We start from the raw sequence: 57,671 nt of genomic DNA, 5'->3' as shown, positions 1-57,671 counted from the left end.
CCTGCTCCGGTTCTCCCGTACCGATAACATATTGGAGCAGCGCATCGCCCGCGAGCCGGTTGCCGAGATTTTTGCTTCCGACAAAGCCGGGGCTGTTGACAGGCACTACCGGAATAGCCAGACGATCCGACGCCTCTTTACAGACGGCATCCATATCTTCACCGATCAGCGCCGTAACACAGGTTGAATATACAAAGATAGCCGGAGGCGCAAAACGCCCGGCAATATAGTCAATGCTGTCTTTCAGCTTTTTTTCGCCGCCAAAAATGATGTCATTATTACTTAAATCCGTCGCAAATCCGTATTGGGAGAGGCTAGGCCCACTCGAAAGGCTCCCTCGACTTTCCCAACTATTCCCAGCACAAGCAACCGGTCCATGCACGAGATGCGCAGCATCCATAATCGGGAGCAATGTAATTTGCGCTCCGTCGAATGAGCAACCTCCGGCTGCCTCACCCGGTTTTGGCCGTGGACAAGGCTTGGCTTTGGGGGCAAGACTCCCGCAGGCCTGATCGTCTATCTCTTCCTTTCGAATAGGCTCCATTGGATCATCATCTCCTTCGCTAAGACTCAGTGCTTCAATATTCATAACCACCCGGACTAAAATAACTGAAATAAATATGGAAAGAACGAAACGTTGGACCCCAATCCGCATTGTCCCGACACTGTTCCAAAAACTATCATCCATACAAATTATAACATAATTCCACTGTAAAATAGGATGAGGGAGCAGATTTATCCAAGATAAATCTGCTCCCTTTTTTACCTATTGATTAGCGAACCAAATCGTAGTTGAAACCGGAATTGTTTGTGTCCAGTTGTTCCAGGACAATGTTGACAATCAAGGTCAGCAGATTCAGCGCTCCTTGGTAGCCGATAATCGGATTGCGATGCATATGATGACGGTCAAAGATCGGGAAGCCTACACGAACCAGTGGAATGCCGGCGTCTTTGGCGGCAAATTTCACATGCGAGCTGCCGATAGCCAGGTCAACCGGATCGTTCAGCAGCAGCGAACGCAGGTGCCAGAGGTCTTTGCCCACATAGACAGTTGCTTCGGAACCGTAAGGGCTGGATGCCAGCAGTTCTTCAACTTCAAGCTTCCACTTCTTGCCGTCGAATTCCACATCGCCGTTCGAGCACAGAATGTGTACCGGCTCAATGCCGACTTCAAGGCAGAATCCGATAAGTCCAAGCAGCAGGTCAGGGTCGCCGACAAGCGCAACACGTTTGCCATGCAGGTAAGGATGGCTGTCAGCGTAAGCATCAACCACGCGTCCGCGCTCTTCGGTGAGCGATGCCGGAACCGGTAGGCCAGTCAGCTCGCTGATGGCTTCGAGCAGCTTATCAGTCGCTTTTACGCCGAGCGGAGTGGACAATGAGGAAACTTGTTGTTTCCAGGTTCCGCTGATATATTCTTGAGTCTTCTTCAGCGTGTATTTTTGCAGTACGAGCGAACCCAGCGCGTTAGCGGCTTTCGGAACATCGGCAAGCTTTGTTCCGCCATAGTAGTACTCATATTCGCCAGTAGCCGGGGAATCGTAGTTGCCGCTGTGATCGCCGAGAATTGTGTACTTCGTATCGAAAGCGTTCAGGATTTTGCGGATTTCAGCAAAGTTGCCTGTGTAAGGCTCGAATCCGAGCAGTACGTTCAGCTTCTCGCCTTCTTCGCCAGTACCCGGTGCGGCAGTCAGGCCGGAACGGTCAAACAGCTGGTTCAGAATGTTCTTGATCATTGCGTCATACCCAGTAATATGCGAGCCGATGAAGCTAGGCGTGTTGGCATACGTAACAGGGAAATCTTCGGCGATTGCGCCTTTTTGACGAGCATTGCCGATAAAGGCCGTCAGATCGTCACCGATAACTTCCGCCATACAAGTGGTACATACGGCTACCATCTCCGGTTTGTACAGAGCAACGGCGTTCTCCAGACCGTCGATCATGTTGCTCATGCCACCGAATACGGCTGCATCCTCAGTCATCGAGGAAGAAACGGCTGGCGTAGGTTCTTTAAAGTGACGGCTTAAATGGCTGCGGAAGTAAGAGTTACAGCCTTGCGATCCGTGTACGAACGGCAGTGTTTTTTCGAATCCGAGTGCTGCCATAACCGATCCGAGCGGTTGGCAAGCTTTGTGAGGATTGATAACGACCGCTTTACGTTCGAAGTTCTTTTCCATATACTCCGCAGATTGGGAGTAAGCGAGCGCTTCTGCTGTTTCCTGCTCAGTGCAAGGCGCTTCAAATTGTTTCTTGTTTTCCCGCTGTTGTACATAGCGTTCTTCCGTAAACAAGGTGTTGTAGTCCGGAATGTTTAATTTTTCCTTACTCATACGCTCGCCCCCTCTGGCTGTACTTTTTCTTTCTTATCAAACAAATTCCAAACCGGGTTGTTCACAGTCATATCCATGTCCTTGGCAAAAATCTTGAAGCCGTCGAAGCCATGGTACGGACCGCTGTAATCCCAGGAGTGCATTTGACGGAACGGAATACCCATTTTGTGGTATACGTATTTTTCCTTAACACCCGATCCCATAAGGTCGATGTTCATTTTTTGAGCAAGTTCTTCCAACTCATAAGCTGTCGGATCGTCCATGATGATCGATCCTGTCTGCATATCAGGGAAGGTTCTTTCATAGTCGTCTTTATGAGCAAATTCGTAGCCGGTAGCAACGATTTCCATGCCCAGATCTTCGTAAGCGCCAATTGTATGACGGGAACGCAGGCCGCCGATCAGGAGCATAACTTTCTTGCCTTCCAGACGCGGTCTGTATTTGCCGATGATGGCATCCATTTGCGGCTTGTATTTGGCGATAACCTTCTCGCAGTTTTCTTGGATCGTTGCGTCGAACTTGGCAGCGATCGCGCGCAGGCTCTCGTAAGTTTTCGACGGTCCGAAGAAGTTGTACTCCATCCACGGAATACCGTAAGCTTTTTCCATATGATCAACCATGTAGTTCATGGAACGGTGGCAGTGAATCAGGTTCATCTTCGCTTTATGAGCGATTTCCAACTCGTTCAGTGTGCCGTCGCCGGACCATTGAGCGATTACGCGCAGACCCATTTCTTCCAACAGGATACGGGAAGCCCAAGCGTCGCCGCCGATGTTATAGTCACCGATGATATTTACATCGTAAGGACCCGTTTCAGCCAGATCCGCTTTACCCATTACAAAGTCGCGGATGGCATCGTTCGCGATATGGTGACCAAGCGATTGGCTGACGCCGCGGAAACCTTCGCAACGGACAGGAACGATTGGCATTTCCAGTTCTTTGGTCATTTTCTTCGATACTGCTTCAATATCGTCGCCGATCAGACCAACCGGACATTCGGATTGAACAGAGATACCTTTAGCCAACGGGAACATTTCCTTGATCTCGCGGCAGATGATTTCCAGCTTCTTGTCGCCGCCGAAGACGATATCAGTCTCTTGGAAATCACTTGTGATTTGCATTGCAGTGAAGTTGTCGATACCAAGCGTACCGTTCGCATAGTTACGACGAGTACCCCAGCTGTATTGTCCGCAGCCAACCGGGCCGTGGGAGATGTGAACCATATCCTTAATTGGTCCCCATACCACGCCTTTGGAACCGGCATAGGAGCAACCGCGCGGCGTCATTACGCCCGGACGGGATTTAATGTTCGATTTCAGGGAGCAACTGCAGGATTCCTTGGTTTCTTCCGTGTTAATCTGAAAGTGTTTTTTACGGTCTTTTTTCGCTTTATCGGGATAGGCTTCCAGTATATCCTCAACTAACTTTTTGTTCGCCTCAATATCCAGTCCCATTCGTTGAGCCTCCTTTTTCATATGCAGGACTTTGCCTCCTGCGTGGCATTTGATCTTTTAATTCCATCCGGTGAATGATCGTCTCTCCACTCCATTCACCGGACAATTTCTATTGTTACGCGAAGCTCGTTCGCTTTATTATTAGTGACCAGCAGCTTCCAGCTTTTTGATGGCTGTTTCTTCGTCTTCCACCACACCGAAATCGATCAGCAGTTGTTCCAGTTCGTCCATTTCGATCGGAGTCGGAATGTTCAGCATTTCGTTGTGCAGGATTTTGTCAGCCAGTTGCTTGTATTCGTTGGCTTGGTTGTGCTCAGGGTTGTACTGAGTAACCGTCATTCTTCTCAGCTCGGCATGTTGTACAACGTTGTCGCGAGGTACGAAGTGGATCATTTGCGTGTTCAAGCGACGTGCAAGTTCCATGATCAGCTCGTCTTCACGGTCGGTGTTACGGGAGTTACAGATCAGGCCGCCCAGACGAACGCTGCCGCTTTGAGCATATTTCAGAATACCGCGTGCGATGTTGTTGGCTGCGTACATAGCCATCATTTCGCCGGAACAGACGATGTAAATCTCTTGGGCTTTGTTCTCGCGGATAGGCATTGCGAAACCGCCGCACACAACGTCACCGAGTACGTCGTAAGAGATGAAGTCCATACCGTCATAAGCGCCTTGCTCTTCCAGGAAGTTGATGGAAGTGATGATACCGCGGCCTGCACAGCCTACGCCTGGTTCCGGACCGCCGGACTCAACGCAGAGGATGTCGCCAAAGCCAGTTGCTACTACGTCTTCCAGTTCGAGGTCTTCGACCGAACCCAATTCAGCGGCCATGTGAAGCACTGTTTGTTGAGCTTTCGTGTTCAGGATCAGACGAGTGGAGTCAGCTTTAGGGTCACAACCTACGATCATGATTTTTTGACCGAAAGTCGTTGCCAGCTGAGCCAAAGTGTTCTGGGAAGTCGTGGATTTACCGATACCGCCTTTACCGTAAAATGCGATTTGTCTTGGTTTCTTACTCATGATTAATCATCCCTTCGATATATTAATATTTTCAAAATAAGAACCGTATTTCACACTTTCAAGAATGGCTTCCTGTATTCCGCCTTTGCGGACCAGAGGCAGCACGCCTGCTTTGTTCAACGCCGCGCGGGGCGCGTCGCCGATACCGGAGCTGAGAAGAATACGACAATCGCTGAGGATTGAGGTGATCTCTTGAAGCGTTTCGCCTTTATCTCCGTTGCAATCGGCTGTGCCGTGGCAGTAGGCCTGAATCTTCCGGATACCGATGAATTCCACTTCGGCGCCGTCCGTATCGAAAATCATAAATTCCGTCGCATGTCCGAAATGCTGGTTGACCTTGTCTCCGCCTCTGGAAGCAACCGCGACTCTAGTCTTCTTATTCTCGTCAAGTATGTTCCGACGATTCTGCTTCGAGATAACACGCTGACGGATTTTGGTGTCAAGCTCCTGCTGGAATTGTTCTCTTGCGTCGAGGTCGATTACAGGATCGGCTTCCATCGTTTCCAATTGGAAATCCTGGTTCCGGTCCTGGCCGAGCAGTCCCACTGCGTCTGCACGGCATTGGCGGCAGTGGCGCATAAGTTTGGTTCCGCCCTCGCTCAGCTGCTCCTGCAGCTGGTTCAATTCCCTTGGACGGGGAGCTTTGCGACCGTCTTTCTCATACTGGCTACCCGGGGCGATAATCAGCGGCGTTACGTTGTGAAGCGTCGCACCGAGTTCTTTGACTTTCTTTGATACTTCAACCAGATGCTGATCGTTGACCCCCGGGATCATTATCGAGTTGACTTTGACGAGAATACCTTGCTTAGCCAATGCCTCCACGCCTTGAAGCTGGCGGCTGATCAGCAGAGCGGCGGCTTCTCTTCCTTCGTACCTTACTCCTTCATCGAACACCCAAGGATAAATCTCTTTGCCTACATCAGGGTCGATCGCATTAATCGTAATGGTCACATGATTGATGCCAAGTTCTACAATCCGATCAATGTGCCGGTAAAGCGTAAGTCCGTTGGTGCTGAGGCAAAGCATCACATCAGGGACATGCTTTCTGACTCTGGCAAACGTATCGAACGTCTTATCCGCGTTGGCTAGCGGATCTCCGGGACCGGCTATGCCGACCACCGATAGCTGCATCAATTGTGCCGCCACACCTTTTACTTTCCGCTCCGCTTGTTCCGGAGTCAGCACCTCACTGACAACCCCTGGTCTGCTTTCGTTCACGCAGTCGAATTTGCGGTTGCAGTAATTGCATTGGATGTTGCAGGCGGGAGCGACCGGGATATGCATCCTGGCGAAAAACCGATGGGCTTCCTCGCTGTAGCAAGGGTGGCGACTGATGTCGTCCTCTGCTGCATTTGATAAACACGACGTCGGCTGCGGCTTCATTTTTTCCCACCTCCTTAATGTAATGAGGAGTTGTACTCCTTGCGCATGCTCCACTTCATTCTCGCGTCGGAAGCATGCGTCCAGTTTTGCGGAGCGTCAGCTCCTCAGGTGTTTCGGACCCGACTTCCTTGGGTAAGATACAAATAGGTTAAATGTTATATAACCTATATCCGACGTGTCAGTTAACCTGACTCCAACCTTTCTTGAAAAGCTTTGCTGTACACTCATCATATTTTCAATCCCCTATATCGTCAATTAGCGCAACCACGAAAAAACCCGGTATAGTCTGGTGTTTACAGTTTCGTCAAATCAAATGTCAGCATATATAACACATATGTTTCATGGTTCCGTTTTCATAACCTATTTTCATTGAAAATCAATGTCATTTTGATTTCCTTTTACAGCGGCTTTACACAAAGATTCTCCTCAGCTTCCCTCTTACCAAGGCAAACGAACCACCGATCTAGCAGTCTTTGAACTTTATATAGTAGAAAGCGACCTTGAACTTCACTCTGTTGACAATGCTTTTCAACTACTATATGATCTTTTTAGGAAGAAACGAGAAAAGTGAATATCCCGTAAAGGGGAGTAGCTGTTAAATAAAGTCGTCAGTACGAGAGCGTTGATATGGTTCTCCGGCTTTATTGGCAATATTTTATTGTTAGCGAGACCTTTACCATTCAGATTGAGACTCTTTTTGAGTCGGATCTGTTTGGTAAAGGTCTTTTTTATATAGTTTTAGGTCATTATAAACACAGGAGGTAACAACAATGGATTTGGGGTTATTATTGGAGTACGGCTGGGTATTGCTTGTGCTAGTGGGGCTGGAAGGGCTGCTCGCCGCGGATAATGCGCTGGTTCTGGCAATCATGGTGAAACACCTTCCCGAGGAAACGAGGAAAAAGGCGCTCTTTTACGGGCTGTTCGGGGCATTCATCTTCAGGTTCGGCTCGCTGTTCGTCATTTCGTTCCTTGTAGACATCTGGCAGGTGCAGGCAATCGGCGCTATTTATCTGCTGTTCATTGCAGCCAACCACATCATCCGCAAAATCGTCGCTTCCAAAAAGCCGGTTACGGAAGAAGCTTCGGAAAGCGGCACGAATGAAGGCGTGGACAAAAAGAAAGCCGGTTTCTGGCTGACCGTCTTCAAGGTGGAGCTCGCGGACATCGCTTTTGCCGTCGACTCGATTCTTGCCGCAGTCGCTCTGGCCGTCGCACTTCCGCCAAGCGGTCTTCCCGCAATCGGCGGACTCGACGGAGGCGTGTTCCTCGTCATTTTTGCCGGGGGCTTTATCGGACTCGTTATCATGCGCTTCGCCGCTTCGTTCTTCGTCAAGCTACTCCATTCCCGTCCGGGACTTGAAGTTGCAGCCTTCATTATCGTCGGCTGGGTCGGCGTCAAGCTGGCCGTCATCACGCTTGCGCATCCTTCGCTGGGCGTGCTGTCTGAGCATTTCGCGCACAGCACCTGGTGGAAAGCGACATTCTATATCGTGCTCGTACTCATCGCCGCCATCGGCTGGTTCTTGAGCAAGCATACTATTGAAGAAAATAAGGGAGAAAATCCCGTCGGAGAACTGGATAAGCAGCTTGGAAAATAGGAAGCTTCCTAATTAATACGACAAAAACAGCCCGTCTGCGCGATTATGCGCGAGCGGGCTGTTTGTCTTAGAAAGAACCTCATTTGGCAAGGTGTTATTCTCATGGCATATTTATGTTAATTACATGTAGTGTATGTGTAACACATCCCGGCAATCAGAGAGGCCGGATGGTATTGTTAACCCAGCGCCGACTCCTTGATCTGCTTGCTTCGCAATTGGCCGCAGGCTGCATCAATATCCGATCCCTGCTCCAGACGGGTGCTGACGCTTATTCCCTGCTTTTTCAACGTATCGAAGAAGGCCCGGACTGTCTCCCGGTCACTGCGCTGATATTGGCTGTGCTCATCCACCGGATTATAAGGAATCAGATTCACGTTGATGAGCGATTTCCGTTCGCCGATCAATTCGGCAAGCTCCAGAGCATGTTCCTTTTGGTCGTTCACGTCCCGCAGCAAAATATACTCCAGCGTCGTTCTCCGCTTCGTCTTCTCCAAATAGTAGTCTATCGCGCCCATCAGCTTCTCGATTGGAATCGCGCGATTGATCTTCATGATGCGGGTGCGGAGCTCATCGTTCGGCGCATGCAAGGAAATGGCCAGATTCACTTGAAGATTTAGGTCCGCAAATTCTATGATTTTGTCCGCAAGGCCGCTGGTCGAGACGGTGATACGGCGTCCGGCGATGTTCAGCCCCTTCTGATTTTTGATAATCAGCAGAAAATCCACCATATTCCCGAAGTTGTCGAACGGCTCCCCGATGCCCATAACGACAATATGGCTCACCGCTTCACCTTTCCCGGCCCGGTCCAGATGCAGCTGGACTTGCATGATCTGCTCCACAATCTCTCCGGAAGACAAGTCCCGGCTCTTGGACAAAAGCCCGCTCGCGCAGAAGCTGCACCCGATGTTGCAGCCGACCTGGGTCGTTACGCATACGGCCAGTCCATATTTTTGCCGCATCAATACCGTTTCGATCAAATTTCCGTCCGGCAGCCGGAACAGGAACTTTACCGTACCGTCCATCGATTCCTGCTTCACGTGTTCGGACAAAGTGCGGATTGCAAAATACTCATTCAGCAGGCTCAAAGCCTCGGGGTGAACATCGCTCATTTCGAAAAAATCCGTTACCCGCTTCACGTACAGCCAATCCCAGACCTGCAGCGCCCGGTATTTGCGGTGTCCGCGTTCCAGCAGCCAGGCCGCCAGTTGTTCAAAGGTTAAACCGTAAATGGAAATCTTGTTCATTTATTTATCCTCTTTTCAAGGCTGTCTCCAGCCTGTCATTCAACTAAAGCTGCCAAATGGCAATCGTATATTATTGTCCCAAATTTTTTTAATTAAAACAAGAGGGATAAATCAAGAAGAAACGCCTGACAGCGTCTTTTTAAGACGCAAGTACGTTTCTCGTAGAAATATAAGACCAAAACGATAGGCGCGAAGCTTATAAGTCTTATATTTTGAAAAAAAGCCGTTCAGCGAAGGAATAATCTCTCCGCCAAACGGCCTGCAGCTTTAGCCTGCTTTATTAAGCGTACATTTTAATAGTAAATTTTAATAGTACAGCGATTGGCCGATGGGCTGGTCCGTCTTGCCCTGGAGCTCTACCAGCTTCAACAATACCGCAGCAGCTTGGGCTTTGGTTACGGTCCCTTCCGGATTGAACTTGCCGTTCTCGGCCTGAAGCAGACCGAGCTTAACGACAACCGCCACTTCGCCCTTGCGGCTGATCGAGGCGGCATCTCCAAATTGGTTGATGACCGGATCGGCCTGCAAATACGCGGAAATCTTGTTGTATTTGACGATCGAGGTCAGCAGCACGGCGAGCCCTTCGCGGGTCAGCTTGGCATCAGCCTGGAACGTGCTCCCCGTATCAATCCACCGGTTCTGCACGGCGAAGGAGACCGCGTCATAATAAGGGCTGTCCGGGCTTACGCCGGCGACCGGTTTGCGTTCGGCTCCGTTATACATATTAGGATAATAAGGCGTAACCGCCTTTGCAATCCAGCTCAGCCAGTCACCGGCCGTGATCTCGGCATCGGGATAGACCTTCCCGTCCTTATCCGGGGTCAGGATGCTGTATTTCACCAATGTCGACAGCGCCTGCTCGGCCGGATTCCCCTGGATATCGGAAGCGTCGGACTCTTTCTTTGATTTGCCGGGCACCTGGAACTGCGTGGTCCATTTTCCTGTAACGGCATCCAGAGCTTCCGGCACATTTGCCTGATCACCCAGTACCGGCGAATAGACAAGCTTGATCTTCTGGTCGATAAAGCCTGCAGGGGTATATCCTCCGAAGCTGCCATATTGAAGCTTCACCTTGTAACGGTCGAAACTTTGAGCCCGCGCCTCTTCTTTCGTAAGCTTCACCGCCGATGAGTCAATCCCGGCTTTCTCCAGGTCCGATGTCCGGGGGAAGAAATAAGACTGCAGTGTTCCGGTATTATCCAGACCAATCGTCAGACCGCCGTCACTTACAGGAATGCCTTTGTAGAAGCGAAGGAATTGAAAGCTGAACCCCGTGCCCCCGTTCAGTGTGTTGTCCCCCCGCTCAACCAGCTTCAGGTTGGCGGAAGCATCCGGATAGAGGAGGTTAATCAGTCCGATCGCTTTTTTCCGGGCCTGCTCCTTCGTTAACTTGGTTCCTTTCGATTTAGCTGTCTCCGAAGCACCGACTTCGGGAGGATACCGATTTTCGTTGTAACTCAGAATCTGCCCCGTAACGGCGTCCACCTCGGCGGAGGATTGGGAGGGGAACCCGGTTCGAAGGGATTCGTTGTCCAGCCAGTTCAATCTCCAGATCTTACGGCCTTTATCGGAGTAATCGTCACCCAGCGAACTGGATACCAGCTTTCTTGCCGCCGGAATGGAGACAACCTGTTTTACACGTTTGGCCGCCTCATCGCTTGACAATTCCGTGGTACCGCTTCTGGGGACAAAACGATTGGCCGCCTGCGGCACATCGCTGTAGACGGCGGATGTAACCGTCGTTTCTGCGCCGGATGCATCCAAACGTTTGCCTGTCAGGGCATCGATGGCATACAGCGCCCGCTCGGTCGGCCGCCAGCCCAGAATCCAGCTGTTGGCGCCCCCATTCTTGTAGATGGGGATGTAAGCCAGCTCCACGTCAAACTGGTCGCTGAATGTCTTCTCCGCTGTGGCCTGCTGGACCGAGGCGGCTGCCGACGGATAACTCCAATGCTCCGGCGATTTGTTGAATTGCCTTACACTGCCGTCCGCTGCGATGGCCACGGAGACATTTTCAAGCGGAGAGGGAATGCCATTTCTTAACACCGTAAAACTAAAGCCGTACTGCACGGGGCCAAAAAGTGCTGGATTACCTATATAATCAACATTGTCCTGCAGCTGCAAATCGTTCACAGACAGAGAAGGTGCCGCCTTCGCGATAAACGCCTTGGCTTTCTCAAGCGCCTGTTCCCTAGTGATTTCGGGCGGATAATAACTCTCGTTCTGCTGCCGGTCCGGAAAATAGAGATATGTACTGATCAAATCTCCGTTGACGGCATCCACCTGGCTGTTAAAGCCGTATCCGTTGTTGCCCTGCCGATAATTCCACTGAATGTTCCATATCATTTGATTGGACGGCGCGGGATACATATTGTTAATACCCAGTTCCACATTCGATACTTCGGCCTCCACCAAAATGGGGAACAGCGTCTTCAGCTTAGAGAGCGCCTGCTCTTTCGTGAACTTGACCTTGGTAGGATCCGCTTCATTCGTCTGCGCAGACGCCGCGGCGCTTTGGGATTTTTCGGCAGCCACGTTGGAAGAAGCAGGCTGGGCAACGGCGGCAGCGGAAGAAGAAGCCGCTCCGGCAAATCCTGCCGGCATCACTAGAGAAAACGTCACCATTCCGGTTAATGCGGTTTTGGCCGTGAATCCCGGCGTACGTTTATGCTTTTTCTTCAAAATCTCATCCTCCTTTTCTCAATTCTTTCTAATTATAAAGAGATTTTCATTTATTTTCCATATGAAATGTCCTATCAAAACAGAAAAGCCTCGTTCCACCCGCCATTGGCAGGAGAAGCAACAAAAAACCTCCTTTCGCCCATCAGGTCAAAAGAAGGCTTAACGCATATTCGCAGGCTCCGCTATATCTTCAGCTCGACAACCGCTTTCGAACGGCCTCTTACATTCAATTTATGCATAACGTTGGAAATGAGGTTTCGAACCAAAATCAAACGATTGGATGCTTGTGGCATCGCAGATTATGTAGAATGAGTGACTACACCCTTAGCTACATTCATTTGCGGATATTTCCCCATCACTTCCGGAATGTCATCTAGTGCGAAATAATGGCTGATTAATGGCTCAATCCGTATTATGTTTTGCCGAATGAAAGAAATCGCTTCCTCATGTGTGAAAGGATTAATAAAGGATCCCTTTATGCTTAGTTCCTTTGAAAAAATGGTAAACGGCGAAACATTAATCAGAGTGTCTGGCGAGGGTACACCGAACAGAAGGATTTGACCTCCTTTTCGAGCTGCTTTGATTGCAAGCTCCATCGATTCTTTACGTCCCACGCATTCGATTACGACATCTGCAATATTCATCAAATCTTGTACTGTTTCTGGACTCGTTGGCTGCACGACCTCGTTCGCCCCCAGTTCAAGAAGCCGCTCGTGTTTCTCCACCGCAGGTTCGCTGACAATAATTTTTGCCGCTCCTTGTTTTTTTACAAGCTGGAGGAACAATTGGCCGATGAAACCGCCACCGATAATGAGTACCGTATGAACCGGGCGAACATCGATTTTCTTCAATCCGTGCAAGACGCAACCGACAGGCTCTACCATCGCGCCTTCTACATAGCTCATCTCGTTCGGGATACGATAAGCGTTTACCGCAGGAACAATGCAATATTCCGCCATGCCGCCGTCTCGCGTCACGCCGATTGCTTGAAGGTGATCGCACAAGTGAGGCCGGCCGCTCCGACAATATTCACATTCGCCGCAATAAATATTCGGATCTATCGATACTCTGTCTCCTAGCTTCAAGTTCGGAACCCTAGACCCCAACTCTATCACTTCGCCTGCCAGTTCATGGCCGAGCACGATTGGCGGGTTGACCGCCGCAGATCCGGGGTGACCATGATAAATATGCTGATCCGTACCACAAATGCCGCAACTTTCGACCCGAATTCGCACCTCATACGGTTCGAGATCCTTCGTTTTCCAATCTAACACTTCCATTTGATGCTTTCCTTTGAATACCGCTGCCCTCATGATTACCAACTCCCAGTTATTAAACTGATTTTTGCTTAGGCCTTACCAATTCAACAGATACAAACTATTCAATCTGATTGGTCTATTTATTGTTAGCGGTTGCACTCCACAGTGCAATATGTTCGATCTTCATTGCATGTCCTCATATTGTATAGTAACAGCGTCTTTTTCCTTTGCTGCTGCTTTACCGGTCTTGAAACTGAAGCTCTTTCCGTTCAGTTCGATAAAAATAACCGAAACAGCAACAGACGGCACTTTGTCCTTGATTTGTTCGAGGTTAACCTTTAAGATCAAGTCACCCGCTTTAACTACGCTTCCTTCCTTTACATAAACATCAAAGCCTTCTCCTTTTAGCTTAACCGTATCCACGCCAAAATGGATTAAAAATTCAATCCCGGAATTGCTTTTAATGGAAAAAGCATGCTTGCTGGGAACCACTGTCGTAACGACTCCATCCACTGGTGAGAAGACTTCTCCATTCTCAGGCTGAATAGCAAATCCGTCCCCCATCATCCGCTGAGAAAATGCTTCGTCCGGCACGTGGCTCAAATCGATAATTTCCCCGGAAAGAGGAACAATAAAGCCATCTTCCTGCTGCTGTTCCGGTTTATCTTGAAATATAAGCGCTTTAATTTTATTAAACATGAGAATTACCTCCAAATGATTTATAGTGAAGCTTCTTTATTCTATACACCGATATTATATTAAAGCGTTTACTTGTGTAAACATTTTCACAGTGCAAAAAAACGTGTACTTTAGAAAAGTAACACGTTTCCAAAATAAGAGTATGTTGTTCTCATTATGTCAATTTTTAATAGCGTCTTCCTTTATTTTCTCCAAATATTCACCAATCAAAAACTCAAATAACATCAGCACATTCGCATAGAAAGAAGAGGCTAACTTATTACGGTCATCCATCGCATTCATATCAACTATTTTTAAATTTATATCCGCTAGTTTGGATAAAGAATTTTCTGAGTCTCCGGTAAATGAAATAATTTTAATTCCATTTTTCTTTGCCGAATGCGACATTCTCAGCAAAGAATCCGTTTCTCCGGATTTGGAAACATTGATAAACAATTTTGCCTGAATAGGGTTTACATCATAGCTTTCAATGGGTTCGGAATAGATACATATAAATCCAAGAACGATTAATTTTCTGGTTATATATTCCGTAATAGGTGCGGAGAAGCCTCCTCCCCAAGTGTAAATAATTTCATTTCTGTTTTCCAGCAACAAGTTTACAAACTCTTCTATTTTATGATGATCTATTAATGATAATAATTGTTCCAGATCAACACCGTAGAATTGATTATTTTTTCCGCCGGAAAATTGAGACTTTTTATCCTTCAATGTAAAATTAAGATGATAATACATATCCAGAAAGCCGGAATGACCCATTTTTTTTGCTAAATTCATTATTGTCGTTGTAGATGTATAAAATTCCTTTGCGATGCCTCTTACCCCTATTTCTTTCACATTCTCTATATTGTCGATGATATATACTAATATTTTTTCTTCCGTTTGATTCAACTGATACTTGTCTACCAGCTTGCTGATATCTAAACCCATATCGTTGTCACCTACATAAATTGTTTATTTTTCAATTTTAATAACTGCTTTCACAATTTCCGTTTTATTTCTGATGCTTGAGTCCATGGCGTTCTGAACATCATCCAGATCGAAGACGTGTGTGATAATTCCCTTTAGGTTAACCTTGCCGCTAGCGACTGCCTGAATCGCCATGGGATAGATATGTCTGTATCGGAACACAGTCTTAAAAGTAAGTTCCTTATCCATCGCAAGACTGAGTGGTAAATTGACTGATCCGCTATTACTATAACCTATGAATACGATGCTTGCACCTTTCTTAGAGATGAATACGGCTTGTTGGGCTATAATTTCCGCACCTGTTGTTTCAAATACAAGATCGCAGCCCGTGCCGCCGGTCAACTCCATAACTTCTTTCACAACATCTTTTTCTTTACCGTTAATGACTGCCGCAGCTCCCAGTTCCTTAGCCTTCTCCAATCGGTTTGGCATAATGTCCACTACATAGATTTCAGTAAGACCCATTGCCTTTAAAGCAAGTAAGGTGACCAAACCTATACAGCCTGCACCCATGATCACAGCGGACTGACCGGCATGCGCGCCGCCCTGATTTGCCGCATGAAAACCCACAGCAAGCGGCTCAATCAGTGCACCCTCCAAAGTGCTGACATTGTCAGGCAGTTTGAAGCAAAGATCAGCCTCATGCGCGACATACTCCTGAAAAACGCCATCAACCGGCGGGGTGGCAAAAAACACCACATCAGGGCAAAGGTTATATTGACCTGTCTTGCAGAATTCGCAGTGTCCGCAGGTTTTTCCCGGCTCCAGCGCAACTTTGTCGCCTACATTGAGATTGGTGACATTCTTACCAATTTCCACCACTGTCCCGCCCGGTTCATGGCCGAGGACAAACGGGGGCTTCACAATGTAATCTCCGATTCGGCCGGTTTCGTAGTAGTGCAAATCGGAGCCGCAGATGCCCACATATTCAAGCTTCACCAGCACCTCATTGTCCGCAACTTTGGGTATCTCCCTCTCGATAAACCCCATCTTGCCAATACCATTCATAACCGCCACTTTCATTTTACCTTCCATTTTTCCTAGTCTCCTTTCAGTTTCTCGCTTTATTTGGTGTGATCATATCCTCAACAGCGGGCTGCGATACCAGATAGCTGCGCGATCCTGGATGCAAAAGTACCGTGGCAATCATAACCGCCGTTAAAAGGCAATAACTAGTTGTGTGCGCTTTCATGTCAAAGTGAAGATGAAGCTGTTCTTTCCTTGCGACTTTATGTAATAACTTTTATAAAAATATCTTAATAAGATAGTATTCCAGGTTTAGCGAAATGTCAATGAATAAAAAAGAAACCAACCGGAGGTCGATTTCCTTTGTAAAATCGTTGTTGAATTAACCTTAAACCTGACTTAAAAATCGCTCAATATGCAGTAGAGCCACTCCCACGGCCGCCGCTTCCCTTTTATTCCGGCACACCTTTAAATAGCTGCCATCCGGCTCAAAGGTATTGCCTTCTGCCGCAAGGAGTCTTAACTCATCCACATATTCTTCAATATAAGCACCGATATATCCACCCAAAATCACGTCGCAGTCAAACAGCATCCTTAAATTGTTAACCGCAACGGCAAGATAGCTTAGATATTCCTTCCACATTTTCTCCTGCTTTTTACCGCCTTTTTTCAGCAGATCAAAAAAATCATACAGGCCTTCGTCCGTACCGTTTGATAAAACGGAGGCGGAACAGTAGGCATCCAGACATCCCCGCTTTCCGCAATAACAAGTCCTTCCGTTCAGCTCAAGCGTCATATGTCCAAACTCGCTGCTGCGCTGGTTATCCCCGGGATAAAGCCTGTTATCTAGAAGAATAGAGCCGCCAACGGTGTTACTAAGCGACAGATAGACTGCATTTTTTACTGCTTCCGTATTCCACAGTTCTGCAAATCCGGCTGCATTCGCATCGTTGCTTAGAACACTTGGATAAGAAATGTTTTTGGTAAAATCGGGCCCGTTGCGATCCGCTAAGCCGAGCGCATGGGAATATACCACCGTTTGTTTATCATCGGATAAAATCCCGGGGACTGCTATACCGACTCCTAAAACTTTAGATTTATCAATATTGGAAGTTTCGATAAATCCACTGACCAATTCCCCGATCTCTTTTATATAGTCTTGCGAATTTTCAAAGATCTTAGCCACACGAGTGCTCTTTACAATTTCTCCGCTTAAATTAACCAGCACCAGACTAAGGTGATTATTTGTAATGTCCAATCCCACGGCAAGTTTAGCGTCTTTGATACAGGAAATGGCCTTTGCTTTTCTTCCGCCCGTGGATTCAAAGACGCCATTCTCCGTAATAAGGCCCTCGCTCTGCAATATCTTCAAATTCTGTCCAACGGTTGGCAGACTCATGCCAAGACAAGAAGCAATTTCATGCATGGAAAGCTTCTCATTCTTATAAATTAGCCGAAAGATACGGTTTCGGTTTATCCTTTTTACTTCCATATTATTTGTTTTTTCGTATATCATTTCCGCTCCATTTTTTTTATTTTTACACATTTTAAAAGTGTTTTATTAATGTATGTATGATAATTGATTTGTAAAGTTATTTCAATGTGTAGTTTGGCTAGGCGCGTAAAAAAAGAGCCGATCAAAAGCAGATTTGAAACTGCTTTTGACCAGACTCCATCGTTTTGTAGAAAATTATACCTGCCTTTATTTCAATTCAGGCCAGAAGTCTTTGTTGGCCTCGATCAGATCATCCAAAATCTGTTTCGCGACGAATGCGCTAGGAACTGTTTTAGAAAGAGTGATCGCTTGCCACAGCTTTTGATAGGATTTTTCGATCCAGGCTTCGACCACTAATTTTTCTGCAGAAACTTGCTGCTCCATAAGCCCTTTTTGGAATTGCGGAATCTTACCCATAGCCAGCGGTTCCGGTCCATTGCTGCCAAGAAGACAAGGAATCTCAACCATTGCCGTAGGGTCAAAATTGGCAATTGCCCCGTTATTCTCGACAATCATCAGCATTCTTTCTTTCGTATTAAAGGCAATGGCTCTTGCAAGGTCGACAATATAAGATGCATGTTCATCAATATGCAATCCGGAGCCTTCTGTAGATTGCTGTTCGATAATTTTTCTGGCTTCGCCAAATACAAACTTTTCTCTTCCATCCATGACTTCATTTGCTCGTGTATATTCTATGTTAGAATGCTGAACAACATCATCCGGGAATAAATAGTACTTCAGATAGGTGTTAGGAAATGTGTCAGGGTCCACAGCATACACATCTTTGGCTTTAGCGAAGGTATCGTTCCAGCTTGCTTCCGTATGCTGGCTGTCACCAACCGAAACAACATATCCATGTTTTGCGACATGCTCTTTGATTTTCGGCATTAAATCATTTCCGTCTTTATCGCGAACATCCGTCCACCAGCCAAAATGATTCAGTCCATAATAACGGACGGTCATATCTTTTCTGGACTCTAATCCTGAAATCTCAGCCATCCGCGCTTCAATACCGATCGGCATATCGCAAATGTTCAAAATCCTGGAATCCGGTCTCAAACTGCGGGTCGCTTCGGCAACGATTGACGCCGGGTTCGAGTAATTGAGCATCCATGCATTGGGCGAGTATTTTTCCATGTAGTCAAGGATTTCAATGACTCCGCCAATGGATCTCATTCCATAAGCAATTCCACCGGGGCCGCAGGTTTCTTGACCCAGCACACCGTATTTCAAAGGAATTTTCTCATCCAATTCGCGCATGGCGTACTTGCCGACCCGGATATGAGCCATAACAAAATCGATACCTGTGAAGGCTTCTTCCGGTTCCACGGTCGCGACAAATTCAATGTCCGGCGCTTGTTCTTTTAAAATAACCTCACATGCTCCGGCTATGATATCTTGTCTTTCCTTATCGTTATCATAGAACTTTAGTTTTCCAATAGGGAATTTATCCAGATTATCCAACAGCATTAAGACGATACCCGGCGTAAATGTGCTTCCTCCGCCCGCGATTGTTACCGTAAACTTTTTACTCATGATTCGTCCCTCTCTCCACTTTTTTGTATATTAAATTTAATGAATAAATTTAATACCTCTTTGATTGGCAAACGCTTAACCTGCAAGATATTTATCAACGGCATTTCTGACCCCATTGACTTTAGGCCCATAGACGACTTGAATATTTTCGCCGTTTTTAACAACGCCTGCTGCTCCTGTACCTTTTAAACCCAGTTCATCAACGATACCGGCATCCGTTACCTTGATCCTCAATCGAGAGAAGCAGTTGTCAACGGTTTCAATATTTCCCTTGCCTCCGAGGGCTTCCACTATAGCCGCAGCTAAATCGGTATCTTTGTCTGCGCCTGTGGCTGCCACGGCGGATTTTTGGTTAATTTTCTCTTTGTAATCTTTTTTGGTGAACAATTTCACCTCATCATCTTCCCGGCCCGGAGTCTTGAGGTTAAACTTTTTAATTAAAAAGGTGAATACAGCGTAATATGTCGCGAGCTCAACAAGTCCTATGCCAACAAAGATAGGCCATCTTGTTCTGCCGATTCCTGCAGGCAAATTAAAAGTCAGGAATTCTATGAGTCCGCCTGCTCCAAAAGCTCTAACCCCCAAGAGTACTGAAATAACCTCAAATATGCCGTCCAAAGCCGAGTGAACTACCCATAGAAACGGCGCCACAAACAAGAATGTAAATTCGATAGGTTCAGTTATGCCGACCAAAAATGAAGTTGCTACCGCTGGTATTAAGAGGGCTTTTAACGTTTTCTTTTTTTCTGGTTTCGCTGTTTTATAAAAGGCCAGAGCCGCTCCTACCAAGCCGAAAACTTTAACCATACCGTATTGCAAGAACTTCGCGGATGGGTCAAACAGCTTGACAGACGGATCTGTTATCTGCGCCAAGAATATATTGTAAGCGCCCAAATACGTTTGCCCGTTTATGGTCAATTCGCCACCCATGTTAGAATAGAGGAATGGTGAATATACGAGATGGTGTAATCCTGTAGGTATGAGAAATCTGTTTAAAAATCCGTATATAAACACGCCTATCGAACCTGAGAAATTAATGAAATTCGCTGTTGCCCGAATACCGCTGGCAGCAAATGGCCAAACATAACTGAATACAACAGCCAGTACGGTTAAAATCGGAACTAAAACGATATATACCAGCTTGGTGTTGCCATACAATGAAATCGCTCCCGGCAACTCTTTATTGCAAAACTTGTTATGGACAAGCGCTACGACGACCCCGAGGATCATTCCAAGGAAAACACCCATATCAATGATTTGAAAGCCTAATACGATCGTTTGCCCGGTTCCCTGCAATTCAGAGGGATTTGTATATTTGATTAATTTTCCCGTTAACTTAAGCCACTCGTTGTTAGCACCCAGAAATGTCAAGTATGACAATAGAGCTATAAGCGCCGCTTCCGCTTTCTTTTCTTTTGCTATTCCCATCGCGATGCCTACGCAGAAGACAATTCCCAAGTTGGTTAAAATAGGCCAAACCCCGCTGGCCAGAAACTTGCCGACATTGATTAAAGAACTGCCTTCGCCAACAATTGTCGGATTGCCCAGGATGGAAGTGATTGCCAATATTATCCCGACGATCGGCAAAAACAAAACCGGAACAACAATCGCTCTTGCAAAAATCTGCATACCGTTTACAACCTTATCCTTCATCAAAAGCCCCCCCTCATCATTTTCAATTCCGCTTTTTTGTAAGCGGTTTATTGTTTACGTTTTACACTCTAACAAATATTTTTCCCCGTTTAAATACAAAAACGGCATTAAAAAACAGGTTCCATCAACTGGCAACCTGTTATTAATAGTTTTCATATTTTCGTTTCCTCACGCAAACAAAAAACCTCCTTTCGCCCATCAGGCTAAAAGAAGGCTTAACGCATAGTCGCAGGCCCCGTCTATATCTTCAGCTCCCCAAGCTTGATCAGCTCGACAACCGCTTGCGAACGGCCTTTTACATTCAATTTTTGCATAACGTTGGAGATGTGGTTGCGTACCGTTTTCTCGCTGATAAATAATAAACCGGCGATATCGCGGGTCGTTTTGTCCTGAACAAGAAGTTCAAATACTTCGCGTTCACGATGCGTTAACAAAAATTTGCTGTGATGTTCGTTCCCTTTCATGGTGGTGTCACCCCTCCTTGCCCGGGATTGTTTGGTCTAACAAGGTAAAGGGATACAGTCAAATTTATAGTATGTATTTGTAATCTTAATGGTGCTGCCTATAGGATTAAATGGGCGGCGGCGAATGCCCCTACTAAATAGCACATTATATTGAGGCTGTCCCACGGGACAAAAATCCAAAAATAACTTTGGGGACAGCCCCTGTTGCCGGAGCCGTTTCAGTCGGCATCAATCAGTTGCTCCATAAGATAGGCGACCTTGAAGCGCAGATTGTCGCTGGTATTTCTGATTTTGCGGCCGGTGAGCTGCTCGCATTTTTCCAGCCTGTATACGACGGTATTCCGATGCACGAACAACTGCTTGGCTGTCTCGGCTATCTGGCAGTTGTTGTCGTGATAAGCGACCAGTGTGCGCATCAAGTCCTGCCGTTCTTTTTCATCCAGCCGGTTCAATTCTTTAAAGGTTTCATTATAATATTTCTTCAGCTCTTCAACCGGCAGCATCCGCAGCAGATCCGTCAATTTCTTCACATGATAAAACTGGACAAAGCGGCGCTTCTTGCTGCTGTGAGCTGTCTCCCACGCTTCAACCGCTTCCTTGTAGGTGACAGGGAGGTCCGTCAGACGATCAACCGGATTGCCGACCCCGAACGATAAGGAAATGCCCTCCCTATCATAAAGATCGTCGCAGATTTCGATTAGTTGTTCCCGCAGCATCCGTTCCGTATCCACAGGAGCAGTCTTATCTTTAGAAACGGAGAGAATCAGCACGAACTGGTCCTTGTTGCTGAAGAGCACAAACGAATGGCCCCGCGACCGAAACGCATCCTTCAACACTTCATACAGCTCTTCCCGCTTGGACAATTGCTGTTCCTCAGAAAGCGGGAGAGCGGGTCCCCTTCTGCTCAGATCATCGTCCTGCTTGATGACAATGCACAGCGAGGGCAAATTCTCTGACAGTCCGTACCGCTTGCCGCGGTGAATCAATTCCTGCTCGGAGGTCATGAACCCGTTAACGATATCCGTAAAAAGATCATTCTTATAGCGCCGTGAACGCTCCTTTACCGCCTGCTTCTTGAGCAGCTCGAAACTGATCACGTTGGCGGCCTGCTCCATAATCATCACCGGAAGCGGCTGAAGCTCGGCCGAATGCTGCAGGGTCAGCAGGAAGCCCTGCGGCTGGTACGTCATAATGGGATGCGCGGCGATATAGTTTAGCGCTTCGGGGGCGGTATCCGTAAAAAAGCTTACGGAAGTGCGTTCTTCATCCGGAAGCTGACTTGCCGACTCGCGGATTTGCGGCAGCAAGTCCTGATAAGCCTGCTCCCGGAAATGCGAAGACGCCGAGATCAGATTCATTCTTTGATCCAGAAGGATGACGGGGCTGTCCAGCAGTTCGGCTAAATCGCGCACAATCTCGGGAATCCCCTGCCCCTTCAGAATCAGGCTGGAAAATTGACGGTGGCTCTTCAGCGCATTGCGCAGCGTATCGGCATGCTTGTCCAGAATCGAATCAATGGCCTGGTTAATGAGATCGCCAAGCGAAACGTTGAGCGGCAGCTCGATCAGCGGAAAACCGACCTCATTGGCGACGGCGATCGCCTCTTGGGGGATCGCCGACCAGAAACGCTTTTTAATTCCAAGTCCGACACAGCCCGCCGCCGATAATTCAGGGATGAGCGCCACAAGCTCCTCGGGACTGTCCTTTAACGCATATGCCGTTGTGATCAGCAGTTCGTCGGGTTTTACAAAATCAATAATATCCGGGGCATCCATCATATTGACGGAGCGGACAACCCGGTTCAGTCCCTGAAACCCGCATATGACTTTGGATTCGAGCAAAAATGGAATTTTCAAGAGCTCTGCTAATTTCATAGAAACCCATCCTTCCGTTTTCTTATGGCAGATTAATTAACCTCATCATTTACAAATGAATTGCGATTCCTAACACGTCATGTATTAAGTATACAACATAAACAAAAATTGCGGTCGTTTTTGTTCATGTTGGATAATGCCTTATGGATACCAATCGATTATAATGAGTTCACAAAGAACAAAACAAGTTATAAAAAATAACATGAAAGGTTAGCGCTAATGGAGAGCCGGCATAGAAATATTGAGCAGGATAAAATATTGAACAGGTTTGAATCTATGAAAAAAACATTGGGAGGATACAAACGTGAACAAGACAGCAGCTAAGGTCCGCCAGCCTTTTTATAAAGGCCTGTTCTTTCAAATCATGATGTCCATTGTACTGGGTATCGCGGTTGGATATGTATGGCCGACATTCGGAATTGCTTTGAAACCGCTCGGAGACGGGTTCATTAAACTCATCAAGATGATTATTTCCCCTCTTGTCTTTGTTGTCGTAGTGCTGGGTATTGCTAAAGTGGGCAACATTAAGACGGTCGGACGGATAGGCGGCAAAGCGCTGCTCTACTTTGAGATTGTAACGACAATCGCCCTGATTATCGGCATGCTTGTCGCGAACGTAATGAACCCGGGATCGGGGATGAATGTGAATCCCGCCTCGTTATCTGTCGACGATGTAAGCAAAGCGACCAAAAACTCCGAACTCCCTCACGGAACTGAGTTCTTTATGAACATCATTCCGGACAGCGTAGTTTCGGCGTTCGCCACGAACACGATGCTGCAGGTGCTGCTTGTGTCCTGTCTCTTCGGTTTCGCTCTCGTCCGGGTAGGGGGCAAGACCTCAGAGGTCATTATTGACCTGCTGGAGCACCTTAGCCATGTTATTTTTCAAATCATGGGCTTCATTATGAAGCTGACGACAATCGCGACCTTTGGCGCGATGGCGTTCACGGTGAGCCAGTACGGTATGCAGACGCTGATCGCCTTCGGCAAGCTGTTCCTCGCCATGACGGTGGCTTGTCTGCTCTTCCTGCTCATTCTTGAAGTTGTTATGCGGGTGTTTGTCGGCATCGGCCTGTGGAAAGCCATTATGCTTGTGCGCGAGGAAATTGTATTTGCCTTCGCAACCGGCTCGACAGAAGCCGTTATGCCGCAAATTATAAGCAAGCTGGAGAAGGCGGGCTGCCACCGTTCGGTTGTCGGACTCGTCGTTCCGACCGGCTATTCTTTTAACCTGGATGGCGCCTCCATCTACTTATCGCTGGCGCTCGTCTTCCTGGCCCAAGCAACCGGTGTGGAACTCAGCTTATATGAACAACTCATACTTCTCGCCGTACTGCTGCTTACATCTAAAGGGATGGCGGGGATTCCGGGATCGGCGTTCGTCGCCTTGTCGGCTACTGCAGCAAGCACAGGCTCTATCCCCATCGCAGCCGTTGCGCTTATGCTTGCTCCCGACCGAATTATGGGCAACTTCCGTACGACGGTCAACATTATCGGCTACACAGTGGCCACATTCGTTGTCGCCCGCTGGGAAGGGCTGTTCAACAAGGAGCAAGCTTTGCTTGCCATGCAGAGCAGACCGCATGATTCTTCCGGCATGCCGGTAACCGTCCAGGCCAATGATTAATAATCGCCCTCACCAATAACACGCCCACCGCCTGAAGATGTAAAAAGGCGGCAGCCACCCGGTTAGGAAAAAGCCTATCCGGGTGTGCTGCCGCCTTTTTTTGCTGTGAGTAAGCCTCATAAATTTCGCCATTATATCGGACTCCGTTCGCCCTGCTCCCGGGTCCCCTACGATACATTTGCTCAAATCTGCGGCCAGTGTACAGTTACCCAAACATTCCCATATCCTTTCTCATATACATGAGCTATACCATGAAATTTATTACCGCGATGCAAGCCCCGGCATCCGGTTTTATCAGGCTTCATCCAGCGAACTGTATGACCTTATCCAGCAAGTACCGCGAAGTGAGCAGACTCCATTTATATCCATTTGCCCATATGCCGCCGCCAAATTGTACGCTTACTGGATAATCGTTAACCTATCGTGAAGCCTGCAATATATTCGCTTGAAACGGCATTCAATTTAACCATGAGTACTGAATGTATCCAAGTTGGAGAAGTGTGGCTGGAAGCCGAAGACCGGTTTGGAAGAAGGACTTAATAAAACATACCGCTGCTATCTGGACTTTGGTCAGATGATTTACAAACTGCGTTCTTTGCTATGCAGATCTCGACTTCGGGAAGGTGAACAAATGGATAAATATGCGGTCATCATGGCTGGCGGCGCCGGACTGCGGCTGTGGCCTCTCTCCAGGGAACACAAACCAAAACAGTTCATCGGTGTCGAAGGAATGAGCAGCATGCTTGAACAGACCATAGAGCGCATTACCGAGCTGATTCCACCGGACAATTGTTTTGTCATTACTAATAAAAATTATGCGGAAATAACCTGTGAAGCGCTTAAGAACATCATTCCATTACAAAATATTATACTCGAGCCTCTCCGTAAAAATACCGGCGCCTGCATTTCCTATGCGGCTTTATTACTGGAACGACGGTTTCAGGCAAGCCCGGTCTGCTTCATTCCGGCTGACAGCTATGTCAGCAACAAGCAGGAGTACCTTAAAGCTATCCGGCAAGCGTATGCTGAAAGCGAAAGCAGCTCCGGTCTGACCATTATCGGTGTGAATCCGACATATCCGGCCACAGGCTATGGTTATATTAAAATTGATCCAAGCGGTCAAACCGATCAAACCGATCCCCGGCACATATCCGATGTTCAGCAGTTCAAGGAAAAACCGGACACCGCCACTGCCCGCGCTTACGTAGATTCCGGGCATTATCTGTGGAACAGCGGCATGGTCGCGGGTAATCTGCAGGCCTTCAAGAGCGGAATTCAGCAGCATATGCCCGAGCACTTCAAAATCCTGTCGGCAGCTCTGGACCAACTGGACTCCCCCGCCTTCGATTCCTTGATAGAGCAGGCTTTCAGCCAGCTGCCTGAAATATCTTTCGATAACGGTGTACTGGAGCACAGCGGCAGCCTTAAGGCAATTAAGGGCTATTTCGACTGGGATGATATCGGAAGTCTGGACGCGCTGGGAAAACTGGTCGGCTACGACGAGAGCGGAAATGCCGTCAGCGGCAGTTATGTCGGAATGGATACTAATGATTCGGTCATATTCAGCAGCGATATACTGGTTACTTCAATCGGCGTCTCGAATATGATGATTATTAAGACAAAAGACGTTATACTGGTCTGCCCCAAAGAGCGGGCTCAGGATGTCAAAGCCTTCGTCGAATTGTTGAAACGCGCCGGATACGGGGATCACACATAATTGAAGGACTAGCCGGGATATATCAAACTGACGAATTTGACGCATAAAAAAGATCATTTTGCAGCGACCGTTTGCCGATATTCTACCGGAGAGCGGTTGTTTTTTTTCTGAGAAGCCCCTCTTGCATCTCGCAAGCTTTTGCTTTATTCTAGTCATGAAAATAATTTTCTTTATTTTATGTATAAAACTAAAAATTATTTTAAAAATCGTATTGGAATATGAGGTGGACCGATGACTCCGATCCTGCATGCACTGGAGCACGAGAAGTCCAAGCTCTCCCAAATGGAGCGCAGGCTGGCGGAGCGGATTCTTGCCTCCCCCGGCGAGATTGTCCATATGGGCATCACAGAGCTGGCGGAGCAATGCGGCATCAGCGCCGCAACAATCACGCGTTTTTGCAAAGTGTTTCATTTTAAAGGCTTCCCTGATTTCAAGGTGAAGCTGGCGGCCGAAATCGCCCACGGCGATGCGGCGCCTCAGGACGGCGGTTCCTCTTACCAGGATATTATGGCGGGCAATCCGCTTTCCGTCATCGTGGAAGCCATGCAGGCGAATCACCTTGCTTCCATCCGCGACACGACGTCGCTGCTGGACATCGGGCGGCTCGAACAGACGGTGGATTTGCTCTGCCGCGCCCGGCGGGTGGATTTGTACGGAATGGCCACCTCGTCAATTGTCGCTCAGGATTTCTATCAGAAGCTGATCCGGATCGGCGTGAACTGCACCGCCTTTGCCGATTCGCACATGCAGATCACTTCGGCTTCCTCTCTTTCGGAGGGGGATGTAGCCTTTGCCATTTCGTACTCCGGGGAAACGCCCGAGACGATCGACGCGCTTCTGTGCGCGAAGAACAGCGGCGCATCTACGATCTCGCTTACCTCATATGGCAGCAGCTCGCTTGCCTCGCTCAGCGGGATTTCACTTTTTTCCTCCTCCCTTGAAAAGGGAATGCGCAGAGGAGACATGGCTTCGCGGATCGCCCAGCTTCACGTTATTGATATTTTATTTACCGGGATGGTCAGCAGACGGTTCGGCGATTATATTCCAAAGCTGGAACAATCGTATCGGAATGTCCGGCAATTCCGCCACAAACGGGGAGGTACAGAATAGATGAACATTATGAAGATTCATAACGACGAAGACTTCGTGCAGACGGGAGCCAATCTGGTCGTCAGCCTGCTGCAGAGCAATCCGAAAGCCGTCCTCGGACTCGCCACCGGCAGTTCGCCCATCGGCGTTTACGAACGGCTGATCGAAATGTACCGGGGTGGTCTGGTGAGCTTTGCAAAAGCATCGTCCTATAATCTTGACGAATACGTAGGACTCCCGGTAGATCACCCGGAAAGCTACCGCAGCTTTATGAACAAGCATCTGTTCAGCCATGTCGATATCGACTTGTCCCGTACACATGTGCCAAACGGCAACGCCGGGGATCTGGAAGCCGAGTGCCTGGCCTATGATCAAATGCTGGAAAATGAAGGTCCTGTCGATTTGCAAATTCTCGGAATCGGAAGCAACGGGCACATCGGCTTTAACGAACCGGACGCCGGTCTGAACAGCGGAACCCATGTCGTGGATTTGCTGCCTGAAACGCGGGAGGCAAATGCCCGCTTCTTCCCCTCGATTGCGGATGTTCCCCGGCAAGCGATTACGATGGGCGTCGGCAGCATCCTGAAGGCGCGGCAAATTCTGCTGCTCGTGCGCGGCGCGGAAAAGGCCGAAGCGATCCGAAACGCGGTGGAGGGACCGATTACGACCCAGTGTCCTGCCTCTTTGCTTCAGATCCATCCGAATGTCGTCGTGCTGGTTGATGAAGGAGCGGGACAATGGCTGAAGTAAATCTGGAACGGGGACAATTACTCTATGGCATCGTGCTGACTCCCGAAGGAATTGTCAAAAACGGCGCCATCGCGGTTCAGGACGGCATCATTATATATGCGGGAGAAGCCCAGTGGCTGCCGGAAGCCTGCTCCAGCTGGCCGGAAAGCGAACGCGTACAGGACGGCCTGCTCATTCCGGGCTTTGTCGATGTGCATGTTCACGGCGGCGCGGGCCATGATTTTATGTATGCCGACGCCAAGGGCGTTTCGGAGGCGGCCGCCTTCCATGCTTCGAACGGAACGACGACGATGCTGGTGACGACAATGACCGCTTCGAAGGAGGCAATTGACCGCGTACTCGCCGTCGTCAACGCCTACCGCTCCGAAGATATGCCATATGCGCAAGTGGCAGGAGTCCATCTGGAAGGGCCGTTCATCAGCCCGAAATGGCCGGGCGCGCAGAACCCTGAGCACATTGTTCCTCCAAACGTTGAATGGCTGGAGGAATGGGAGCGCAGCTACCCCGGTTTGATCCGGCAGGTAACCCTGGCACCTGAGCGGGAAGGCGCGGAGGCGGCGATTACCTGGCTGCGCAGACGCGGCATTACGGCCGCCCTCGGCCATACCGACGCCGCTTACGAGCAGGTTATCGCCGCGGCAGACGCGGGTCTTAATCAGGCGGTGCATACGTTTAACCAGATGACTCCGCTGCATCACCGCAAGCCCGGAACGGCAGGCGCGGTCCTGTCCGACGAACGGATACGCGCGGAGGTTATCGCGGACGGCATTCACGTTCATCCGGCGGCTATCTCTATTTTGGTGCGGCTTAAAGGCCCGGAAGGTCTGATTCTGATTACCGACGCGATGTCGGCTGCCGGCCTCAGCGACGGGGAGTATGCCATCGGGGATCTGCCGGTTAAGGTTCAGGACGGTGTTGCCCGCCTTCGGGACAACCCTGATGCTCTTGCCGGAAGCACGCTTACCATGATCAAGGGCTTCCGCTATCTTATACAAGAGGCCGGCCTGACTCTTGAGGATGCGTCACGGGCGGCGAGTCTGAACCCGGCCATATCGCTTGGCATGGAGCGCAGCATCGGCTCGCTGGAGACCGGCAAGCGGGCGGATATTCTGCTGCTGGACGGCGCCCTCAACCTGCGCGGCGTATGGATCGGCGGACGCCGTCAGCAGTTCTAGGCTTTTTATGTATACGGCATTAACGCAGAGGAGCATCCTAAGGAATAAACTCTGCGTTCTGCCGTTTCGCATTTTATAGGGATAAAGCTGTTTATCTGTTCATACCGTCCCCGCTGGGTGTCGGAAAGATGCGTTCTACCATCGTGCGGAATTCATTGACAAAGCCTTTCAGCGGATGACCGCTTTGCGCCTGAGCGGCATAGCTGTTGACACGCTGAACGAAATCGGGATTGGCCGAGACGTATACCCGGTCGATACCCTGTTCATTTTTTTTGACGACATCAGCGATCTTAGCCTTCACTTCTTTGGAAAGCATATCTTGAACGTTTGTCGCCGCGGTTCCCGTGGTCACCCCTTTGTTTCTGAAGAGCCCTCCGCGGTCTGTTAGACCAGGTATCGCTGCGCCTGTTCCCGTTACACCTGTTCCCGTCAAGCTTCGGTTATTATTGGCAACAGCTCCCGGCATGCTGGTTCCCCGTGTCGGGTAATGGGTACCGACTCCGGTTCCGTAACCGGTCCCGTAGCCCGTTCCGTAGCCGGTGCTGCCCGGCATCATGTTCGCACCCAAACCATCGACGCCTTTTGCGCGCATTCCGCCCGTCATATTATTGTCCAGCGTTACAGCTACATAAGCGCTTCGGCCAGCGGTAAGCACATTGGCAGTGCGCACCTCCTTCATAGCGGCCACGCGGTCGGCAAGCTTCTGATTCATATCCAGCCTGTCGATCATATGTCCTCCACGCGCCGAATTGACGTTCAGGCGTCCATCCTGTCCATTCCGCATACCATCATTCATACGGCCATCATTCATACGGCCATCCTGTACGTTCTTCACGCCATAATTCCCCGCCGCATTCTGGTTGGTTCCGCAGCCCGCAATTCCGACCATTCCCAACAGCAGGGCGGCGGAGACGGATAAGCCGATTCTTGATCGCAACATGCATTCACCCTCCACTCGTTATGATTGCTGTGTAACAATCGTTAGGATGGCTTCTCTGTGGGCGGGCTATGCTGAAAGGATTTGGCATCCTACATTCTTTATCCTCCCAAGGAGGCTATCATACTGCGCAGCGGTGGGCTGTATCGCTCTTTTAACGCCGAAACTTCAGCCAAAATCCGGTCGTAATGCCTGACAGTACCCATGCCTTCATGACGACGGTAACCGGTCAGGGATTGATTCAGCATCACCGGAGGATATCCGTTCAGAACCGCGCGGAACCATAAATCGTAATCATGAGTAAAAGGGAGCGATTCATCGAACAAGCCGATGGCGCCGAACAGTTCCTTCTTGATCATGACCGTGCAGCCGTTTACCGGGTTGCCTTGAAGAAAGCAGCGCAGGAAATCAAGCTGGTTGGCAAAAACGGCTCCGGCATTAAGCTGAACAAGCTGGGATGTGGCATTGATATAATTGAAGTTGGTGTAGGAAATCAGCAGACCGTTATGCTCCATGAACAGCGCCTGATTTCTGATTTTATCGTGGTAAAAGATATCGTCGGAGCTGAGCCAGGCAACATAGTCGCCGGCGGCATGAAGAATGCCGTGATTCAGTGCGGACGCGGTTCCACCATTGGCTTTGCCCAAATAATGAACATGAGAATGGGCAAGGTATGGAATAATTCTGTTACTGTTCTGGGTGGAGCCGTCGTCGATGACAATGATCTCATAAGGAATCAGGGATTGTGACAGCGCGCTCTGCAGCGCCTGCTCAATATACGGGCAATTATAAAACGGAATAATGACCGACACTTTCGGATTCATGGTGATGCTCCTTTCCGGTTGCTGCTGCGGTAATATTCCAGAATTTCGGCAAGCGAACGCTCCAGCGGCACTTGGGGATGCCAATTTAAGGCGGAAGCGTGTACAGTAAAAGAGTTTGCCTCTGCCTGATTATGCGGCGCTCCCCGATCTGGGGCGTTTACAGGTTTCTGCGGCGCGTCCGAAACGGGGGCATTCACCGGCTCTTGACCGGACTCCGTTCCCCATTCCACCCGCACATTCGCCCGGGTCAGGCTCAGCATCCCCTCTGCAACCTCACCCAGACTGCGAGGTTCCCCCGAATCGACCCGATATACGGTTCCCGGCTCCCCCTGCTTCAAGATGCAGTCGTACGCCCTTACAGCATCCCGCACATCAAGAAAATCCCGCTGCGCAAGCCGGGAAGACAGATGAAACGGCGGCTGGGCAATTCCCTGTTCGCTGCGGAAGATATGTCCGGCCAGCAGCGAGCAGAAGCCGGTGGAAGGGCCGGGGCCAATCAAGTTGCAAGGCTCCGCGATCAACACCTGCTGACCGAACAGCGTTCCCCAGGACAGCGACATGAGTTCTTCCAGCGTCTTGCTGAGACTGTACGGATGCACCGCCCGCTCTCCGGCTCCCGGGTTAAACTTCAGCCGCGATCCTGCCACAAGCAGACGGACCTCAGTACGGGAACGCAGCGCGTCAAGCAGATATACAGCCGCCATTACATTCGTTTCCATATATTGAACCGGGCTTTGCCACGACTCCGGTACGGAATTTTTGCCGGCTAAATGCAGCACCTCGCCCGGAACGGTATCCTCTATCATCCTCTTCACGGCTTCGCCGTCATTCAAATCGCAAATATACGTCCTAACGTCTTGCGGAAATAGGCGTTTCCGGGATTCGTCCGGGATCGCCTTCCGCAGCACGGCGATAACCTCCGCGCCTTCCGCCGCAAAATGGGCAACGGCATGACGGCCCGTAAATCCGGCGGCGCCGGTAATCAGCAGCCTTCTGCCGGTCATGAATATCTCCGGCTTTGCTGCATCCATTCCGCAAGCTCGGCAAGCATATCAGGGTAGGAGGGCAGACGAAAGGCTACGTCCAGTCGCGTGCTGACCAGAGTCCGGTCCTGTACATGAACGTCATCGGGAACAATCTCGGCGTCGGTCTTGTGAAAGGCCGCCTGAATCATCCCGAGCAGCTCGTATTTACTGACCGGCTGGGGATGGGCCAGATGAATCAGACCTGACACTTCAGAATCGATCAGACGATCGATGGCTTTGGCCAGCTCCAGCGTCGTCACCCCGTTCCACATGACACGTCGGTAGCCGGGAACCTTGCCGGACTGCGCCAGGAACCATCCCATAAGGCCGATGCCTGCTTTACGGATTTCCGGTCCGATAATCGATGTACGGATCGTCAGATGGCCGAAATCGCAAACCTCGCCGAGCGCCTTCGTAACCGCGTAAACGGAGGTTCCGTCCGGCGCATCCTCCTCCGTGTATCCGCCGCGTGTTCCCTCGAACACGCAGTCGGTGCTGATGTGGATCAGCCGGGCGGATACAGCGTCGGCTGCACGCCGCAGACGATGGGGAAGGAAACTGTTGATGTGATAGGCTGCGATTTTATGGTCTTCCGCGGCTTGGTTAAGTACGCCAAGCGCGTTAATGATGCAGTGAGGCGAGACGATACTCACCGTTCTCTCCACAGCGGCAATATCGTCCGCATCCAGTACGAGTCCCTTGTGATCGCTTTTGTCCCGGGTAGTGTGAAAAACCTCGTGCTTTCCCTGAAGGCGGAAGTAATCTGCCAGCATATGCCCCGCCATGCCGTTTCCGCCGAGGATCAGCAGCTTCATTGGAGGAAACCTCCCCGGATCAGGATATCCTTGATCTCTTGTTTGGACATCAGATTGTTCGCGGAGCTGAAACTGCTGAAGGATACCGGCTCGCAGGCTTGATACCGCGACTTCAGATAAGGCATGTTAAGCGTAGGCAGTATGACAAGATATTGCTCGTCGTATACTACGGTCGTCAGGCTCTCGAAATCGCTCATCAGGATTTCATTGATTTTCTCTCCGGGACGGATGCCCGTCTCGATGATTTTTACATGCTGTCTGTCGGATGCCTCGATGAGCACTTCGGCCAAATCGACAATCCGGCAGGTCGGCATGGTGATCACGAATATTTCGCCGCCCACGCTGACCTCGGAAGCTTTGAACAGCAGGGAAATTGCATCGCTGAGCGTCAGGAAGAACCGGGTCATGTTGAAATCGGTAATCCGCACCTCGCCTTTTTCCCGAATCTGCTTCATGAACAAATGGACGACGCTGCCGTTCGTTCCGAGCACATTTCCGCCCCGCACCGTGACGAACTTTGTGCTGGAGCCGAGCAGGTTCGCGTAGACGATCAGCTTCTCGCCGATGGCTTTGGTCATGCCATAGAAGTTGGACGGATTGGCCGCCTTGTCGGTCGAGATATAAATCACTTTTTTCACCTTGTTCACTATGGCCGCTTCGATAACGTTCTGCGTTCCGATAACATTCGTCTTGAGCGCCTCGTAGGGCTGATCCTCACAGACGGGAACATGCTTCAGCGCCGCCAGATGGTACAAGTAATCCACACCCCGGCATGCCGCAATCAAAGCTTCCTTATCGCGGATATCACCGATGACAAAGCTTAAACGTCTGTCCTCGAATTCCCGGCTCATGGCGACCTGGGCGGATTCGCTGCGAGAGAAAATGATAATTTCTTTCGGATTCTGCGGCAGAAGCTGCCGGATCAGCTCATGTCCCCAGGAACCGGTACCGCCGATAACCGCAATCCGTTGATTATTGAACATACAGGTTCCCTCCAAGTAAAAATTTAACTACCTTATATGAAACATCCGGAACCAGATAGCCGTCCGGAACTTCCCATTCGCGGTACATCGAAGTCATCAGCCGGACGCACCGCAAAATACTTCCGCTGTCCACTCCGGATACGACGTTGCTTCCACAGTCCACCGTCTCCGGGCGCTCGGTCGTCCGGCGGATCGTGACGGTCGGCACGCCCATCAGGCAGCATTCCTCTTGAACGGTGCCGCTGTCGGTGACAGCGCAGCGCGCGTTCTTCTCCAAAGCGACAAAATCGAAAAAGCCGAATGGCTCGTAAAATTCAACGAGGCTGTGCATCTGCAGCGGAAAGGAGTCCGAAAGCTTCGACCGGGTACGGGGATGGATGCTGCAAATCAGACGGACGCCGAAGTACTCGGCAATCAAGTTTAAGCCTTTCATGATCTCCAGCAGCGGCTCCGGACGGTCAACGTTCTCGGCGCGGTGCGCAGTGACGAGAAAATACTGCCCCGGCGTAAGGCTCAGCCGGTCCAGAATATCGCTGGCCGCAATTTGCGGAGCGTAATGCGTCATAACCTCATGGATCGGGTTGCCGGTGAGCATGATCCGGGCGTTCGGAATCCCCTCGGCTGTCAGATGCCGCTTGCTCTGCGGTGTATAGGGCATGTTGACGGTTGAAACGGCGTCGATGACGCGCCGGTTCTTCTCCTCCGGCACTCCGAGATCGTAGCAGCGGTTACCCGCTTCCATATGAATAACCGGAATGCCCATCCGCTCGGCCAGAATGGCGCAGAGCGCGCTGTTCGTATCGCCGAGCAGCAGGACGCGGTCCGGCCGTTCCTTGAGCAGGATCGGCTCCAGCCCGCCGAACATGGCGGCCAGCTGTCCGCCAAGTCCCGCCTGCTTCTCCTGCAGCACGTAATCCGGCGCGCGCAGTCCCAGTTCCTCAAAGAAAACGCCGCTTAGACTGATGGTAAAATTCTGACCCGTATGCACCAGCACATGGCGGTCCGCATACTGGTCCAAAAGCGGAATAATTACGCTTAGGCGAATGATTTCGGGTCGCGTGCCCAGAATGGTCATGATTTTCATTCGTTCACTCCCCTGCTCGAATCTTGATGATGATTTAGTTTCAGGACCGGCAGGCAGGCCGTGCGCGAACCCCGGCGAAGTATGCGAGGCAGGCCAGGAACCGGCAATGAGCCAGACCCGGACTCCTGGGGCTGCGGTGCTGCCGGCCAGCCGAAATTTTTAAGCTGCGCCACGCCTATTAAAGGGATTTCCTCCCTCTAATCACGCCTATTAAAGCCCGATTCTAAAATAACTGGAATTTCTCCCTGTAAATGCGCCGATTTGAACGGAACTGAGAAAAAATGCAGAAATTAGACGGAGGATTTCCACTATATACTTTGAAAAGGTTTGACTATAAAAAATTAGCCGGAGGATTTCCTTCTATTTGCTCAGGGCAAGCGCCAATGGGAGCGGGCCGAACGCCGGCAAGCGCAAAGCCCGGATTAACCCGGTGCATCCCGGCGGCCCGGCGCAGCTACCGGCGCCGCGCCGCAGCGCTTCGGCGCTTGCGGGATGTCCGCCGCCGCCGGGATGTGCGGCGGGGGCGTTTCACCCGCCGCGCGCTCCGGGGCGTCACGGCGCGGCGGGCCAGCTTGCGCCGGAGCCGGCCGCGCCGCTTCGCTGCGCGGCGCCCCCGCGGCGAGCGCTGCGGGGCTTGCGCGGGCGCCGCGCTTTCGCCCGCGGCCTCGCCGGCGGGCGGCTCCGCCGGCGCCGGGACCGCCGCCGCGGCCGGTCCGGTCCAGCGGAGGAGCCACGCCTCCGCCAGCCCGCGCAGGCGCTCGCGGTAGGCCGCCGGGCCGTAGAGGCCGATCACCCGGCCGCGTGACCTGGCGCCGATGGTTGCCGCCAGCACCGGCTGCGCGAGCAGGGCTTCGACGCGCTCCGCGAGCGCTTCGCTGTTCTCCGGCGGAACCAGGCCTTCGCTGCAATCTACGGCCCGCATGATCTCGCCCAATCCGCCGGAATCATAAGCGACGACCGGCGTGCCGAACGAGAGTCCTTCCATGGCGGTCATGCCAAAGCCCTCGCGGACGAGGCTCGGAACGACCAGTACATCCATGGCGCAGTAGGCCTCCGAAAGCGATTCCTCATAGCCCTCAAACCGGAAGCGGGAGGACAAACCCTCCAGCTTCACCCGGCGTTTGCAGCGGCTGTAGTATTCCTTGTCGCGAGGCTCGCCGATAACAAGGAAACGGACATCCGGACGCTGCTGTGCCACGAGTATGGCCATATGAATAAAATGCTCCAGCCCTTTTTCCCAGATAATAAATGAAGAGATGTAGCCGACGAGCGGATTTCCGGGCTTTACGCTCAGTTCGCGCCGGCGTTCACCTCTCAGCTTGCTCCACGCTCCCGTCATCATCCCTTTGTCATCCCAGGTAGGCGGAAGCAGTGCAATTTTACTTGCCCGAATTTCCTCCGTAAAAGAAAGAGCCGCCGTTTGCGATATGCAGATAATCTGATCGCTGAACCGGTCGATCACATTTATGCTCAGCTGAGTATTCTCGTTCTCGGTAATGATCTCGCTGATCTTCCATACCACCGGTATGCCCAGCGATTTGGCGGCAACAGCCGGCAGAACGTGCACACAGGTGCTTGTTACGATGAAGGCGGGGCGTCGTTGTTCCAGCCATGCCTTCATCTCCTTGAACTCCCTGGCTTCCTGAAACGATCGGATGTCCTCCTCTAGTCCCGCATAGGGAGTATACATGCCGTACACAAGCGGAATCGGCAGCAGCTCCACCGATATTCCATGGTGGCGGGCCTGACGGGTCAGCTTTCCTTCCTGAGGAGCGACAAGCAGGCAGTCAAAGTAGGAGGACAGTTCCCGGGCGAAGAACAGCAGCAGCTTTTCGGCGCCGGTTATGCTGTTGTCATTGGATACATGGGAAAAAAGGACAACGGCAGCTTTATCAGCCATTGGCGTATTGGCGCTTCCGATAGATGACCTCGGAGCAGCCGCTCACCTCCCTGTTAGGTATGAGTGCCCGGACGGTGCGGGAACCTCCTGCCGGTTCCGCCGCCCGAATAGAAAGAATTCCTTGCCGCTTTCCAAAGTTCCGTACCGGAAAGAAGTTCCCGCATGGTCCGGCGTCTATACCGGATTCGTCTTGGCTTATCGTATGAAAGCGGCCGATGAAGCGGATGTGACAACTGCCCGCGGCAGGAGCACAAATCGGCAGATCAAAGCCCACGGATGTTCATCCGAATATAGTGGTTAACAGCTGATTGACCCGCTTCGGATACGTATGATCCCGGAGTGTCCGCTCCAGCCCCTTCAGCGCAATGGCTTGACGTTCCTCCTCATGCGTCAGGTAATAACGGATTTTGTCAATCATCTCCAGCGGAGTGCTGAATGTTACAATCTCTTCTCCCGGCTTGTAGAAGGTGGCTAAATCATCCCGGACATCGCTCAGCTGAAGCGTACCGCTGGCCGCAATCTCGAAGGTCCGGGGATTCGGCGAAGCCGCGGATATTGCCAGCGTATTATTGTTTGCTACATCATCAACATGGGAACGGTGGAGATTGATTACAATTTTCGAACCGCTGTAAGCGACCGACGTTTCCTGCGGGGACATCCATTTTCCGATCTCGATCCGGTCGCCGTAAAGCGGAGCCTCCGGAAGCCGGTCCCACCAGATTCCGTTAATCACGGTATTGAATTCCATCAACTGCGGCATAATTTCCCGGAAGAAATTGACCCGGTTCCAATACGCGGAGCCGATGAAGCTTACCTCGCGTGTTATCGACGTTCGGGAAATGGTGGGACGGTAATGCGGCCGGTATGCCGCAAACGGCAGATAATGGACCTCCGCACAGCCAAGCTGCCGGTAATATTCGATGCAATTTCGTTCCAGCGTGAATACATAATCGTAGTGATTTACGAGGCCCAGCGTAAAATCGGTATAGTAGGGATCATCCGTAAGCCAGATGGCCGTACGTATGCCCATTCCCCGAATCCGGTCGATTTGTTCCAGCGGAAGATCCATTCCGTCCAGCACAAGGACCAAGTCCGGCTTGTTGGCGACAACCAGTTCTAACAAGTTCTGACGGACATCCGTCACCGTCACTGCCGCCGTTAGGCTTTGCAGCGATGACAGTACAGCTTCGTCCAGCGGGGAATAGGGGTAGCCTTTGCCGGAAGCGACGTACATGACATGAATATCGCGTACGGGCAGCGGCTCTTCGGGACGGCCGTCCAGAATGGCCAAACGACCGCGGAAATAGCCTTCATCATAGCCGCTCTTAAAACCGTTCAACCTCCCCCGCAGCTTCGCTTGCTCAGCCGGCGTGAGGGGAAGCGGCGAGAAAGGAAGAATGAAATCTTTGCTCATCGTACACTCGCTCCTTTTTAATTAATGTCTCGTTCGCGTCTCGTCGATCACATCAAGCAGCCTTGGCAGCCGGGCTGCAAAGGTATGGTTCTGAAGTGTCGTGCGAAGAGCTCTCAAGGCGAAATTCCGCCGGGCTTTCTCGTGTTTCAGATAGTATTCAATTTTGGATTCCAGTTCCTCGGGCGAGCCGAAGGTCTCCAGGTCATAACCCGGCCGGTAATGTTTCGCCAGATCCTCCCGTACATCCGTAATCTGCATCGCGCCGCAAGCACTGATCTCATAGGTTCGCGGGTTGATGGATCTTCCGGGAATGTGATACGAATTGCGGTTATCCTGTCCCGACTCCCAGGGACGGTGAATATTGATGACGAGCTTCGAGCCGCTGTAATAATTCGCCGTTTCCTCCGGAGGAATAAAGCCATTGTGGATGAACGGAGACAGCGTGTCGTACGTTCTGAGCCGCTCCCAGAATCCGCCGACGATAAGTGTCCGGTGCCGGATTAACAGAGGGGCCAGACGGTCGAACAGCTCGGTCCGGTTAAAAAAAGCATTGCCTATAAAAACGATGTCATAGCAATACTCCGGCCCGGTGCGGCGGGGGTTGAACATTCCCGGATTGACGCACAGCGGTAAATAATGCACCGATCCCACTCCATGTGACCGGTAAAATTCCACACATCCCAGCTCGTGCGTAAAGACATGATCGTAATGCCGGCAAAGAACAGCCGTATCCTGCGTAAAATAAGGGTCGTCGACAAACCAGATGGCGGTGGAGATGCCCCTCCTGCGGATTTCCACGATCTGCTCCAAATGGTCATCCGGAAATACATGCAGCCCGTTCATGACCAGCACCGCTTCCGGAGATTCCCGGACAGCGGTCTCCAGCATGGCCTGCGCCGGGCATACGATCAGCTCGGTAACGAGACCGGTCAGCGCCTCCGTTACCCCGGCGTCAATCGCATCGAATCCCTGCGGGACATACATCAGCCTTAAGGGACGCTGGAGACCGGCAGAAACCGGATTCAACCGTTTCACAGCTTCGCACAGACCAAGATGGTAGCCCTGCCGGTAGCCGTCACGGTAGCCCTGATTTCGCTCCTGCAATATCTTCGCTTTCACAGCCTCACCCTACCCTGTCGTATTCTGATGACAGTATAGTTATATGCTTCGGAGATATCCGCCTCATGGACACCTGTCCGTAATGGCGATAAATTGGCAGATGCCCTCCGGCAACCGTACAAGCTGGACATGTAGGCCTGGACTTAGGGGAGAACGGCAGCGGCAAATCGCCCCTGCTGGAGGGAGTTGCCGCCGCCTGGGGATTTAATTCGGAAGGGGGCATTCTTTTTGCGTGCCGAAAGCTGCTATAAAGCTACTATCAATGTAGCTTCTTACATCGACGAGTGGATAAGCAGCCTTCGTCCGGACCCAAAGCGTTCATGAATGACGCTCGGATTTGTAATATTTTTCACATTCAATCACGCGAGGTACAGATGTTGGGGCACTTCCCGGCATCCTTGCTCGACCCCGTCATGAGTTGAATTTGGAGTGCCATTAGGGAGACAGGCGCCGTTCCGGTATACGAATGCAACCTATATACTGCAGTATTCGGATACCAGAATAAGGAGGATGACCTATTTTGATTATCGGTACGGTAGTTAATGCGTCCGGATTAGCCCAAGCAAGGCTTATGGCAAATTCAGTCAAACGGCAAATGCCTTTCGCCAAAGTTTTAGTCTGCCTGGTTGAAGAGACTCAGGCGGGAACCTTGCCGGATGTTGACTGGATTTTTACGGCCAGAGAAATCTCCGCTTACCTCGGATTTGAGGATTTTGACAACTATATATTCAAGTTTAATTCCCTCCAATGCGGCACGGCGATGAAGGGGCGGCTGTTAACCTATCTTCTTGAAGCCTTTCCGGGGGAAGAGCATATTGTCTATCTTGATCCGGAGATGTATGTGTTTAAGCCGTTTAACGAAATCGAACAAATGCTCAGTTACTATGATGTTGTATTAACCCCCCACCATCTGGAACCCTCGGATGCTTGGGATTGTTCCCGTGAAATCGGCACGCTGCAGGACGGCACCTTTCACAGCGGTCTTGTGGCCGTAAAGAACTCTCAGGAAGGACGTAATTTTGCAAAATGGTGGATGACGATCATTGCAGGCGATTTCGGCGGACAGCCAAACGGAATTTTTACCGATCAGCCTTATCTGAATTTCGTACCCGCTTTTTTCAATGCTGGCGTACTTCGTCATCCGGGTTATAATCTGGCATTCTGGAATCTGCATGAGAACGGCAGAAAGCTCTATTGGTCGGGTGATGGATACTGTCTGACCCACTACGTCTCCCTCCACTGTGTGAACTTCAGCAATTTTTTGGGATTGCTGGATAGCTGCATAGATACCTATGTCCCCCATGACGGGGCCTTTAGACAATTGTGGAGCGAGTATAAGCAAAATCTCGATTGGCTCTATCTTGAACACCCCGCCCTGCCTTGGGCCTACGACTACTTTTACAGCGGGGAGAAAATTGCAGATGAAACCAAATTACGCTATAGAGAAGCCAAAATAAACCGTTCGATTGAGGGGAATCCCTTCTATCTTTCAAACCACAGTGATTTCTAATCACCCGATTAATGATAAGGAGGCAATCCATGATTATTTGTTCAGTGACCTGTGCCGACAACCTGCATGAGGCAAAAATGATGGCAAGAGCAGCCAAATATCATATGCCGTATGCCTGGGTTGTCATCTGTCTGATGGAACGGGAGATTCATCCGGCGGCACTTGACGTACCGTGGTTTGATGAGGTTATTCTTGCCAAAGATCTGGGGATTCCCCGGTTTGAAGGAAGCATCTTTAAATACAGTCTGCTTGAGGGGGTAACCTCCATCAAACCGGCGTTTCTCCGTTTATTATTCGACCGGCATCCGGAGGAGATGAATGTGGTATTCATGGATACCGATATCATCGCTTATGCTCCTTACGACGATCTGCTGGCCGCCCTGGAGCATCATGATATTCTATTATCCCCTCACCGGATAGAGCCAAGTGGCGAACCGATGGGGTATCTGCATCATGGCATTTTTAATACCGGTTTTGTGGCTCTTCGAAGATCAGAGGAAGCGATGCGCTTTCTGGACTGGTGGGGACAGCGGCTGTACAGCTACTGCCATTATGACGCTCCTTTTTTTGTGGATCAGAAGTGGGTGGATCTGGCGCCGGCATTGTTCAACGTTAAAGTATGGAAGCATCCGGGTTATAATGTCGCCGCCTGGAACCTGCATGAGCCCTGCCGGAAGATAGTCCGGGAAGAGAATGGACGCTATTGGCTTGAAAATAATTATCCGTTCGTATGCTATCACTATTCCGGATTGCACGGGATGCTGCAGTATTGCATGAGCCAGTGGATTCCCGACCGCGGAAACCCGCTCTACGGGCTGCTGCAGCTCTATTTGGAGGAGATGGATACTATGGGCAAAGAGGAACTTTCCCAGGTCCCCTGGAGTTATGACTATTATCTGGACGGCAGTCCGGTAACGGTCCAAGAAAGGAAAGCGTACGGCAGCGATATTCAGGCATTTGAGTCAGGCCGCGATCCTTTCGGCTCCCGCGAGGGAGACGGAGGAATATGAAGGGGCTGATCGTCTGCGCCGGAAAAGGCTCCCGCCTAAGACCGTTTACGCTTACCCAACCGAAGACGCTGCTTCCTGTCGCCAATAAACCGATTCTTTTCTATGCGATTGAAAAGCTGGCCGATGAAGGCATCCGTGACATCGGTATCGTGATCCATCCGTCCCAGGAAAAGATGATTTGCGGCGCCGCGGGCAGCGGAGAAAAATTCGGGGTATCCCTGACTTATATGTACCAGCAAGAGCCGCGGGGCATTGCGGATGCGGTTGCCGCGGCAGAGGATTTTATCGGACAAAGTGATTTCATCCTGCTTCTCGGCGACAATTTGATCAAAGAACCGCTGAAGACGCTGGTCGACCGTCTGGAGCACTCGGCTGCCTGCATCCTGCTCACTCACGTGGACAATCCGCAGCATTTCGGTGTTGCTGAAATTAATGAAACCCAAATTATCAAACTGGAAGAGAAGCCGCGATTCCCCAAAAGCAATCTTGCGGTGGTCGGAAGCTATGCCTTTAAACCCGGAATCTTTGATTATATTCGAGCCTTGACGCTTTCTGACCGGGGAGAGCTGGAAATAACGGACGCCATTCAACGGTTGATCGACAGCGGAGAAAGAGCAGCCTATGCGATAACCTCACAGCATTGCTCCGACGTAGGGACCTCAGAGCGGTGGCTTGAGGCTAACAACTGGATGATGAACGAGGTTTACGGAGAGAAGAACGACATTTCCGAGAAATCCACTTTAGTCAACTGCACTGTTCACGCTCCGGTGGCTATCGGTTCCGGCTGCGTATTAAAAAACTGCACGATCGGCCCCTTCGTTTCGGTCATGTCCGGAGCCCATTTGGAGGAATGCCATCTTGCACACAGTATTCTGCTGCGGGATGTCACAATCAGAGGCACCGGCAAGGAGGTTCTTGCCGGCATTTTCGGCGATGAGGCGAGCATCACAGGCTCCTCCGCTACAGGACCATTCGCCCCTAAGATCGGAGGAGATCAAGGATGAAGATTATTCCCAGAAGGCTGGAAGGCGTCTTTGAAATCCGCCTGTCTCCGCTGAGCGATCACCGGGGACTGTTTATGAGAACATACGACGAGTCCATCCTCTCCTCTTACGGCATTCATCGCCATTGGGTACAAGAGAATCAATCGGTGACGATCCGCAAGGGAACGATCCGGGGACTGCATTTCCAATATTCCCCCAGTTCGGAGTCCAAACTCGTAAGAGTCGCTGCCGGTGCCGTGCTTGACGTATTTGTAGATCTGCGAAAAGACTCCCCGACCTTCGGAGAGTGGGACAGTCTGGAGCTGTCCGAGGACAACCGGGCGATGATCTATATTCCGCGAGGCTTCGCCCACGGTTTCTGCACGCTGTGCGATCATTGCACCGTACAGTATAAGGTAGACCGGGAATTTTCCGCTGCGAATGATGGAGGCATCCGCTGGAACGACCCTTCCATCGCTGTGAGGTGGCCGACGGAAACTCCCATTCTCTCTGATAAAGACAAGAATCTGCCTACGCTTGATATGTTCATTTCGCAAAACAAAGAGCTTGATACGGCATGAGATATATTGTGACCGGAGCGGGAGGATTTATCGGAAGCTTTTTGTGCGAGCAGCTGCGCCGGGAAGGCCATGAGGTCGTACGGATTTTCCGCAGCCTGCCGGCGTATGCAGCCGATTCGGCGGGAGCCTACGAGGATATTGCGGCGGATGTTCTCTCTGACGACTTTCCCGGGCTCCGCCTTGGCGGAGATGCCGTGATTCATTTGGCAGCCGCCAACGATATCGTTTCCAAAGATGGCCGGGAAGGCATAAAGCTCTCTTTGATTGGGACCAAAAATGTGCTGGATTTTGCCGTAAACAACGGAATACCGCAAATGATTTTCTTTTCGACCATCCAGGTGCTCGGATCGGAACTGCAAGGGTTGATCACGGAAACATCGGCTGTGCGCCCCGAGAACGATTACGCCGCCAATCATGCGGTGGCTGAACTGTATACGGAAATGTACGCAAGAAAAGGGCTGCTGCGGGCTGTCAGCATCAGGCCGACGAATGTGTACGGCCACTTTGCGTCTCCGACCATAAACCGCTGGAGTCTGGTTCCGGCCTGCTTTTGCCGGGAAGCGTTCTTCAACAAGACCATTACGATTCGCTCTTCGGGAAAACAAAGAAGAAATTTTGTTAGTGTCGAAAGTGTGGCCAAAGCGACAAGCGCCGTGCTGGCGAACTTCCCCGCTTCCTACGATGCGCTGAATCTCGGCTCCCCATTCCATATGACCATTCTGGAAGCTGCGCAATGCGTCAAGCAAGTTCACGATGAAATGTATCCCGATCCGGTTCAGCTGCTCGTTCAAGGCGATGAGCCGCAGCAGGAGAACCGGTTTGAAATATGCCTGCGGAAATTGGAAGACCGGTACGGATTCAAGGAACACCTGGGAGCCGAGGATTTCCGAAAGGAGATCCGCCTCATCTTCCTCAGCCTGGACCGTTTGGCTCACTGAGCATAAAAAGTCCGGGCTCCCCCATAAGTGAATCATTTTAAAATGCAATGAGGAGTTAAAAAGCCGGCAGGTCTTTCCGTTATTGAAAGACTTGCCGGCTTCTGCTGTTCTATTCGTCAACACCCATCGAACCTTAAGTTAGGAATCAGGGCAACCGCTCCAACATCAAGGGACAAGGCCAGGTTGGCTGTGATTTGGGCTCAGCGTCTTGAAAACAGCTAAAGTGCAGCTATTTTTGATCAAAAACGTTTATTCACATGGAAATCCATCCTACTATTATACAGGAATTAGAGGCTGTGCTGACTGAGCTTGAGGCTGAACGGAAAAAAAGTGTATTTTTGCAGGCACATCTCAGAATGTTCATTCTCACACGACCAAAAGATGCACAATTTCAGGTATTCTGCATTATCCCGCTTCCATTTGAGTGGCCCCGTCCCCCTACCAAATCCCACCTCAAAAAAGGGCCTCCCAGCAGCCATTTCTATGGCTAATGGGACACCCCGTTCCAGCTATAACTTCTCTTGAATCAGTCTCCTGCCTGCTCAAACTGCCTGATCTGAGCGCGGCAGAGCTCAAGCATGTCTTCCCCATTCAAATAAGCTTTATACCAGGCAGCGGTCTGAACCAGGGCGGTATCGAGATTCCACCTCGGCCGCCAGCCGAGCCGGGCCTTTGCCTTGGAGCAGTCGAGCTTCAGCGCAGCGGCTTCATGAAGCTTATGATCGGGTACAACTTCATAGGCTGCCCCCTCTCCCCATAAACGGCAAAAACGGCTGACCACCGATTCTACGCTCTGCGCATCCTCCTCCTCCGGTCCGAAATTCCAGGCTTCCGCATATTTAACTCCTTCCTCGTACAACCGCTGAGCCAGCAGCAGATAACCGCCAAGCGGCTCCAGCACATGCTGCCAGGGGCGTACCGAGTGCGGACTTCTGATCACCAAAGGAATTTGATTGCAGAAGGCTCTGAAGCTGTCCGGGATAAGTCTTTCACCGGCCCAATCTCCGCCCCCGATCACATTGCCGGCTCTTGCCGATGCGATGGCCACTCCATGCTCCTGATACCGGCCGGGATTAAAAAAGGAATCGCGATACGAAGCGGTGACGAGTTCGGAGCAGGCTTTGCTGTTGGAATACGGATCAAAGCCGCCAAGTTCTTCATTTTCCCGGTATCCCCAATACCATTCCTTGTTGCTGTAGCATTTATCTGTCGTCACATTGACAAAGGCCTTAATCCTGCCTCCTTGGGAATTGTTCTGGCGCACTGCTTCGAGTACATGCACGGTTCCCAGAACATTAACCGCATACGTGTCCACCGGCCTCTGATAGGATTCCCTGACAAGCGGCTGCGCAGCGAGATGAAACACGATATCGGGATCGGCATCCTGCATTGCCGTCTGTAGGCGGGCGGCATCCCGGATATCACCCGTGATTGAGGTTAGAAGCCGACCGGCACTGCAGCACTCGTACAGGCTGGGTTCGGTCGGAGGCGCCTCGGAGTAGCCGGTGACCTCGGCTCCGAGCTGATGCAGCCAAATGGACAGCCACGAACCTTTAAAGCCCGTATGGCCGGTAAGGAACACCTTTTTACCTTTCCAAAAGTTTATTTTTTCCACGGAGCATTCCCCGATTTCCATAATTGGTCCAAATAATTCTTATCCCGCAAAGTATCCATCGGTTGCCAAAAGCCTTCGAATTTATAACCCATCAGGTGACCTTCCCGGGAAAGTCTTTCCAGCGGCTCCTGCTCAAAGACCGTTCGATCTCCCTCAATATATTGAAACACTTGCGGTTCCAGCACGAAAAATCCGGCATTAATCCATGAGTTGTCTCCTTTTGGCTTCTCCTGGAAGGCCTCGACCCTCTGCCCGTCACTTAGCTGCATCGCTCCGAACCGTCCCGGAGGCTGGGTTACGGTTACCGTGGCTGTTTTGCCGTGGCTGCGGTGGAATGCCAGCAGGGCGTCAAGGTCAACCGAGGAGAGGCCGTCGCCGTAAGTCATCATAAACGTCTCCTCGCCGATGAACTCGGCAATCCTTTTCAACCGGCCTCCTGTCAGCGTTTCTAGTCCCGTATCCACCAGAGTAACCTTCCACGGCTCTGCCTTCCGCTGATGGATCAACATTTCATTGTGATTGGTGTAATCGAACGTGACATCGGAATTATAGAGATAATAGTTAGAGAAATATTCTTTGATTACATTGCCTTTATAGCCCAGACAAATTACAAAGTCGTTAAATCCGTAATGGGAATACAATTTCATGATGTGCCACAGGATGGGTTTTTCTCCAATCTCGATCATCGGCTTCGGCCGCAGGTGCGACTCTTCACTGATGCGCGTACCGTAGCCTCCTGCCAGAATTACTGCTTTCATCAGGATATCCCCTTTCAGGATTCGCGTAAAATTATCAATGCGATTTGATCATGGTTCGCCCTCCACGTCTCCTCCTCCTACAATAGATTCCTGCGGAAGGACTATAGCTATGGACAATTGCACCGGGCCATCCGCATATTTTGACCAGGCCTGAGCAGAAGGATTATTCAGGTTATAGGCAGACTCCGTATGCAGCGACGAAACGAAAATCATATGATGTCTTAGTCCATACACAACGCTTAAGTACAGGAGGGTTCTCCATGAGAATTCTGCAAGTCGCGCCAAATCATGAAACAGTCCCTCCCCACAGGGATGGAGGAACGGAACGCATCATCTATGAGCTTTCCAAAGGGTTAGCCTATAAGGGGCATGAGGTTATTCTCTTTGCTCCATCCGATAGCCATATACCGGGAAGAGTCATTCCCTATCCATTTTGCGGAGATGACTCCATCGGATCTTATGTCATGGAAAATCTCCCGCAAAACATTGACATTATTCATGACCATACCTTTGATTCTGCGCTCAGCCGTATTGAAGTAAATGTTCCGTTAGTGCATACCATTCATCTGCCGGTCTACAATCCCGTTAAATTTCCAATATATGTTAGTCGAAGTGCCAGAGAAACGATAGGCGGCGGATACGGATTTGATGTTCACAACGGTATTGTTCCTGAAGAATATGAGTTCAGCTATGAAAAAGAAGATTATCTTCTCTTTATGGGCAGAGTGGTCCGGGAAAAAGGAATACTCGAGGCGATGGATCTTGCGGAAATGACCGGACAGCGGCTCGTTATAGCCGGACCGCTCCATGATGAAGAGCTATTTTATAGTGAGATTTCTCCCCGGTTGAAACGCAACTCTCTGCTCCAATTTGTCGGTCCGGTCGGCGGGAGAATCCGCCAGGATTTGTTAAAGAACGCGAAATGTCTTCTCTTCCCCATCCAGTGGGCGGAACCGTTCGGGCTTGTGCTGATTGAGGCGATGGCCTGCGGGACTCCTGTACTTGCTCTGTCGAAGGGCGCTGTGCCGGAAATACTGGAGCCCTTCCCCGAGATGATGTGTGACTCAATCGAACAAATGGCAGAAAAACTTTATTATTATCAAGCCCCCTATCACCCCGATCAATTAAGATACCATGTCGAGGAAAGTTTTTCGGTATCCAGAATGGTCGAAGGCTATCTCTCACTGTATCAATTAGCGATCTCGGAGTACGGGGGAAAATAGGAGGGATTATTCATGTATGAAGGAAGCACATTGCGGTTTGACGGCAACGGCTGGATTAAGTTTCAGAGAACCTGTGAGATCAGCAATACCTTTACTTATGAATTTTGGGTAAAAGCGGAAGAGGAACAAATTCTGGATGAAGAACGGAATACAGGGGCGGACGGCATAAGTGGAAGAAAGTTTTTGGTGGGACCGGATTTCCACCCGGTAGGAGCTGCGGGCTGCGGAATCTCGGTGGGCACGAACGGAATCTCGGTGTTTGAACATTGCGTAGATCATCTTCCCGCAAGGCTCGTCTTTGCGCATGATTTCTCGGAATGGCAGCATGTTGCCGTCGTCTGCGACGACAAGAAGCTGCGGCTGTATATTAACGGAACCTGGGTAAAGGGAGAAGGCATGGCTACCAATGTCGAACGGATTATTCCCTCTCTTGGCCTCGGAGGACATATGTATGGCACTTTCAAAGGTCAGGTCCGGGAGTTTCGCTTATGGTCGGCGGCCCGGAGCGAGGAAGAAATCCGGGCTTACATGTTCTCGAACCTGGATGGGGAGGAGGCCGGTCTCTATTTTTACCGCGATCCAAGCAGAAGTATTTCGGTGATCAGGGGGATCAAAAGAACGTTTGCGGCGAGCGTGATTATGCCTTCCTATAACCGCTGCCCTTTGAACTATTTTTCCCTGCTGAGTCTGGAGCGGCAGCAGTTTCCGCTTCAGCAGCTGGAGGTTATTTTTCTGGATGACGGCTCTACCGATCCTACGCCTGTCGTTTACTACTCGGTGTATCCGGAATATTCGTTTATTTATGTGCGGCAGCTGAAGAGCAGAGGAAGATCCAAGATCCGAAACATCGGCACAAGCATTGCCGTGGGGCATACCCTGCTCTTTGTGGATGCCGAGATGATATGCGGACCGGATTATGTCATGAACCATGTCAATTACCATCAAAGCGGAGAAAACAAGGTTGTATCCGGGGCCATGCGTTCCAGACTCCTGTATACGATGACCGGCCCCGGTTATTCTTCCGGACAGAAGGCGGCAATGAGCTCTTTGTATTCCGGTCACCCGATCGCCGCTCCGATCGTTGAGCGGCTGATGCAGGGAGACGAGACGCCGGTACAGCTGCTCCCCTTTGAAATGATGTTTGATCCCGGACACCTTAACCAGTGGAGCAACAAGAATGAATTCTTCGAGAACATCCTGCAAACCTATGGCAGCAGATTTAAACTGTTTCATTACGCCTGGGTGAATCTGATCACAAATAATGCCTCAATGACCAAACGTTTTTATGATGAGCTTGGCGGATTCGAGGAACATTTCGAGGGATTCGGTTGGGAGGACTGGGAACTCGGATACCGAGCCGCCCGAAATGGAGCGATATTTATTCATGATGACGCATTGGTTAACTACCACCAGGAGCATCCGGTTTCTTCAAATAATCACATCGACGCCCGCTGGAATTTCATTAAAATTTGTGAAAAGTATCCTCAAGAGATGGAGATCAAATTATTCGTTCTAACCATGGTGCCTGACTATGTGACCCTGCCTGGCCTTAACGATTATTTGTCGGATTATAACAATATCCGGGCGATATACAAGAACCGGTTCCAGTCTTTGCATCATTACCTGAACCAGACGCTTGACCTGATGATCGCAAGCCTTCGGTACAATAATTCAGTCGCGCTGCCCCTTGCCCGTCCGGCATCCTGGTATGAAGAAGAGAAGGCGGTCAATGAAGATATCGCCGCGGTCAAAGAGCTGGGCGTATTTCCAAAGCTGGTGGAGCTGTATGAGCGAGTATCCAAGTACTATAACTAACATTGACCCGATGCTTTTACATGGTGCTTATCAAATGTCGGCGAAAAAGCCGTGACGGGATAGCCGTCACGGCTTATCAGTGCTAACCGCGTCAGTAAGAGTTACCGCGGCGGAACATCCATCCTGTCAGTTTCCGAACGACCCAGACGAACATCGTGACAGCCATCATATCGAAGCAGACATTGAACAGAAACAAGTGCTTGCCGATGTCCGCGCGGCCGTCGCCGAGGATCGGAACGAGGAAGGCGAACAGCCCAATGAGTCCGAGCAGCATCATCAGCTCGATGGCCACGCGACGGCGCCGTTCCGCGCTTCGCAGGTACTCGTACAACGCCCCGGCATAGTAAAACCCGTAGAATACGGCCAGAAAGGCGAGATTATGCGGCAGAACATTATTTTTAAACTGGCTCCAACCGCTGTAGGTATAGGCGAGAGCGCCCGGCGGCTTATTGTCCGCTTTCTCGAAATTCCCGAGATACGAAGGGCGAATCGCCATACTGTTCGCTGCGGCGTAACGCATGTTGTCCAGCAGACGGCCGGGATGCTTCAGATAGAACAGCAGCACATCCTTGTGGGAAATCCGGCTGTAAAAATCGGGAACGAGCGACGGGTCATCCTGCTTGATCGCCGTGCCGCTCTCAAAATAATTCGTGCCCGCCAGCACCTCCAGCCTTTCTGGCAGCCCCAGCTCCCCAAGGTCCCCTTTCACATCCGGCGAACCGTTCAGAATGCCGTAAAATACCGTCTGGTACAGGTTGATATGCTTCAAATCCTTGGGCGCGGCGGCGTACATGATGACCGAAATGAGAAAGATTGCGATGGAGAAGCGTATCGCCGCTTTGCGGAAGCCCGCAGCCCCCTGTAGCGACGCGAACCGCAGAAAGATCAAAGCGAAGGCGACTCCGATGGGCGCGTTCTGGATTTTGGAGCAGATCAGGAAGACAACGGCGGCAAAAAAGAGCCACAGGTCCTTGACCGACGGAGTCTCCCTTGAAAGAAGCCTCAGCCCCAGTGCGAAAGTCAGCAGCATGAATACGAGCGAGACCGGCTCGCCGAACAGCGAATTGAAATACGCAAGATAGCCGATATCGTAAAAGACAAACAGCAGCGCTCCAGCCAGCAGCAGCCCCGTAATATAAGAGCCGCGGACATTATGCTTGACCAGCAGCCAGGTCGCCGCGAGCAGCAAAATACCGTATACCGCAGCCAGCAGCCGGATGTCGAACCAGCTTCCATGGAACAGGCCGCCAAGCAGCCTTGGCGCCAGCACGAGAAAAATTTGCGAAGAAGGGTAGAACCCCCTAAACAGATTCTCGTACGCGAACCGGGAATGGCTGTAGCTGAAAAAACGGTCTTGATACGTCTCGGAAGCGTCGTAATAATTCAGTCCGATCGTGTTCATCATCCGCAGGAAATCTCCATTGTCGGCCACGCCGACGAATGGCCCGAGGAACAGCAGGCCGAGCAGCAGGCCGAAGCCCGCCGCCGTCGCCAGAACATGCGGTTTAAACCATCGTTTCATTGTCTTTTCTCTCCCAGTTTCTTCTTCATCGTTCAGCCCACGCACCGGAACTGCTAACGTTTCGGCAGCAGCTTCACATATTCGTCGGACAAGCTCATCCATTGCAAAATATACTTGTAGTCTTGTTCATACTTGGCAAAATCGGCAACCGGCCGGAGCGTCTTCAGCGAAACGGCCTCGCCGTCCTGAAAGCTCTTGCCCGGAACGAACATTATATCGTCATTGAAGAAAGAACCCGACGGTAAATAGTACCTCATCCCAAGCACATTGCGGCGGATATTCAGCAGGTCGTGTCCGAACGGCGTAACCCCTTCCTTTTTCAGCGATATGCCTAGAAGATTGGCCAGGGTCGGCATAATATCAAGCTGTCCCCCCGTCCGTTCGACCGTCTTCCCCCGTTCCGAGCCGGGCATGTGAATAATAAGCGGAATATTGAACCGGCTAATCCGGGAATCGTATTTGACCCCAAGCGCGCCTTCCACCTGCTCCGGCGGGACGTCCTGCGGCTGAAGGCCGAAATGGTCGCCGTAAAATACCAGCAGCGTGCTGTCCCACAGTCCGCTTTGCTTCAGTCCGTCAATCAAGGTCCCGATCGCATAATCGGTATAGTTAATCGCGGTCAGATAATCGCCGAGCATCGTTCCCTTGAGATCATCTGGAACGGTTATCTTCTTGAACGCATCCGGAACCTGAAAAGGGTGATGGCTGGAGGCCGTCACGAACTGGGCGTAAAAAGGCGTCCCTTTCCTCTTCAGCTCGGCCAGCTTCTGCACTCCGGTAATGTACAATTGTTCATCCGAAGCGCCGAAGGCGTTGAAATGATCGTCTTTGAAATACGGCTTATCGTAATAACCGTTGAAGCCTATCGCCGCGTACAGCTCCTTGCGGTTCCAGAAGCCCACCTTATTGACATGGAACGTATAGGCTTCGTAGCCATTGCTCTCCAGCACGCGCGGCAGGCTCGGCAGCGTCCGGTCCCCGAAACCCGTGGACATGGCCAGCGTTCCGATGGGATAGATAGACGTATTGCTCATAAATTCGGCATCCGATGTGTTGCCCGGCCCGATCTGCTGAAAGATATGGGGAAAATAAAGTCCTTCATCCGCCAGCTTATTTAGATTCGGCGTAAGCTCCTGCCCGTTCAGCGACTGATGCAGCGGGAAGTTCTGAAAAGCCTCCATCTGCACGACAATGACATTCTGGCCTTTCATGGAACCATAGTAGGCGGCGGAAGGCGTGCCGGACGGCGCTCCGCCGTAGTTATAAGAGGACTCCAGCGCCTCCACCTTGGCGATCGTATCCTTGATATTGCCGGTGCCGACCAGTTCGCTGTTCTGCCGCTCCCGGATGGCGGCGACGACTTCGTAATTCAGGAAGCCCGCGCTTTCCGCCTGCACCAGCTCGTTCGTGATTCCCGCCGAGGCATGAATCGAATAGGCGGACAGCGAAGCGCCTCCGATGATCGAGACGAACAGTACGGCCAGAAAGGCGCCCCGATGCTTCGGAGGCGAGTAAGCCGAGCGCATGTCTCTCGGGGCCGGCTTCCAACGGCGGAACAAGCGGTACATGGCATAGACCGCAAAATCCGCAAAGAACAAATAATCGACCGGCTGAATCGTCGACTCCACGCTGTCCCTGATCTGGAACACCTGATTCAGCTCATAAAGAGCCAGATAAGTCGGCACCGAGCCGAAATGATTGAAATAGACGCTTGCGGCGAACAGCAGCAGCGACAGCAGGCCGCTGAACATCCAGAATGCGGCATTCTTTGCCCGGGAAGGCACGGCGACGGCCAGAATTCCCATCAGCAGCAGCACCGGCGCGGCATCCGCCAGCACCCACTCCCAGGCGATCCGGTCAAAGAACAGCATCCGCAGCAGCAGCAGCTTTAGCACGAGCAGCGCGGATACGGAATAGAATCCGACGGCAGCCCTTTTATTTTTTTCGTTCATGACTTTCCCCTCTTATTTGTAAAATTCATTTGAGACTCCCACCCCTGAAGGGGCACGCTGACACCTTCGGATCCGTGGGATTCTTGGGTGGTAGTCGGAATTGCATTTCTGCTATCCGTAGTTCCCCCAAGTTCAGGGCGATCTCATTCGCCCATTCTAGTTCAGAGCATATAGCTAACTAGGCTGACAGACTGTTGCCATCTGCCACAGGTTGACGCATGATATTAATCGCCCCAACTCTGTCACGGTGCGCGTGGAACCCGCATGAACACTGATACGTTCTGTCCTTGGCTTTATTGCGCTTACTGCACGCCGGGCATGTTTGCGAAGTGTATGCAGGGTTCACTTCTATCACTTGGATGCCCGCCAAAGCGGCTTTATACGCTATAAACGTTTGCAATTGATAGAACGACCAGTTATGCAGATTTTTAGCGTTTTTACGACTTGTTCTTGTCGCCTGGCGAATATTCGTCAACTTTTCGATCTTGATGACCGATACTTGTTCTTCGATCGCCATATTCACGATCTTTCGACTGATTTTGTGATTTTGGTCTTTGATGTAGCGATGCTCTTTGTTTTCTTGCTTGCGGATGGCGGATAGCTTTTTGAGCTTTCCCAGCTTCCTTCGACGCTCTTGGTATTTGCGGCGAACAAATTTATTTTGTCTGCCGTTGCCGACGAACTTGGTTTTGCCTGTTGAGGTGACAGCGACTGCAGGGACTTTTAATCCGAGATCAATCCCCATCGTTACGTCGCCAGCCGCTGGTTCGGTCTTTACTTCTATACTGATCTGAACGTACCACTTGCCTGATTTTTCGACAACTTTCAAGAGCCCAAGTTTTCCGCTTGACAGCAAGCCTTGTTCCCGTTCGGTTATGCAAGCCGAAACCGTCTGCCGCTGTACGTTTCCATCCACCATGACGGGAAAGGAGACAGTATCCCGTCCAAGCGAATAGTTTTGATTGTTCACATAGTAGGCTCTCCGCTTTAAAATCGGGCGTTTCCCTTGCTTTTTCGTCTTTTTATCAATGCTTCGCGCATCTCGAATCGCTTGATTTCTCACTGCGGAGGGAAGATTAGCCTTTACATCCTTGGAGGTTAGCTTTGGAAATATACCCGATGATTCCGCTTGTTCGGTTAGCCGATTGACCGTTTGAATATATTCGTTTCCCATTTCCTGCAATAAAAAAGCATCGTTTGGAAATATATGTATTTTAACGGTTACGGTTTGCATGGTTCACCCCCTTGTCTTTTGCTCTTCGACATAGCGCTTTATTGTTTCGCTGGATACGTTCTCTACGGTACTGACAAAAAAAAAAGAACGTGTCCAAAGGCTTGGCAAATGCTTCAAGTGTTCGAATTCTTGACGCAGGTCCCGTGAAGTCGCTCCTTTCAATTTTGCCATAATGTCCGTGGGAGAGTCGGTCGGCAGCACATTCAAAAAGATGTTTACATGATCAGGCATAACTTCCATTGCGACAATGAGCCAATCGTTTTTTAAACAAAGCGCTTGCACAAGCTCTTTAAATCGGGCTTCTACTTGGTTAACCAATACTTTTCTTCGATAACGCGGACAAAACACAAAATGGTAGTTGATTAACGATACGGTGGTTGCGGTTCTTCTATACTCTTGTCTCATAATTCTATGGTATCAGTTCAATACCAAACTGCAACAATCCGTGTGGATGTAGGATAATTAAGCTGTCTAAAGACAGCCCTTGTCCTAAGCCAATTCATCCCATGCCTAAAGGCAAGGGCTTTCTTGGCTAAATGCTGTAATACCCATTATAGTCAAAATAGAGCGAACCTCAAAGGTGATTACGCAACGCTTATATATTTATGGATTTCCGCTTTAATCATGAACGAAGAGGTGAAAAAATGAAAGAGAAGACTTTTGTGCTGGCGCCGGATTCCTTTAAAGAGAGCATGACGGCCAAAGAAGTCTGCGTTGCGATGGAAAAAGGACTTCGGAAGGTCTACCCGTCGGCTAATTATATTCATGTTCCGATGGCCGATGGCGGCGAAGGAACGGTGCAGTCGCTGGTCGACGCCACGGGCGGACAATTCCGCTGCAAGGAAGTAACGGGACCGCTCGGGCAGCCGGTGACAGCCAAGTACGGCATTCTGGGCGACGGGACGACCGCAGCAATCGAGATGGCGTCGGCAAGCGGAATTCATCTGGTGACCCCGAAAACGAAAAACCCTTTGATCACTACAACCTACGGAACGGGCGAGCTGATTCGCGAATGTCTGGACCAGGGTATCCGGAAAATCATCATCGGCATCGGGGGAAGCGCGCGAATGACGGTGGCACAGGCATGGCCGAAGCGCTCGGAGCCCAATTTCTGGACGAGGAAGGGAAGGCCCTGCCCCGGGGAGGAGGAAGTCTGGACCGGCTGGCCCGTATTGACATTTCCTCGCTCGATGAACGGCTACGACATGTAGAGCTGATTGTGGCGTGCGACGTTACGCTGTGCGGGGAGCATGGCGCCTCTTATGTGTTCGGTCCGCAAAAAGGAGCCACGCCCGAGATGGTGCGCAGGCTGGACGCCAACCTCGCCCACTATGCGGAGGTCGTGAAACGGCAGCTTCAGAAGGAGGTGCGGGATATTCCGGGAGCTGGAGCGGCCGGCGGCTTGGGCGCGGGTCTGCTGATCTTTACGCAGGCGGAGCTCCGCAAAGGCATCAGGATTGTTGTGGAATATACCGGCCTTAAAGAGAAGCTGGCGGATGCGGACTTTGTGTTTACCGGGGAAGGCGGCATCGATTTTCAGACCAAATTCGGCAAAACCCCTTATGGGGTAGCCTGGGCCGCCAAAGAACGCGGCAAAAAGGTAATTGCCCTCGCCGGGTATATCGGCGAGGGCATCGATACGCTGTATGCGGAAGGCATAGACGCGGTATTCGGCATTGTTCCGGGCGCATCGGGCCTTGAGAAGCTGCTGGCGGAAGGGCCGCGCAATGTGGAGCGAACCTGCGAAAATATCGCGAGGGTACTGAAGCTAAGCGATTAAGAGAACGTCAATGAAGCTGAGGCAGGCGATGATCCGGTCCGCTGTTCACGGCGCAGACCGTTCCATCCTGCACAGCCGGGATATTGCGGCTTTGGCGATGCGGCCGCGAAAATTATTTTAGAGTATCAACCGAAAAACTCCATATTTTTCCCGAAATGTTGTAGGAAATCGTGATAGCCGGAACTCCCGGCTTGGTGAATGTGGCGATACCGGGAGCTTTCGGATTTTTCTTGAATTGATAATCCTCAAGTGCAAGATTTAAGTCGTAGGCCGAAGCCAGAGTTTCTACCTCCAACCGCAGCTTCTTCTCACTTACAGCCAACAGTTGTTTGTCCCGCTCGGCCTGTACCGAAGCGGAGCCTGCCTTCCCGTCGAACAGAGCATGATCGCTCGCCCCGTAGATTACCCGGACCCTGTTGTCCATCGTAACGGATGCCTCGCCGCTGAAACGCAGCGTCAGCAAATCCTCTGTTCCTTTAACCACTAGGGAGGCTCCGGTCAGAGAAGGATTTTTACTGTTTTTGTTCATGATCTTTAGCGCTTTAATCCCCGCTTCCACCACTTCAGGGTCTAGGGTTCCGACGTCTATTTCGCAACTAAATACCGCAATCTTTCCGTTAATAAGGCCGACCGTGGCATCTTTTGCTGATAAAGTGGTATGAATAGCTACCGACTTGTCTCTGGCGGCATCATAATCGACATAACGCGAGGCCCTGTAAACAAAGTTTCCTTTATACCCTAAGCTCGCCATCACTACTCTTGCTCCATCACTCCATTTCTTATCGACCTCCCCGGGTTTAAGCGAGCTGTTAACCTGCGCCCGTACCATTGCTCCCGTTTCCGTGCTGATCCATATTTTGGCGGTATTGTATCCACTGCGGTACGAATAGAGCATCTGCTTCTTTTTCAGCAGGTGGTCTGCGTATTCCAAAGGAAAAGAGGTACCCACCATATCCCGCATCGCCTTATCGGCCGTACTCCTCATGTTCGCTTCATTAACAACTCCCGCAGCAGTTGAAGAAACGTTATCCGTTCCCCGGTAGCCGGAGAGCGGGCCATCCACTGCCGTCCAGCCCAACCCGGCGATTGTCAGCGCAATGCATACGGCAACGGTTGTTTTCGTATAGCGGGTACCCCGGCTTTTCAGGGCAGCACGGTGTCGGCCCTCGTGGATCGTTCGGATCACATTCTCCGCATGCTCCGCCGTAAATCCGCGCTTTTCAAAAGGGCCGATTTCCGCCCGTTCATACCAATTCGGCTTGTTGTCCATTATTCCATCTCCTTCAGCTTGGATTGAACCTTGCGGCGGGCGCGATACAGCCTCGATTTGACGGTTCCGGGCGACCAGCCCGTAAGTTCTGCTATTTCTTTTGCCGACATCCCGTACTTCAAATCGAGCACAAGCGCTTCACGGAAACCTGCGGGGAGCTTCATAATCACATCCCAGATTTCATTGACATGCATGCTGCTGAAATACTGCATTTCCGCCGAAGCCGCAACTACCATACCTCCGCCGGCGTTTACCCCGATCTTTTCCGTTCGATCCGGCAGCGAGGCGATATCTCCCCACAGACTTGCTTTGAAAAATCGGGATTTTCGGTAGGAGAACACCGCATTGCGCGCAATAGAGAACAGCCAGGTTTGAAAAGAAGATCCTCCCCGGTA

General features: G+C 50.8%; 47 protein-coding genes and 2 pseudogenes (2 of these 49 only partly in view). 15 read left to right on the top strand and 34 right to left on the bottom strand.

Annotated features, from left to right (window positions below; genetic code table 11):
• The 5 genes from nifE to nifB all read right to left on the bottom strand — a co-directional run.
• Positions 1-544 carry the 5' end (the start) of a nitrogenase iron-molybdenum cofactor biosynthesis protein NifE gene (gene nifE, locus EH198_RS08530; RefSeq protein WP_124695112.1) on the bottom strand. The gene continues 818 nt to the left of window position 1, outside the view, so only the first 544 of its 1,362 coding nucleotides appear in the window; it begins with the start codon at positions 542-544; its stop codon lies beyond the left edge, outside the window.
• A gap of 229 nt (positions 545-773) precedes the next feature.
• The gene (nifK, locus tag EH198_RS08525) at positions 774-2,330 is read right to left on the bottom strand and encodes a nitrogenase molybdenum-iron protein subunit beta (protein ID WP_124695111.1); all 1,557 of its coding nucleotides are present in this window, start codon (positions 2,328-2,330) and stop codon (positions 774-776) included.
• On the bottom strand, positions 2,327-3,784 hold the full coding sequence (gene nifD, locus EH198_RS08520) for a nitrogenase molybdenum-iron protein alpha chain (RefSeq protein ID WP_124695110.1): 1,458 nt from the start codon (positions 3,782-3,784) through the stop codon (positions 2,327-2,329). The genes nifK and nifD overlap by 4 nt, the downstream gene beginning before the upstream one ends.
• A 141-nt stretch (positions 3,785-3,925) precedes the next feature.
• On the bottom strand, positions 3,926-4,804 hold the full coding sequence (gene nifH, locus EH198_RS08515; RefSeq protein WP_124695109.1) for a nitrogenase iron protein: 879 nt from the start codon (positions 4,802-4,804) through the stop codon (positions 3,926-3,928).
• A gap of 6 nt (positions 4,805-4,810) precedes the next feature.
• On the bottom strand, positions 4,811-6,187 hold the full coding sequence (gene nifB, locus EH198_RS08510; RefSeq protein WP_124695108.1) for a nitrogenase cofactor biosynthesis protein NifB: 1,377 nt from the start codon (positions 6,185-6,187) through the stop codon (positions 4,811-4,813).
• Between the two features lie 770 nt (positions 6,188-6,957).
• Between nifB and EH198_RS08505 the strand changes: the two genes are divergently transcribed.
• Positions 6,958-7,788, top strand: a complete 831-nt coding sequence (locus tag EH198_RS08505; protein ID WP_185702810.1) for a TerC family protein — start codon at positions 6,958-6,960, stop codon at positions 7,786-7,788.
• A 176-nt stretch (positions 7,789-7,964) separates the two neighbouring features.
• Here EH198_RS08505 and rlmN read toward each other — a convergent pair whose 3' ends face one another.
• The 12 genes and pseudogenes from rlmN to EH198_RS08445 all read right to left on the bottom strand — a co-directional run bounded on the left by rlmN (position 7,965) and on the right by EH198_RS08445 (position 22,626).
• Positions 7,965-9,032, bottom strand: a complete 1,068-nt coding sequence (gene rlmN / locus EH198_RS08500) for a dual-specificity RNA methyltransferase RlmN (RefSeq protein ID WP_124695107.1) — start codon at positions 9,030-9,032, stop codon at positions 7,965-7,967.
• Between the two features lie 306 nt (positions 9,033-9,338).
• On the bottom strand, positions 9,339-11,714 hold the full coding sequence (locus EH198_RS08495; RefSeq protein WP_124695106.1) for a YcdB/YcdC domain-containing protein: 2,376 nt from the start codon (positions 11,712-11,714) through the stop codon (positions 9,339-9,341).
• A 182-nt stretch (positions 11,715-11,896) separates the two neighbouring features.
• A pseudogene (locus EH198_RS25100) lies at positions 11,897-11,977 on the bottom strand (helix-turn-helix domain-containing protein); the annotation flags it as partial.
• A 36-nt stretch (positions 11,978-12,013) separates the two neighbouring features.
• The gene (locus EH198_RS08485; RefSeq protein WP_124695105.1) at positions 12,014-13,027 is read right to left on the bottom strand and encodes a zinc-dependent alcohol dehydrogenase family protein; all 1,014 of its coding nucleotides are present in this window, start codon (positions 13,025-13,027) and stop codon (positions 12,014-12,016) included.
• Positions 13,028-13,156: 129 nt separating this feature from the next.
• Complete coding sequence (locus tag EH198_RS08480) at positions 13,157-13,672, bottom strand: PTS sugar transporter subunit IIA (protein WP_025336135.1); 516 nt, start codon at positions 13,670-13,672, stop codon at positions 13,157-13,159.
• A gap of 159 nt (positions 13,673-13,831) precedes the next feature.
• Complete coding sequence (locus EH198_RS08475) at positions 13,832-14,599, bottom strand: MurR/RpiR family transcriptional regulator (RefSeq protein WP_025336136.1); 768 nt, start codon at positions 14,597-14,599, stop codon at positions 13,832-13,834.
• 24 nt (positions 14,600-14,623) lie between these two features.
• On the bottom strand, positions 14,624-15,673 hold the full coding sequence (locus EH198_RS08470) for an NAD(P)-dependent alcohol dehydrogenase (RefSeq protein ID WP_025336137.1): 1,050 nt from the start codon (positions 15,671-15,673) through the stop codon (positions 14,624-14,626).
• Between the two features lie 319 nt (positions 15,674-15,992).
• Positions 15,993-17,120, bottom strand: coding sequence for an ROK family transcriptional regulator (locus tag EH198_RS08465; RefSeq protein WP_185702809.1), 1,128 nt, complete (start codon positions 17,118-17,120; stop codon positions 15,993-15,995).
• Between the two features lie 186 nt (positions 17,121-17,306).
• Complete coding sequence (locus tag EH198_RS08460; protein WP_025336139.1) at positions 17,307-18,635, bottom strand: 6-phospho-alpha-glucosidase; 1,329 nt, start codon at positions 18,633-18,635, stop codon at positions 17,307-17,309.
• A 75-nt stretch (positions 18,636-18,710) separates the two neighbouring features.
• Complete coding sequence (locus tag EH198_RS08455; RefSeq protein ID WP_025336140.1) at positions 18,711-20,288, bottom strand: PTS transporter subunit EIIC; 1,578 nt, start codon at positions 20,286-20,288, stop codon at positions 18,711-18,713.
• A gap of 239 nt (positions 20,289-20,527) precedes the next feature.
• Positions 20,528-20,752, bottom strand: a complete 225-nt coding sequence (locus EH198_RS08450; protein ID WP_019908812.1) for a helix-turn-helix domain-containing protein — start codon at positions 20,750-20,752, stop codon at positions 20,528-20,530.
• A gap of 218 nt (positions 20,753-20,970) precedes the next feature.
• Positions 20,971-22,626, bottom strand: coding sequence for a PucR family transcriptional regulator (locus tag EH198_RS08445; RefSeq protein ID WP_124695104.1), 1,656 nt, complete (start codon positions 22,624-22,626; stop codon positions 20,971-20,973).
• 304 nt (positions 22,627-22,930) lie between these two features.
• Here EH198_RS08445 and EH198_RS08440 point away from each other — a divergent pair, with 304 nt between their 5' ends.
• The 6 genes from EH198_RS08440 to nagA all read left to right on the top strand — a co-directional run bounded on the left by EH198_RS08440 (position 22,931) and on the right by nagA (position 28,984).
• Positions 22,931-24,253 carry a cation:dicarboxylate symporter family transporter gene (locus EH198_RS08440; RefSeq protein WP_124695103.1) on the top strand — a complete coding sequence of 441 codons (1,323 nt, stop codon included), beginning with the start codon at positions 22,931-22,933 and terminating at the stop codon, positions 24,251-24,253.
• Positions 24,254-24,431: 178 nt separating this feature from the next.
• Positions 24,432-24,680: a GDP-mannose 4,6-dehydratase gene (locus EH198_RS08435; protein ID WP_246014154.1), complete on the top strand. Its 249-nt coding sequence runs from the start codon at positions 24,432-24,434 to the stop codon at positions 24,678-24,680.
• 204 nt (positions 24,681-24,884) lie between these two features.
• Positions 24,885-25,970, top strand: coding sequence for a mannose-1-phosphate guanylyltransferase (locus EH198_RS08430; protein WP_124695102.1), 1,086 nt, complete (start codon positions 24,885-24,887; stop codon positions 25,968-25,970).
• Between the two features lie 231 nt (positions 25,971-26,201).
• Complete coding sequence (locus tag EH198_RS08425) at positions 26,202-27,080, top strand: MurR/RpiR family transcriptional regulator (protein ID WP_124695101.1); 879 nt, start codon at positions 26,202-26,204, stop codon at positions 27,078-27,080.
• The gene (gene nagB, locus EH198_RS08420) at positions 27,081-27,809 is read left to right on the top strand and encodes a glucosamine-6-phosphate deaminase (RefSeq protein ID WP_124695100.1); all 729 of its coding nucleotides are present in this window, start codon (positions 27,081-27,083) and stop codon (positions 27,807-27,809) included.
• Positions 27,797-28,984, top strand: a complete 1,188-nt coding sequence (nagA, locus tag EH198_RS08415) for an N-acetylglucosamine-6-phosphate deacetylase (protein WP_124695099.1) — start codon at positions 27,797-27,799, stop codon at positions 28,982-28,984. The genes nagB and nagA overlap by 13 nt, the downstream gene beginning before the upstream one ends.
• Before the next feature lie 91 nt (positions 28,985-29,075).
• Here the strand turns inward: nagA and EH198_RS08410 are convergent, their stop codons facing one another.
• From EH198_RS08410 to EH198_RS08370, 9 genes are all read right to left on the bottom strand, one after another.
• Entirely contained in the window at positions 29,076-29,924 is an 849-nt protein-coding gene (locus tag EH198_RS08410; RefSeq protein ID WP_124695098.1) for a YhcN/YlaJ family sporulation lipoprotein, read from the bottom strand.
• A 98-nt stretch (positions 29,925-30,022) separates the two neighbouring features.
• Positions 30,023-30,745: a glycosyltransferase gene (locus EH198_RS08405; RefSeq protein WP_124695097.1), complete on the bottom strand. Its 723-nt coding sequence runs from the start codon at positions 30,743-30,745 to the stop codon at positions 30,023-30,025.
• On the bottom strand, positions 30,742-31,749 hold the full coding sequence (locus EH198_RS08400; protein WP_185702808.1) for an NAD-dependent epimerase/dehydratase family protein: 1,008 nt from the start codon (positions 31,747-31,749) through the stop codon (positions 30,742-30,744). The genes EH198_RS08405 and EH198_RS08400 overlap by 4 nt, the downstream gene beginning before the upstream one ends.
• Positions 31,746-32,585 carry a dTDP-4-dehydrorhamnose reductase family protein gene (locus tag EH198_RS08395; RefSeq protein WP_124695095.1) on the bottom strand — a complete coding sequence of 280 codons (840 nt, stop codon included), beginning with the start codon at positions 32,583-32,585 and terminating at the stop codon, positions 31,746-31,748. Before EH198_RS08395 ends, EH198_RS08400 begins: the two co-directional genes overlap by 4 nt.
• Positions 32,582-33,568, bottom strand: a complete 987-nt coding sequence (locus tag EH198_RS08390; protein ID WP_124695094.1) for a polysaccharide biosynthesis protein — start codon at positions 33,566-33,568, stop codon at positions 32,582-32,584. The genes EH198_RS08395 and EH198_RS08390 overlap by 4 nt, the downstream gene beginning before the upstream one ends.
• Complete coding sequence (gene wecB, locus EH198_RS08385; RefSeq protein WP_124695093.1) at positions 33,558-34,652, bottom strand: non-hydrolyzing UDP-N-acetylglucosamine 2-epimerase; 1,095 nt, start codon at positions 34,650-34,652, stop codon at positions 33,558-33,560. The genes EH198_RS08390 and wecB overlap by 11 nt, the downstream gene beginning before the upstream one ends.
• 454 nt (positions 34,653-35,106) lie before the next feature.
• Entirely contained in the window at positions 35,107-36,552 is a 1,446-nt protein-coding gene (locus tag EH198_RS08380) for a glycosyltransferase family 4 protein (protein WP_124695092.1), read from the bottom strand.
• Positions 36,553-36,832: 280 nt separating this feature from the next.
• Complete coding sequence (locus tag EH198_RS08375) at positions 36,833-37,966, bottom strand: CgeB family protein (RefSeq protein WP_124695091.1); 1,134 nt, start codon at positions 37,964-37,966, stop codon at positions 36,833-36,835.
• Positions 37,967-37,987: 21 nt separating this feature from the next.
• Positions 37,988-39,085: a glycosyltransferase family protein gene (locus EH198_RS08370; protein WP_124695090.1), complete on the bottom strand. Its 1,098-nt coding sequence runs from the start codon at positions 39,083-39,085 to the stop codon at positions 37,988-37,990.
• 520 nt (positions 39,086-39,605) lie between these two features.
• On the opposite strand from EH198_RS08370, the gene EH198_RS08360 reads away from it, so the two are divergent.
• Genes EH198_RS08360 through EH198_RS08340 form a run of 5 tightly spaced genes read left to right on the top strand, consistent with a single transcriptional unit; the run spans position 39,606 to position 44,107 of the window.
• Positions 39,606-40,595: a hypothetical protein gene (locus tag EH198_RS08360; protein WP_124695089.1), complete on the top strand. Its 990-nt coding sequence runs from the start codon at positions 39,606-39,608 to the stop codon at positions 40,593-40,595.
• Positions 40,596-40,624: 29 nt separating this feature from the next.
• Complete coding sequence (locus EH198_RS08355; protein ID WP_124695088.1) at positions 40,625-41,605, top strand: hypothetical protein; 981 nt, start codon at positions 40,625-40,627, stop codon at positions 41,603-41,605.
• Positions 41,602-42,609: a sugar phosphate nucleotidyltransferase gene (locus EH198_RS08350; RefSeq protein ID WP_124695087.1), complete on the top strand. Its 1,008-nt coding sequence runs from the start codon at positions 41,602-41,604 to the stop codon at positions 42,607-42,609. The genes EH198_RS08355 and EH198_RS08350 overlap by 4 nt, the downstream gene beginning before the upstream one ends.
• Entirely contained in the window at positions 42,606-43,169 is a 564-nt protein-coding gene (rfbC, locus tag EH198_RS08345) for a dTDP-4-dehydrorhamnose 3,5-epimerase (RefSeq protein WP_124695086.1), read from the top strand. The genes EH198_RS08350 and rfbC overlap by 4 nt, the downstream gene beginning before the upstream one ends.
• Positions 43,166-44,107: an NAD-dependent epimerase/dehydratase family protein gene (locus tag EH198_RS08340; protein ID WP_124695085.1), complete on the top strand. Its 942-nt coding sequence runs from the start codon at positions 43,166-43,168 to the stop codon at positions 44,105-44,107. The genes rfbC and EH198_RS08340 overlap by 4 nt, the downstream gene beginning before the upstream one ends.
• Before the next feature lie 526 nt (positions 44,108-44,633).
• Here the strand turns inward: EH198_RS08340 and rfbG are convergent.
• Positions 44,634-45,743: a CDP-glucose 4,6-dehydratase gene (gene rfbG, locus EH198_RS08335; RefSeq protein ID WP_124695084.1), complete on the bottom strand. Its 1,110-nt coding sequence runs from the start codon at positions 45,741-45,743 to the stop codon at positions 44,634-44,636.
• Positions 45,710-46,480, bottom strand: coding sequence for a glucose-1-phosphate cytidylyltransferase (gene rfbF / locus EH198_RS08330; RefSeq protein ID WP_124695083.1), 771 nt, complete (start codon positions 46,478-46,480; stop codon positions 45,710-45,712). The genes rfbG and rfbF overlap by 34 nt, the downstream gene beginning before the upstream one ends.
• A 260-nt stretch (positions 46,481-46,740) precedes the next feature.
• On the opposite strand from rfbF, the gene EH198_RS08325 reads away from it, so the two are divergent.
• The gene (locus EH198_RS08325) at positions 46,741-47,703 is read left to right on the top strand and encodes a glycosyltransferase family 4 protein (RefSeq protein ID WP_124695082.1); all 963 of its coding nucleotides are present in this window, start codon (positions 46,741-46,743) and stop codon (positions 47,701-47,703) included.
• Between the two features lie 12 nt (positions 47,704-47,715).
• On the top strand, positions 47,716-49,518 hold the full coding sequence (locus EH198_RS08320) for a glycosyltransferase (RefSeq protein WP_124695081.1): 1,803 nt from the start codon (positions 47,716-47,718) through the stop codon (positions 49,516-49,518).
• 91 nt (positions 49,519-49,609) lie between these two features.
• On the opposite strand, the gene wsfD is transcribed toward EH198_RS08320, so the two are convergent.
• The 4 genes from wsfD to tnpA form a co-directional block, all read right to left on the bottom strand.
• Positions 49,610-51,040, bottom strand: a complete 1,431-nt coding sequence (gene wsfD / locus EH198_RS08315; RefSeq protein WP_124695080.1) for a glycan biosynthesis hexose transferase WsfD — start codon at positions 51,038-51,040, stop codon at positions 49,610-49,612.
• A gap of 53 nt (positions 51,041-51,093) precedes the next feature.
• A complete protein-coding gene (locus EH198_RS08310; protein WP_124695079.1) occupies positions 51,094-52,992 on the bottom strand; it encodes an LTA synthase family protein in 1,899 nt (632 codons plus the stop codon).
• Positions 52,993-53,170: 178 nt separating this feature from the next.
• Positions 53,171-54,226 (bottom strand): RNA-guided endonuclease InsQ/TnpB family protein, encoded by a 1,056-nt coding sequence (locus tag EH198_RS08305; protein WP_124695078.1) that lies wholly within the window; start codon positions 54,224-54,226, stop codon positions 53,171-53,173.
• 3 nt (positions 54,227-54,229) lie between these two features.
• Positions 54,230-54,631: an IS200/IS605 family transposase gene (tnpA, locus tag EH198_RS08300; RefSeq protein WP_124695077.1), complete on the bottom strand. Its 402-nt coding sequence runs from the start codon at positions 54,629-54,631 to the stop codon at positions 54,230-54,232.
• Positions 54,632-54,870: 239 nt separating this feature from the next.
• Here tnpA and EH198_RS08295 point away from each other — a divergent pair.
• A pseudogene (locus EH198_RS08295) lies at positions 54,871-56,006 on the top strand (glycerate kinase family protein).
• Between the two features lie 112 nt (positions 56,007-56,118).
• Here EH198_RS08295 and EH198_RS08290 read toward each other — a convergent pair.
• Together EH198_RS08290 and EH198_RS08285 are read right to left on the bottom strand one after the other, a co-directional pair.
• On the bottom strand, positions 56,119-57,276 hold the full coding sequence (locus EH198_RS08290; RefSeq protein ID WP_124695076.1) for a hypothetical protein: 1,158 nt from the start codon (positions 57,274-57,276) through the stop codon (positions 56,119-56,121).
• A protein-coding gene (locus tag EH198_RS08285) for an RNA polymerase sigma factor (protein WP_246014152.1) crosses the window boundary here: on the bottom strand, positions 57,276-57,671 show its 3' portion. 186 nt of this gene lie beyond the right edge of the window; the window shows 396 of its 582 coding nt (coding positions 187-582); its start codon lies beyond the right edge, outside the window; the stop codon is at positions 57,276-57,278. The genes EH198_RS08290 and EH198_RS08285 overlap by 1 nt, the downstream gene beginning before the upstream one ends.

This window comes from Paenibacillus rhizophilus (assembly GCF_003854965.1).
Taxonomy (GTDB): domain Bacteria; phylum Bacillota; class Bacilli; order Paenibacillales; family Paenibacillaceae; genus Paenibacillus_AQ; species Paenibacillus_AQ rhizophilus.
The sequence above is the reverse complement of the archived record's forward strand: the minus strand, read 5'-3'. Positions and strand labels throughout refer to the sequence as shown.

Coding starts and splice junctions, on each gene's coding strand:
- nifK (WP_124695111.1), bottom strand. CDS start 2,330: ATGAGTAAGGAAAAATTAAACATTCCGGACTACAACACCTTGTTTACG.
- nifD (WP_124695110.1), bottom strand. CDS start 3,784: ATGGGACTGGATATTGAGGCGAACAAAAAGTTAGTTGAGGATATACTG.
- nifH (WP_124695109.1), bottom strand. CDS start 4,804: ATGAGTAAGAAACCAAGACAAATCGCATTTTACGGTAAAGGCGGTATC.
- nifB (WP_124695108.1), bottom strand. CDS start 6,187: ATGAAGCCGCAGCCGACGTCGTGTTTATCAAATGCAGCAGAGGACGAC.
- EH198_RS08505 (WP_185702810.1), top strand. CDS start 6,958: ATGGATTTGGGGTTATTATTGGAGTACGGCTGGGTATTGCTTGTGCTA.
- rlmN (WP_124695107.1), bottom strand. CDS start 9,032: ATGAACAAGATTTCCATTTACGGTTTAACCTTTGAACAACTGGCGGCC.
- EH198_RS08485 (WP_124695105.1), bottom strand. CDS start 13,027: ATGAGGGCAGCGGTATTCAAAGGAAAGCATCAAATGGAAGTGTTAGAT.
- EH198_RS08480 (WP_025336135.1), bottom strand. CDS start 13,672: ATGTTTAATAAAATTAAAGCGCTTATATTTCAAGATAAACCGGAACAG.
- EH198_RS08475 (WP_025336136.1), bottom strand. CDS start 14,599: ATGGGTTTAGATATCAGCAAGCTGGTAGACAAGTATCAGTTGAATCAA.
- EH198_RS08470 (WP_025336137.1), bottom strand. CDS start 15,673: ATGGAAGGTAAAATGAAAGTGGCGGTTATGAATGGTATTGGCAAGATG.
- EH198_RS08465 (WP_185702809.1), bottom strand. CDS start 17,120: ATGATATACGAAAAAACAAATAATATGGAAGTAAAAAGGATAAACCGA.
- EH198_RS08460 (WP_025336139.1), bottom strand. CDS start 18,635: ATGAGTAAAAAGTTTACGGTAACAATCGCGGGCGGAGGAAGCACATTT.
- EH198_RS08455 (WP_025336140.1), bottom strand. CDS start 20,288: ATGAAGGATAAGGTTGTAAACGGTATGCAGATTTTTGCAAGAGCGATT.
- EH198_RS08450 (WP_019908812.1), bottom strand. CDS start 20,752: ATGAAAGGGAACGAACATCACAGCAAATTTTTGTTAACGCATCGTGAA.
- EH198_RS08445 (WP_124695104.1), bottom strand. CDS start 22,626: ATGAAATTAGCAGAGCTCTTGAAAATTCCATTTTTGCTCGAATCCAAA.
- EH198_RS08430 (WP_124695102.1), top strand. CDS start 24,885: ATGGATAAATATGCGGTCATCATGGCTGGCGGCGCCGGACTGCGGCTG.
- EH198_RS08425 (WP_124695101.1), top strand. CDS start 26,202: ATGACTCCGATCCTGCATGCACTGGAGCACGAGAAGTCCAAGCTCTCC.
- nagB (WP_124695100.1), top strand. CDS start 27,081: ATGAACATTATGAAGATTCATAACGACGAAGACTTCGTGCAGACGGGA.
- nagA (WP_124695099.1), top strand. CDS start 27,797: ATGGCTGAAGTAAATCTGGAACGGGGACAATTACTCTATGGCATCGTG.
- EH198_RS08410 (WP_124695098.1), bottom strand. CDS start 29,924: ATGTTGCGATCAAGAATCGGCTTATCCGTCTCCGCCGCCCTGCTGTTG.
- EH198_RS08405 (WP_124695097.1), bottom strand. CDS start 30,745: ATGAATCCGAAAGTGTCGGTCATTATTCCGTTTTATAATTGCCCGTAT.
- EH198_RS08400 (WP_185702808.1), bottom strand. CDS start 31,749: ATGACCGGCAGAAGGCTGCTGATTACCGGCGCCGCCGGATTTACGGGC.
- EH198_RS08395 (WP_124695095.1), bottom strand. CDS start 32,585: ATGAAGCTGCTGATCCTCGGCGGAAACGGCATGGCGGGGCATATGCTG.
- EH198_RS08390 (WP_124695094.1), bottom strand. CDS start 33,568: ATGTTCAATAATCAACGGATTGCGGTTATCGGCGGTACCGGTTCCTGG.
- wecB (WP_124695093.1), bottom strand. CDS start 34,652: ATGAAAATCATGACCATTCTGGGCACGCGACCCGAAATCATTCGCCTA.
- EH198_RS08380 (WP_124695092.1), bottom strand. CDS start 36,552: ATGGCTGATAAAGCTGCCGTTGTCCTTTTTTCCCATGTATCCAATGAC.
- EH198_RS08375 (WP_124695091.1), bottom strand. CDS start 37,966: ATGAGCAAAGATTTCATTCTTCCTTTCTCGCCGCTTCCCCTCACGCCG.
- EH198_RS08355 (WP_124695088.1), top strand. CDS start 40,625: ATGATTATTTGTTCAGTGACCTGTGCCGACAACCTGCATGAGGCAAAA.
- EH198_RS08350 (WP_124695087.1), top strand. CDS start 41,602: ATGAAGGGGCTGATCGTCTGCGCCGGAAAAGGCTCCCGCCTAAGACCG.
- rfbC (WP_124695086.1), top strand. CDS start 42,606: ATGAAGATTATTCCCAGAAGGCTGGAAGGCGTCTTTGAAATCCGCCTG.
- EH198_RS08340 (WP_124695085.1), top strand. CDS start 43,166: ATGAGATATATTGTGACCGGAGCGGGAGGATTTATCGGAAGCTTTTTG.
- rfbG (WP_124695084.1), bottom strand. CDS start 45,743: ATGGAAATCGGGGAATGCTCCGTGGAAAAAATAAACTTTTGGAAAGGT.
- rfbF (WP_124695083.1), bottom strand. CDS start 46,480: ATGAAAGCAGTAATTCTGGCAGGAGGCTACGGTACGCGCATCAGTGAA.
- EH198_RS08325 (WP_124695082.1), top strand. CDS start 46,741: ATGAGAATTCTGCAAGTCGCGCCAAATCATGAAACAGTCCCTCCCCAC.
- EH198_RS08320 (WP_124695081.1), top strand. CDS start 47,716: ATGTATGAAGGAAGCACATTGCGGTTTGACGGCAACGGCTGGATTAAG.
- wsfD (WP_124695080.1), bottom strand. CDS start 51,040: ATGAAACGATGGTTTAAACCGCATGTTCTGGCGACGGCGGCGGGCTTC.
- EH198_RS08310 (WP_124695079.1), bottom strand. CDS start 52,992: ATGAACGAAAAAAATAAAAGGGCTGCCGTCGGATTCTATTCCGTATCC.
- EH198_RS08305 (WP_124695078.1), bottom strand. CDS start 54,226: ATGCAAACCGTAACCGTTAAAATACATATATTTCCAAACGATGCTTTT.
- tnpA (WP_124695077.1), bottom strand. CDS start 54,631: ATGAGACAAGAGTATAGAAGAACCGCAACCACCGTATCGTTAATCAAC.
- EH198_RS08290 (WP_124695076.1), bottom strand. CDS start 57,276: ATGGACAACAAGCCGAATTGGTATGAACGGGCGGAAATCGGCCCTTTT.